Origin of the sequence: uncultured Amnibacterium sp. (assembly GCF_964245895.1) — a bacterium.
In the GTDB taxonomy this organism is placed as follows: domain Bacteria; phylum Actinomycetota; class Actinomycetes; order Actinomycetales; family Microbacteriaceae; genus Amnibacterium.
On sequence record NZ_CAXTOQ010000010.1, the window covers coordinates 1 to 44,080 of the forward strand.

The 44,080-nt window shown below is 72.4% G+C and carries 43 protein-coding genes and 3 pseudogenes; 32 read left to right on the forward strand and 14 right to left on the reverse strand.

The genetic code is table 11. The features are described 5' to 3' along the window. Positions 1-525: pseudogene (locus tag ACFE60_RS02845) on the reverse strand (ATP-dependent DNA ligase); the annotation flags it as partial. Positions 526-729: 204 nt separating this feature from the next. Here ACFE60_RS02845 and ACFE60_RS02850 point away from each other — a divergent pair. The 5 genes from ACFE60_RS02850 to ACFE60_RS02870 all read left to right on the forward strand — a co-directional run bounded on the left by ACFE60_RS02850 (position 730) and on the right by ACFE60_RS02870 (position 4,580). Further along, positions 730-1,590: a tRNA pseudouridine synthase A gene (locus ACFE60_RS02850; protein WP_375387326.1), complete on the forward strand. Its 861-nt coding sequence runs from the start codon at positions 730-732 to the stop codon at positions 1,588-1,590. A gap of 191 nt (positions 1,591-1,781) precedes the next feature. Next, positions 1,782-2,228 (forward strand): 50S ribosomal protein L13, encoded by a 447-nt coding sequence (rplM, locus tag ACFE60_RS02855; RefSeq protein ID WP_375387363.1) that lies wholly within the window; start codon positions 1,782-1,784, stop codon positions 2,226-2,228. Between the two features lie 29 nt (positions 2,229-2,257). Continuing rightward, complete coding sequence (gene rpsI, locus ACFE60_RS02860; protein WP_375387327.1) at positions 2,258-2,743, forward strand: 30S ribosomal protein S9; 486 nt, start codon at positions 2,258-2,260, stop codon at positions 2,741-2,743. Positions 2,744-2,763: 20 nt separating this feature from the next. Continuing rightward, the gene (gene glmM, locus ACFE60_RS02865) at positions 2,764-4,122 is read left to right on the forward strand and encodes a phosphoglucosamine mutase (protein WP_375387328.1); all 1,359 of its coding nucleotides are present in this window, start codon (positions 2,764-2,766) and stop codon (positions 4,120-4,122) included. Beyond that, positions 4,119-4,580 (forward strand): hypothetical protein, encoded by a 462-nt coding sequence (locus ACFE60_RS02870; RefSeq protein WP_375387329.1) that lies wholly within the window; start codon positions 4,119-4,121, stop codon positions 4,578-4,580. The genes glmM and ACFE60_RS02870 overlap by 4 nt, the downstream gene beginning before the upstream one ends. A gap of 89 nt (positions 4,581-4,669) precedes the next feature. Here ACFE60_RS02870 and coaA read toward each other — a convergent pair whose 3' ends face one another. Further along, positions 4,670-5,620, reverse strand: coding sequence for a type I pantothenate kinase (coaA, locus tag ACFE60_RS02875; protein WP_375387330.1), 951 nt, complete (start codon positions 5,618-5,620; stop codon positions 4,670-4,672). An 86-nt stretch (positions 5,621-5,706) separates the two neighbouring features. On the opposite strand from coaA, the gene glmS reads away from it, so the two are divergent. From glmS to tsaE, 4 genes are read left to right on the forward strand one after another with little or no spacing between them, the layout of a single operon-like run. Further along, the gene (glmS, locus tag ACFE60_RS02880) at positions 5,707-7,560 is read left to right on the forward strand and encodes a glutamine--fructose-6-phosphate transaminase (isomerizing) (protein WP_375387331.1); all 1,854 of its coding nucleotides are present in this window, start codon (positions 5,707-5,709) and stop codon (positions 7,558-7,560) included. A 10-nt stretch (positions 7,561-7,570) separates the two neighbouring features. Next, positions 7,571-7,921 (forward strand): holo-ACP synthase, encoded by a 351-nt coding sequence (locus tag ACFE60_RS02885; RefSeq protein ID WP_375387332.1) that lies wholly within the window; start codon positions 7,571-7,573, stop codon positions 7,919-7,921. 1 nt (position 7,922) lies between these two features. Beyond that, positions 7,923-9,086 (forward strand): alanine racemase, encoded by a 1,164-nt coding sequence (gene alr / locus ACFE60_RS02890; protein ID WP_375387333.1) that lies wholly within the window; start codon positions 7,923-7,925, stop codon positions 9,084-9,086. Between the two features lie 32 nt (positions 9,087-9,118). Further along, entirely contained in the window at positions 9,119-9,529 is a 411-nt protein-coding gene (gene tsaE / locus ACFE60_RS02895; RefSeq protein WP_375387364.1) for a tRNA (adenosine(37)-N6)-threonylcarbamoyltransferase complex ATPase subunit type 1 TsaE, read from the forward strand. A 101-nt stretch (positions 9,530-9,630) separates the two neighbouring features. Here tsaE and ACFE60_RS02900 read toward each other — a convergent pair. Beyond that, positions 9,631-9,873 (reverse strand): annotated as a pseudogene (locus ACFE60_RS02900) (LuxR C-terminal-related transcriptional regulator); the annotation flags it as partial. A 138-nt stretch (positions 9,874-10,011) separates the two neighbouring features. Between ACFE60_RS02900 and ACFE60_RS02905 the strand changes: the two are divergent. The 5 genes and pseudogenes from ACFE60_RS02905 (at position 10,012) to ACFE60_RS02925 (ending at position 14,725) form a co-directional block, all read left to right on the forward strand. Beyond that, complete coding sequence (locus tag ACFE60_RS02905; RefSeq protein WP_375387334.1) at positions 10,012-11,322, forward strand: hypothetical protein; 1,311 nt, start codon at positions 10,012-10,014, stop codon at positions 11,320-11,322. 90 nt (positions 11,323-11,412) lie between these two features. Then, complete coding sequence (locus ACFE60_RS02910) at positions 11,413-13,263, forward strand: RHS repeat-associated core domain-containing protein (RefSeq protein ID WP_375387335.1); 1,851 nt, start codon at positions 11,413-11,415, stop codon at positions 13,261-13,263. A 20-nt stretch (positions 13,264-13,283) separates the two neighbouring features. Further along, positions 13,284-13,472, forward strand: a complete 189-nt coding sequence (locus ACFE60_RS02915; protein ID WP_375387336.1) for a hypothetical protein — start codon at positions 13,284-13,286, stop codon at positions 13,470-13,472. Positions 13,473-13,609: 137 nt separating this feature from the next. Continuing rightward, positions 13,610-13,690 (forward strand): annotated as a pseudogene (locus ACFE60_RS02920) (hypothetical protein); the annotation flags it as partial. A gap of 216 nt (positions 13,691-13,906) precedes the next feature. Continuing rightward, entirely contained in the window at positions 13,907-14,725 is an 819-nt protein-coding gene (locus ACFE60_RS02925) for an RHS repeat-associated core domain-containing protein (protein WP_375387337.1), read from the forward strand. Between the two features lie 734 nt (positions 14,726-15,459). On the opposite strand, the gene ACFE60_RS02930 is transcribed toward ACFE60_RS02925, so the two are convergent. Beyond that, positions 15,460-16,035: a hypothetical protein gene (locus tag ACFE60_RS02930; protein ID WP_375387338.1), complete on the reverse strand. Its 576-nt coding sequence runs from the start codon at positions 16,033-16,035 to the stop codon at positions 15,460-15,462. A gap of 56 nt (positions 16,036-16,091) precedes the next feature. Between ACFE60_RS02930 and tsaB the strand changes: the two genes are divergently transcribed. The 5 genes from tsaB (at position 16,092) to ACFE60_RS02955 (ending at position 18,919) form a co-directional block, all read left to right on the forward strand. After that, positions 16,092-16,697, forward strand: coding sequence for a tRNA (adenosine(37)-N6)-threonylcarbamoyltransferase complex dimerization subunit type 1 TsaB (gene tsaB / locus ACFE60_RS02935; RefSeq protein WP_375387339.1), 606 nt, complete (start codon positions 16,092-16,094; stop codon positions 16,695-16,697). Next, positions 16,694-17,149 carry a ribosomal protein S18-alanine N-acetyltransferase gene (rimI, locus tag ACFE60_RS02940; RefSeq protein ID WP_375387340.1) on the forward strand — a complete coding sequence of 152 codons (456 nt, stop codon included), beginning with the start codon at positions 16,694-16,696 and terminating at the stop codon, positions 17,147-17,149. The genes tsaB and rimI overlap by 4 nt, the downstream gene beginning before the upstream one ends. Further along, a complete protein-coding gene (tsaD, locus tag ACFE60_RS02945) occupies positions 17,146-18,240 on the forward strand; it encodes a tRNA (adenosine(37)-N6)-threonylcarbamoyltransferase complex transferase subunit TsaD (protein WP_375387341.1) in 1,095 nt (364 codons plus the stop codon). Before rimI ends, tsaD begins: the two co-directional genes overlap by 4 nt. Positions 18,241-18,315: 75 nt before the next feature. Then, a complete protein-coding gene (locus tag ACFE60_RS02950) occupies positions 18,316-18,624 on the forward strand; it encodes a DUF4190 domain-containing protein (RefSeq protein WP_375387342.1) in 309 nt (102 codons plus the stop codon). Positions 18,625-18,736: 112 nt separating this feature from the next. After that, the gene (locus ACFE60_RS02955) at positions 18,737-18,919 is read left to right on the forward strand and encodes a DUF4190 domain-containing protein (protein WP_375387343.1); all 183 of its coding nucleotides are present in this window, start codon (positions 18,737-18,739) and stop codon (positions 18,917-18,919) included. Between the two features lie 357 nt (positions 18,920-19,276). Here the strand turns inward: ACFE60_RS02955 and ACFE60_RS02960 are convergent, their stop codons facing one another. After that, positions 19,277-20,461, reverse strand: a complete 1,185-nt coding sequence (locus ACFE60_RS02960; RefSeq protein WP_375387344.1) for an SAM-dependent methyltransferase — start codon at positions 20,459-20,461, stop codon at positions 19,277-19,279. A 139-nt stretch (positions 20,462-20,600) separates the two neighbouring features. On the opposite strand from ACFE60_RS02960, the gene groES reads away from it, so the two are divergent. Then, positions 20,601-20,897, forward strand: a complete 297-nt coding sequence (groES, locus tag ACFE60_RS02965) for a co-chaperone GroES (RefSeq protein ID WP_375387345.1) — start codon at positions 20,601-20,603, stop codon at positions 20,895-20,897. 98 nt (positions 20,898-20,995) lie between these two features. Beyond that, a complete protein-coding gene (gene rarD / locus ACFE60_RS02970; protein WP_375387365.1) occupies positions 20,996-21,919 on the forward strand; it encodes an EamA family transporter RarD in 924 nt (307 codons plus the stop codon). Positions 21,920-21,921: 2 nt separating this feature from the next. On the opposite strand, the gene ACFE60_RS02975 is transcribed toward rarD, so the two are convergent. Beyond that, positions 21,922-22,329 (reverse strand): hypothetical protein, encoded by a 408-nt coding sequence (locus ACFE60_RS02975; RefSeq protein WP_375387346.1) that lies wholly within the window; start codon positions 22,327-22,329, stop codon positions 21,922-21,924. A 179-nt stretch (positions 22,330-22,508) separates the two neighbouring features. On the opposite strand from ACFE60_RS02975, the gene ACFE60_RS02980 reads away from it, so the two are divergent. From ACFE60_RS02980 to guaB, 6 genes are all read left to right on the forward strand, one after another. Next, entirely contained in the window at positions 22,509-23,861 is a 1,353-nt protein-coding gene (locus ACFE60_RS02980) for an ABC transporter substrate-binding protein (RefSeq protein WP_375387347.1), read from the forward strand. A 78-nt stretch (positions 23,862-23,939) separates the two neighbouring features. Next, positions 23,940-25,313: a branched-chain amino acid ABC transporter permease gene (locus ACFE60_RS02985; protein ID WP_375387348.1), complete on the forward strand. Its 1,374-nt coding sequence runs from the start codon at positions 23,940-23,942 to the stop codon at positions 25,311-25,313. A 17-nt stretch (positions 25,314-25,330) separates the two neighbouring features. Next, positions 25,331-26,320: a branched-chain amino acid ABC transporter permease gene (locus ACFE60_RS02990; RefSeq protein WP_375387349.1), complete on the forward strand. Its 990-nt coding sequence runs from the start codon at positions 25,331-25,333 to the stop codon at positions 26,318-26,320. Positions 26,321-26,378: 58 nt separating this feature from the next. After that, the gene (locus ACFE60_RS02995) at positions 26,379-27,359 is read left to right on the forward strand and encodes an ABC transporter ATP-binding protein (RefSeq protein ID WP_375387366.1); all 981 of its coding nucleotides are present in this window, start codon (positions 26,379-26,381) and stop codon (positions 27,357-27,359) included. Further along, the gene (locus tag ACFE60_RS03000; protein ID WP_375387350.1) at positions 27,359-28,135 is read left to right on the forward strand and encodes an ABC transporter ATP-binding protein; all 777 of its coding nucleotides are present in this window, start codon (positions 27,359-27,361) and stop codon (positions 28,133-28,135) included. Before ACFE60_RS02995 ends, ACFE60_RS03000 begins: the two co-directional genes overlap by 1 nt. Before the next feature lie 73 nt (positions 28,136-28,208). Continuing rightward, the gene (guaB, locus tag ACFE60_RS03005) at positions 28,209-29,708 is read left to right on the forward strand and encodes an IMP dehydrogenase (RefSeq protein ID WP_375387351.1); all 1,500 of its coding nucleotides are present in this window, start codon (positions 28,209-28,211) and stop codon (positions 29,706-29,708) included. Between the two features lie 149 nt (positions 29,709-29,857). Here the strand turns inward: guaB and ACFE60_RS03010 are convergent, their stop codons facing one another. Then, entirely contained in the window at positions 29,858-31,165 is a 1,308-nt protein-coding gene (locus ACFE60_RS03010) for a nucleotide disphospho-sugar-binding domain-containing protein (protein ID WP_375387352.1), read from the reverse strand. A gap of 100 nt (positions 31,166-31,265) precedes the next feature. On the opposite strand from ACFE60_RS03010, the gene ACFE60_RS03015 reads away from it, so the two are divergent. The 4 genes from ACFE60_RS03015 to ACFE60_RS03030 all read left to right on the forward strand — a co-directional run bounded on the left by ACFE60_RS03015 (position 31,266) and on the right by ACFE60_RS03030 (position 35,622). After that, positions 31,266-32,381 carry a GuaB3 family IMP dehydrogenase-related protein gene (locus tag ACFE60_RS03015; protein WP_375387367.1) on the forward strand — a complete coding sequence of 372 codons (1,116 nt, stop codon included), beginning with the start codon at positions 31,266-31,268 and terminating at the stop codon, positions 32,379-32,381. A gap of 184 nt (positions 32,382-32,565) precedes the next feature. Beyond that, a complete protein-coding gene (locus ACFE60_RS03020; protein WP_375387353.1) occupies positions 32,566-34,329 on the forward strand; it encodes a glycerol-3-phosphate dehydrogenase/oxidase in 1,764 nt (587 codons plus the stop codon). A 2-nt stretch (positions 34,330-34,331) separates the two neighbouring features. Then, the gene (locus ACFE60_RS03025) at positions 34,332-35,144 is read left to right on the forward strand and encodes an SURF1 family cytochrome oxidase biogenesis protein (RefSeq protein ID WP_375387354.1); all 813 of its coding nucleotides are present in this window, start codon (positions 34,332-34,334) and stop codon (positions 35,142-35,144) included. A 25-nt stretch (positions 35,145-35,169) separates the two neighbouring features. Beyond that, entirely contained in the window at positions 35,170-35,622 is a 453-nt protein-coding gene (locus tag ACFE60_RS03030; RefSeq protein ID WP_375387355.1) for a DUF3817 domain-containing protein, read from the forward strand. 9 nt (positions 35,623-35,631) lie between these two features. Here ACFE60_RS03030 and ACFE60_RS03035 read toward each other — a convergent pair whose 3' ends face one another. The 5 genes from ACFE60_RS03035 to ACFE60_RS03055 are packed head-to-tail and all read right to left on the reverse strand — an operon-like array spanning position 35,632 to position 40,160. After that, complete coding sequence (locus tag ACFE60_RS03035) at positions 35,632-36,498, reverse strand: PfkB family carbohydrate kinase (protein ID WP_375387356.1); 867 nt, start codon at positions 36,496-36,498, stop codon at positions 35,632-35,634. Further along, complete coding sequence (locus tag ACFE60_RS03040; RefSeq protein WP_375387357.1) at positions 36,495-37,481, reverse strand: ADP-ribosylglycohydrolase family protein; 987 nt, start codon at positions 37,479-37,481, stop codon at positions 36,495-36,497. Before ACFE60_RS03040 ends, ACFE60_RS03035 begins: the two co-directional genes overlap by 4 nt. Beyond that, positions 37,478-38,032 (reverse strand): cysteine hydrolase family protein, encoded by a 555-nt coding sequence (locus tag ACFE60_RS03045; RefSeq protein WP_375387358.1) that lies wholly within the window; start codon positions 38,030-38,032, stop codon positions 37,478-37,480. The genes ACFE60_RS03040 and ACFE60_RS03045 overlap by 4 nt, the downstream gene beginning before the upstream one ends. Then, positions 38,029-39,507 (reverse strand): purine-cytosine permease family protein, encoded by a 1,479-nt coding sequence (locus ACFE60_RS03050; RefSeq protein ID WP_375387359.1) that lies wholly within the window; start codon positions 39,505-39,507, stop codon positions 38,029-38,031. Before ACFE60_RS03050 ends, ACFE60_RS03045 begins: the two co-directional genes overlap by 4 nt. Continuing rightward, on the reverse strand, positions 39,504-40,160 hold the full coding sequence (locus ACFE60_RS03055; protein ID WP_375387360.1) for an NUDIX domain-containing protein: 657 nt from the start codon (positions 40,158-40,160) through the stop codon (positions 39,504-39,506). Before ACFE60_RS03055 ends, ACFE60_RS03050 begins: the two co-directional genes overlap by 4 nt. Positions 40,161-40,344: 184 nt before the next feature. Here ACFE60_RS03055 and guaA point away from each other — a divergent pair, with 184 nt between their 5' ends. Further along, a complete protein-coding gene (guaA, locus tag ACFE60_RS03060; protein WP_375387368.1) occupies positions 40,345-41,904 on the forward strand; it encodes a glutamine-hydrolyzing GMP synthase in 1,560 nt (519 codons plus the stop codon). Between the two features lie 13 nt (positions 41,905-41,917). Here guaA and ACFE60_RS03065 read toward each other — a convergent pair whose 3' ends face one another. Further along, the gene (locus ACFE60_RS03065; RefSeq protein WP_375387361.1) at positions 41,918-43,174 is read right to left on the reverse strand and encodes a GDSL-type esterase/lipase family protein; all 1,257 of its coding nucleotides are present in this window, start codon (positions 43,172-43,174) and stop codon (positions 41,918-41,920) included. Between the two features lie 188 nt (positions 43,175-43,362). Further along, positions 43,363-44,080: Bax inhibitor-1/YccA family protein (locus ACFE60_RS03070; protein WP_375387362.1), on the reverse strand; the 718-nt coding region annotated here is incomplete at its 5' end.

Sequence of the window (44,080 nt, forward strand, 5' to 3'; positions counted from 1 at the left end):
CCAGCGCCGCGCGAGCTCGGGGTCGTCGGTGACCCGGGTCACGAACAGCGGTGCCGTCGGCTCGGGCAGCAGCGACTCGAGCGCCGCCCGCCGGCGGCCGAAGGGGTCGTCCAGCAGCGAGCGGTCCCCGTCGGCCAGCAGGTCGAACGCGATGAACGCGGCGGGCGTCTCCGCGGCCAGCTTCGCGACGCGGGACGCCGCGGGGTGGATGCGCTGCGACAGCGCCTCCCAGTCGAGCCGCTGCGCGCCGATGTCGCCGGCCGGGACGACGACCTCGCCGTCGAGGACGCAGGGCCCGGGCAGCGCCGCGGCCAGGCCCTCGACGAGGTCCGGGAAGTACCGCGTCAGGGTCTTCCCGCCGCGGCTGCCGATCTCGACCGTCGTGCCGTCGAAGGCGACGACGCCCCGGAACCCGTCCCACTTCGGCTCGAACAGCAGCGCGCCGCCGCCCGGCGCGGCGTCCGGCACGGCCGCCACCGCCTTGGCGAGCATCGGCTCGATCGTCTGGTCAACGGGCAGGGGCATGCGGCCATCCTGCCGCGCGGGCCCGAGCGATCCAGCAGGACATCGCGAGGCCGACGGCAGGACAGGACGGCGATGGCAGGACGAAACGGGCCGATCCGTCCTGCTGACCGCGTTCTGTCCTGCTCAAGCCCTCGAGAGATCGCGTGCTCGAGGCATCGAGGCATCGAGGCATCGGGGCGCGCGGGAGTCCGCCACCATGGAGGCATGGACGGGTCCGTGCGCGTGCGGCTCGACCTCGCGTACGACGGCACCGACTTCGCGGGCTGGGCGGTGCAGCCGGGGCAGCGCACCGTGCAGGGCGAGCTCGAGCGCGCGCTCGCCGTCGCGACCGGACGCGCGGACGGGCCGCCGCCGCGGCTCGTGGTCGCCGGCCGCACCGACGCCGGGGTGCACGCGACCGGGCAGGTCGCGCACGTCGACCTGACGGCCGAGCAGCTCGACGCGCTCACCCGCGGCCACGACGGCGCCGCAGCCGTCGACTCGGCCGCGCGGCGGCTGACCGGGCTGCTGAGCGACCCCGGCGACGTCGTCGTCCACCGCGCGAGCACCGCGCCGACGGGGTTCGACGCGCGGTTCGGCGCGGTCTTCCGCCGATACCGGTACCGGATCGCGGACCGGCTCTTCGCCCGGGACCCGGTCGACCGCCGGCGGACCATGAGCCACCCGCGGCCCCTCGACGACGACCTGATGCGCGACGCGGCCGTCGCGCTGACCGGGCTGCACGACTTCGCGGCGTACTGCAAGCCGCGCCCTGGAGCGACGACGATCCGCGAGCTGCAGCTGCTGGACTGGCGTCGGGAGGCGGACGGGGTGCTGGTGGCGGAGGTGCGCGCCGACGCCTTCTGCCACAACATGGTGCGCGCGCTCGTGGGCGCGGGCATCGCGGTCGGGGTCGGCCGCATCCCGCCCGAGCGGATGGCGGAGCTGCTCGCGTCGCCGAGCCGGTCCAACGAGTTCGCGGTCGCTCCCGCGCACGGGCTCACGCTGGTGGAGGTGGGCTACCCGGCCGACGCCGACCTCGCCGCCCAGGCCGAGAGGGCGCGGGCGAGGCGCGAGCTCGCCTGACCCCGGGACCGCCGGCGGTCGCGAGCGTCCAGGATGTCCGGTACTATCGACCGGCCCTGCGGGAACGCTCCCGCACCGTTTCGAGCCCTCCACCGCTCGTTCCGACCGCGAAGCCCTCCACGAGGGCGCGGATCATGGAACCGGCACCGGAGCGGGATCCACGACCACCTCGAGCAGAAAGCGTGAGCATCGTGACGCGCACCTACAGCCCCAAGGCGAGCGAGATCACCCATGACTGGGTCGTCATCGACGCCACCGACGTCGTGCTGGGCCGCCTGGCCAGCCACGCCGCCGCCCTCCTCCGCGGGAAGCACAAGGCGACCTTCGCCCCGCACCTCGACAGCGGCGACTTCGTCATCATCGTGAACGCCGACAAGGTCGCGCTCACGGGATCGAAGCGCGACGAGAAGCTCGCCTACCGCCACTCGGGCTACCCGGGCGGCCTCACGGCGACGAAGTACTCCGAGCTGCTGGAGAAGCAGCCCGAGCGCACGGTCGAGAAGTCGATCCGCGGCATGCTGCCGAAGAACTCCCTCGGCCGCGCGCAGATCAAGAAGCTCAAGGTCTACGCCGGCCCCGAGCACCCGCACGCGGCGCAGCAGCCCACGCCGTACACCCTGACCCAGGTCGCTCAGTAGCAGCCGGCACCGGAAGAGAAGCACGAGACATGGCACGCATCGCAGACTCCATCGACACCGCTCCCGAGGTCTTCACGACCTCCTCCGCCCCGGAGACCGCCCCCGCCGTCGAGCGCCCGCCGCTCACCGTGCCGGGTGCCGCCGTCGGCCGCCGCAAGCAGGCGATCGCCCGCGTCCGGCTGATCCCGGGCAGCGGCACCATCACGGTCAACGGCCGCACGTTCGAGGACTACTTCCCGAACAAGCTGCACCAGCAGCTGATCAACGACCCGTTCACGATCCTGCAGCTGTCGGGCGCGTACGACGTGATCGCGAAGATCTCCGGCGGCGGCCCCTCCGGCCAGGCCGGCGCGCTGCGCCTCGGCATCGCGCGCTCGCTGAACCAGATCGACGAGGAGAACAACCGGCCCGGCCTGAAGAAGGCCGGCTTCCTGAGCCGCGACGCGCGGGTCAAGGAGCGCAAGAAGGCCGGGCTCAAGAAGGCGCGCAAGGCGCCGCAGTTCTCCAAGCGCTGACCGGCGCGACCCAGCACGCGATGCCCCGCCTCTTCGGCACGGACGGCGTGCGCGGGCTCGCGAACCGCGAGGTCACGGCCGAGCTGGCGCTGGCCCTCGCTCAAGCCGCCGCGCACGTGCTCGGCGACGGCCCTCGATCCGAGGGCCGTCGCCCGCTCGCCGTGCTCGCGCGCGACCCGCGGATCTCGGGCGAGTTCATCTCGGCGGCGGTCGCGGCGGGGCTGGCCGGCTCCGGCGTCGACGTGTTCGACGCCGGCGTGATCCCGACGCCCGCCGCGGCGTTCCTCGTCGCCGACGTCGACGCGGACTTCGGCGTGATGATCAGCGCCTCCCACAACCCGGCGCAGGACAACGGGATCAAGATCTTCGCTGCGCGGGGCGCCAAGCTGCCGGACGAGGTCGAGGACCGCATCGAGGCCGCCATGGCCGCCCCACCGCTCGCGCCGATCGGCGCCGAGGTCGGCCGCATCCGGCGCTTCGCGGACGCCGAGGACCGCTACGTCGTCCACCTCATGGCGACGCTGCCGCACCGGCTCGACGGGCTGCGGATCGTGCTCGACTGCGCGAACGGCGCGGCCGCGGGGGTGTCGCCGGAGGCGTTCCACCTCGCCGGCGCCGAGGTCATCACGATCGGCAACGACCCCGACGGCATCAACATCAACGACGGCGTCGGGTCGACGCACCTCGGCCCGCTCGCCGAGACCGTGCTGCGGATGAAGGCGGACGCGGGCATCGCGCACGACGGCGACGCCGACCGCTGCCTCGCCGTCGACGACCGCGGGAACGTCATCGACGGCGACCGCATCATGGCGATCCTCGCGAAGGCGATGCACGCCCGCGGCGCGCTGCGCGAGGACACCCTCGTCACGACGGTGATGAGCAACATCGGCCTGCACCGCGCGATGCGCGACGCCGGCATCGCGGTGCTGCAGACCCGCGTCGGCGACCGCTACGTGCTGGAGGAACTGGGCGCCAGGAACCTGTCCCTCGGCGGGGAGCAGTCCGGCCATGTGATCATGGCCGACCACGCGACGACCGGGGACGGCCTGCTGACCGGGCTGCACCTCATGGCGGAGGTGGCGCGCAGCGGGCGGCGGCTGTCGGAGCTGGCGGCCGAGATCGAGATCTTCCCGCAGGTGCTGCTGAACGTCCGCGGCGTCGACCGCACCCGCGCACACGGCGACGCCGAGCTCGACGCCGCCGTCGCGGCCGCCGAGGCGCGGCTGGGTGACTCCGGCCGGGTGCTGCTGCGCCCCTCCGGCACCGAGCAGGTCGTCCGCGTGATGGTCGAGGCCTCCCACCTCGAGGTGGCCGAGGAGGTGGCGTCCTCGCTCGCGGCGGTGGTGCTCGAGCGGCTCGCGCTGCCCACCGCCCCATGAGCCGGGTCGCGCCGCAGCCCGACCGGGCGACGCGGCTGCGGCGCGCGCGGGGGACCCTGATCCTCGGGCTGCTGCTCTGCCTGCCGCGCGCCGTGCTGGTCTGGTTCGTCTCGCCGGCGCTGGACCTGCTGCAGGTCGTCACCACCCTCGTCTTCGTGGGCGGACTGCTCGTGATCGCGATCGCGATCTTCCAGCTGCGGGCCCTCAGGACCGAGGCGGTCTGGCCGATCGGGCTGATCGGCGTCGCCTCCGTCGCGATCGCGGCGGTCGCCGTGCTGCTCGTGCCGCCCGGCACCGCGCCCTTCGCGTACGGCGGGTCGCTGATCGCGCCTCCCGCCGCCGCGGCCTACCAGTACGGGTACCTCCTGCTGGGCGCGATGTCGCAGCTGGGCCTGATGCTGATCGTCGGCGCGGTGGGACTCGCGATCACCCACCGGCGCAGCCGTCGCACCGGCTGAGCCGCTTCGCGCGGTGTGGTCTCGCGGCTCGCGGCGGTCGCACCTCGACCGGCGGGTGGTGCTGCGCTCGCACGTCGACCGGCGGGCGGTCAAATCTTCCGCAGCGCCACCGAGCGCACGGTGTGGTCGTCCGACTTCCGCAGCACCAGGGTCGCGCGGGACCGGGTGGGTAGGATGTTCTCCCGCAGGTTCGGCTCGTTGATCGACGTCCAGAAGCCGAGCGCCGCCTCCCTCGCCTCCGCCGGGCCCAGGCTGGCGAAGCGGTGGAAGTACGAGCGCGGGCTCGAGAACGCCGCGGTCTGCAGCCGCTGGAAGCGCCGCACGTACCACTCGGCGATGTCCTGCGTGCGTGCGTCGACGTAGACGCCGAAGTCGAACAGGTCGCTGACCGCCAGGCCGTTGCGCGCAGGCGGCTGCAGCACGTTCAGCCCCTCGATGATCAGCACGTCCGGCCGCCGCACCACGATCTCCGCGTCCGGCACGATGTCGTACCGCTCGTGGGAGTAGAACGGCGCCCGCACCTCCGCCGCGCCGCTCTTCACCGCCGTGACGAAGCGGAGGAGCGCCCGCCGGTCGTACGACTCCGGGAACCCCTTCTTCTCCAGGATCCCGCGCCGCTCCAGCTCCGCGTTCGGCAGCAGGAACCCGTCGGTCGGCACCAGCTCGACCTGCGGGGTGTCGTCCCAGCGCGCCAGCAGCTCGCGCAGCAGGCGCGCGACCGTCGACTTGCCGACCGCCACCGAGCCGGCGACGCCGATGACGAACGGTGTGGTGTCCGACGCGGTGCGCAGGAACGCGCTCGTGCGGCCGTGCAGCTGGCGGGCGCCGGTCGCGTAGAGATTCAGCAGCCGGCTGAGCGGCAGGTAGACCTCGCTGACCTCCCGCTCGTCGAGCGGCTCGCCCAGCCCGGCCAGCCGGTGCAGCTCCGTCGGCTCGAGCGGCTGCGGCGTGCCGGGCGCGAGCTCCGCCCAGCGCGCGCGCTCGATCTCGACGAACGGGCTCGGCCCGTGGCCGCCGTGGGCCGCGGGGCGATCGGACACGGTGGCGAGCGTAGTGATGCCCGTCCGGGAGGTGGCAGGCCCGCGTCCGGGGCGGGCGCCGCAGCCCGCCCGATACACTCGGCACGATGTGCGGGATCGTCGGGTATGTCGGATCGAGAGCCGCGATCGACGTGCTCGTCGGGGGCCTTCGGCGGCTCGAGTACCGCGGGTACGACTCCGCGGGGGTCGCCCTGGTCGGGGACGACGGCGCCCTCTCGACCCACAAGCGGGCGGGCAAGCTCGGCGTGCTCGAGCACGACCTCGAGCGCTCGCCGCTGCCGCCGTCGACGACGGGGATCGGCCACACCCGCTGGGCGACGCACGGCGGTCCCACCGACCGGAACGCGCATCCGCACCTCGGCGACGACGGCAGGCTGGCGCTGATCCACAACGGGATCATCGAGAACTTCGCGCAGCTGAAGGACGAGCTGGTCGACGAGGGGTACACGTTCGCCAGCGAGACCGACACCGAGGTCGCCGCCGTGCTGCTCGGCCGCGAGTACGCTCGCGCCGGCGACCTGCTGACCGCGTTCCGCGCCGTCGTCGGCCGCCTGCACGGCGCGTTCACGCTGCTGGCCGTGCACGCCGACGAGCCCGACCTCGTCGTCGGCGCGCGCCGCAACTCGCCGCTCGTCGTCGGCCTGGGCGACGGGGAGCAGTTCCTCGGCTCGGACGTCGCCGCCTTCGTCGAGTTCACCCGCCGCGCGCTCGCGATCGGGCAGGACCAGATCGTCGCCATCCGGCCGGAGGGCATCGAGCTCACGACCTTCGCCGGCGAGCCCGTCGAGGGCGAGGAGTACGAGGTCGCGTGGGACGCCTCCGCCGCCGAGAAGGGCGGCTGGTCGAGCTTCATGGCGAAGGAGATCAGCGAGGAGCCGGAGGCGCTCGAGCAGACCGTGCTCGGCCGCGTGCGCGACGGCCTCGTCGTGCTGGACGAGATCGGCGAGGGGTTCCCGGACGACGTGCTGCGGGGCGTCGACCGCATCGTGCTGCTCGGTGCCGGCACCGCCGCCTACTCCGGGCTGCTCGGCAAGTACGCGATCGAGAAGTGGGCGGGGGTGCCGGTCGAGGTCGACCTCGCGCACGAGTTCCGCTACCGCGACCCGGTGCTCGACGCGGGCACCCTGATCGTCTCCATCAGCCAGTCCGGCGAGACCATGGACACCCTGATGGCCGTGAAGTACGCGCGCGAGCGCGGCGCCCGCACCCTGTCGATCTGCAACACCCAGGGCGCGACCATCCCGCGGGAGTCGGACGCGGTGCTCTACACGCGCGCCGGACCGGAGGTCGCGGTCGCGTCGACGAAGGCGTTCACGGCGCAGGTCGTCGCGCTGTACCTGTTCGGGCTGCACCTCGGTCGGGTGCGGGGCGTGCTCGCCGACGCCGAGTCCCGCGAGCTGGTGGCCGAGCTGCAGGCGCTGCCGGCGAAGCTGCAGGTGGTCCTCGAGCAGGGCGAGGAGGTGCGCGAGATGGCCAGGCAGATGTCGGACACCCGCTCCGTGCTGTTCCTCGGCCGCCACGTCGGCTACCCGGTCGCCCTCGAGGGCGCGCTGAAGCTGAAGGAGCTGGCGTACATCCACGCCGAGGGCTTCGCCGCGGGGGAGCTGAAGCACGGCCCGATCGCGCTGATCGAGCCGGGCCAGCGCGTGTTCGTGATCGTGCCCAGCCCCCGCGACGCGTCGAGCCTGCACCCGAAGGTGGTCTCGAACATCCAGGAGATCCGCGCGCGGGGCGCGCACGTGCTCGCGATCGCGGAGGCGGGCGACGTCGCCGTGCTGCCCTACGCGGACGAGGTGCTGCGCATCCCCCTCGCCGGCACGATGTTCGAGCCGCTGCTCGCCGTCGCGCCGCTGCAGATGTTCGCGATGGAGCTCGCCGCCGCGAAGGGGCTCGACGTCGACCAGCCGCGCAACCTCGCGAAGTCCGTGACCGTCGAGTGACGCCGCGTCGATGATCGTGGGGATCGGGGTCGACGTGGTCGACATCGCTCGGTTCGGCCGCTCGCTCGAGCGCACCCCGCCGCTGCGGGACCGGCTCTTCGCGCGCAGCGAGCGCGACCTGCCGCTCTCCTCCCTCGCCGCCCGGTTCGCGGCGAAGGAGGCGCTGATCAAGGCCTGCGGGGACTCCAGCGGCTTCACCTGGCATGACATGGTCGTGAAGAGCGACCCGTCGCGCCGCCCGCGACTCGTCACCTCGGGACCGGTGGCGCAGCGCCTCGAGCTGCTGGGCGTCACGAGCGCGCACCTCTCGCTGAGCCACGACGCCGGCATCGCGAGCGCCTTCGTCGTGCTGGAGGGCTGACGTGGGGGTCGTCCCGTTCGTGCCGGGCCGAGCGCGCCGCCCCGCGCCCGAGGCGGGCACCCCCTCCGCGGCACCGGTGCGGGAGGCGCGGATCGACCCGTCCGCGATCGCCGCGAACGTCCGCGCGCTGCGGGCCGCCGCGGGTACCGCCGAGTTCCTGGCCGTGGTGAAGGCGGACGGCTACGGGCACGGCGCCGAGACCGCGGCCCGCGCCGCGCTCGAGGGCGGGGCGTCCTGGCTCGGCGTCGCCGACCCGGACGAGGCGGTCGCGCTGCGCCGCGCCGGCGTCGAGGCGCCGCTGCTCGCCTGGATCCTGCGCACCGACGCCGACTTCGGCCCGGTCGCCGCGGCGGCGATCGACCTCGGCGTCTCGTCGGAGGCGCAGCTGCTGCGCGTCGCCGCGACGGCGCCCGGTGCCGCGGTGCAGCTGAAGCTCGACACCGGCCTCAGCCGGAACGGCGTGGAGGCGCGAGCCTGGGGCCACGCGTTCGAGGTCGCCGCGGAGCTCGAGCACCGCGGCTCGCTCCGGGTCCGCGGGCTGTTCAGCCACCTCGCGAACACGTCGCCGGAGGAGGACGAGCTGGCGGAGCGGCGGTTCGCCGACGCCGTGCGGCTCGCGCGCGGCGCCGGCCTCGACCCCGCCCTGCTGCACCTGTCGAGCACGGCGGCCGCGGTGTCCCGCGACCAGTCGGCGTACACGATGGTGCGCTGCGGCATCGGGATATACGGCGTCTCCCCCTGGGGCGACCCGGGGCGGATCCCCGCTCGTCTCCGTCCGGCGATGACGCTCGCCACCGAGGTCGCCGCGGTCCGCCGCGTCGAGGCGGGCGCCGGCGTCTCCTACGACCACGTGTGGCGGGCTGACCGCCCGACCACGCTCGCGCTCGTGCCGATGGGCTACGCGGACGGGGTGCCTCGCGCCGCGTCGAACCGCGCGGAGGTGCTGCTCGGCGGGAAGCGGCGACCCGTGCGCGGGCGCATCGCGATGGACCAGCTCCTCGTCGACGTGGGCGACGACCGGGTCGCGGTCGGCGACGAGGTCGTGCTGTTCGGCGACCCGGCCACCGGCGCCCCCTCCGCGGACGAGTGGGGCGCGTGGGCCGGCACGATCGGCTACGAGGTCGTCACCCGCATCGGCCCGCGGGTCGCGCGGACGTCGGGGTGACCGCGACGCTCGCGGTGCCCGACGCCGAGGCGATGCACGCGCTCGGGATCCGGCTGGGAGGGCTGCTGGTCGCGGGGGACCTGGTGGTGCTGACCGGGCCGCTCGGCGCGGGGAAGACGACGCTGACGAGCGGGATCGGGGAGGGGCTCGGCGTGCGCGGGCCCGTCAGCAGCCCGACGTTCGTGCTCGCCCGCACCCACCCGTCCCTGGTCGGCGGCCCGCCGCTGACGCACGTGGACGCCTACCGGCTGGGTTCGGCGGCGGAGCTCGACGACCTCGATCTCGACTTCGAGCGCTCCGTCGTCGTCGTCGAGTGGGGCGCCGGGATGGTCGACGGCGTCGCGGACTCGGTGCTCGAGCTGCGGATCGCCCGCGCGGACGACGACGGCAGGGCCGTCGAGGTCGTCGCCTCCGGTCTCCGCTGGGCCGGCCTCAGCCTCTGACCACGCCCGAGCGGCAGGCTCCCGCCGCGGCGGCCCGGGCGAGCAGCAGTGGTCAGCACTCGGAGGTGAAAAGCCCTGCGACGACAGCGGCGAGCAACAGCCTGACGTTGTGAGTTGCCGAGGCGGCCACGCACGTTCTCGAGATGGCTTCGGACAGTTGTTGGGCTCACGACGAGCGCGCGAGCGATGCCGTCAAGTGGGCACCCGTTCGCGCGCTGCTCCAGCACGCGGAACTGCGTTTGCGTCACGCGTACGGGCGCTCCGAGAACGGGGCAGCCTTGGGTTCGAGGGAATTGGACTCCTTGCGCGATCGCTCGGCGCTGACCGGAGGCTATTCGGCACACCGCGGGCAACCGCGATCCGTGAGGCGTGTTGAACGAGTTGTCCGCATTTTTGAGGATTTTCGTTCGGGGTGCGGCGCGTGGCGCAGGGCGATTGCTGCGTTGTCGCTAGAGATTTCCTCAACAGGTTGGAGGCTCGGGATGAGCAGATCGCTGAAGCGACGAGTTGGTGGTTTCGGGGTGCCGTGGAGGACGCCCTTCGTACTGGGGCTTACGGCCGCGTTGGTGGCGACGGGTGGTGCCACCGCAATTGCGGACACGCTGCCTGCGGGGCCGTCGGCGACGGGCCTGACCGGGCTGCGCCCGAGTGCGACCCGTCTGTCATGGCGACTGAGCGATCGCCTGCAGGCTTCGGTCGACGTCGCAACGGGCAATCTGAACATCAGGTCGGTGCTGAGAACGTTGCCCGGTGCCACGTCCACAGTGCCGATCACGTTGAGCTACAACTCGCGGGCGAGCTCGAAGGGCGATGCGTTCATGGGTGCGGCGGACTCGACCGCGTGGACCTACGGCCTGGCAGGTTCGGGCAGCCTCTCGCTGCAGTCGGACGGTACGACGGTTGACTTCACGTCCTCCGATGGTGCTGTCTGGCCGTTCACGAAGGTCAGCGGTTCAAGTTCGGCTTACACCTCTCCGGCCGGTCTGAAGTCCATGCTGACGAAGACCGCGGACGGGTGGTCTCTTCACGCGCTGGAGTCGTCGCAGACCGTGATGTTCGACGGCACGGGGCGTCCAGTCTCGATCGCGGATCGGAACGGCAACGCGACGGCGATCGACTGGTCCGCGGGAACAGTGACCTCGTCGGCGGGTGCTGTCGATGCTCGATCGTTGTTCCTGTCGTACGACGGCACGTACAGCACGCAGCATCTCGATCAGCAGATTGACGGCTCGAATGTGCGTGATCAATTCGTCTCGCAGGACTCGTCGGGGACGATCCAGAGCTGGTCGTACCCGACCGGCGCTTCCGCGTTCGTGGACTACAACTCATCGGGGCGCGTGTCGAAGCTGTACGGCGAGGGCGACTACGAGCTCGATCTGTCGTACGACTCGTCAGGACGGGTGACGAAGGTCTCGCAGGTCGACGACGGAGGCGCCGGGACGGCCGCGATCGCGGTGACACGGCTGTCCTACCCGTCGCCGACGCAGACACTCGTGGCCGGCCCGAGGACGTCGCAATCGTCGTCGGTGGCGAGCGTGCCGCATCTCACGTACACGATCGACAGCGCGACCAACCTCGTCACGCAGGCGACGGATCAGGTGGGTCGCGTCCGCGCGGCGACGTACAACGCGAATCTCGACACGCTGACGTCCACGACGGGGTCTGGCACAACTGCGTCGACGTCGACGAACACGTACGGGGCGAACGGCGGTATGTCGCTGACGGGTTCCGCTTCGGCGTCGGGGGCGGCATCTTCTGCGGCGTACGCCAACTCGGCTCAGTCGAGCCAGTAGCTGCCGTCCTCCACGACGGATGACGCGGGGAACACCTCGCTCTACACCTTCAACGGCGCGGGGAATCAGCTCACCGCACAGTCGTCCGCGGTGGCGGCGCAGGCGAATGTCACCTACAACTCCGACGGCACTGTCGCCACGGCGAAGCTGCCCGGCAACTCGGGTGACTCGACGGACTATAGCTACGACTCCAACCACCAGGTCTCCGCGATCGACCCGGTCTCCGGTTCGAGCCTCGGCACGAAGCACTTCACCTACGACGTCTACGGGCGACTCAAGACGGCCAGCGACGGGGCCGGGCGCACCTCGTCGTACACCTACGACGACGACGACCGGCTGCTGACCACCGCTTTCTCCGACTCCACCGCTACGGTGACGAGCACCTACGACAACGCGGGAAACCTCACTAAGCAGGTTTCCGGTGGTGGCACCGTCAGGAACACGTACGATGCGTTCAACCGGCTGCTGAGCACGTCGAACACCGCCGGTGGGGGCACGATCTCGTACACGTACGACAAGGCCGGCAACCGTGCGTCGATGTCCACGTCGAAGGGCACGACGAACTACGTCTACGACGACTCGAACGTGGTGACCGCGCTGAACTACCCCGCCAACACCAACCCGACCCAGCGGCCGGTCACGTTCTCGACCGACAGCAACGGACGCCGAACGGACGAGTGGTTGGGGACCAGCAGCTCCTGGGCCGGGCACGTGCACACGACCTACGACCAGTCCGGGCGGATCTCGAACGTGAAAGCGGAGACCAAGCCCAGCGGCACGGCGACGACGGTGATCGATGTCGACTACTGCTATAACACCGGTGGATCCGGATCGAGCTGCTCGAGCACGTCGTCGAACGACCGCTCGAAGCTGCAGCGGACCTACAACCACATCTCGGGGCAGACCACGACCTACACCTACGACGACTCGGGTCGCCTGACCCAGGTCGTCCAGTCCGGCGGGTCCGGGGCGAAAAACACCTATTCGTACGCCTACAACGCCAACGGCGATCGCATCTCCGCGACCACGACCGGTAGCAGCAGCGCCAGCCAGACGCTGACCTTCAACGCCGCGGACCAGATCACCTCCAGCGGCTACACCTTCGACGGAGCCGGCAACCTCACGGCCTCGCCGGGCAAGACCTTCACCTACAACGCCGCTGAGCAGATGACGAGCGCCACGATCGGAGGGGTCACGTACACCTACAAGTACGCCGGCGCGTCGCAGAACGCGCTGCTGTCGGTGACCGGGAACTCGCAGACCCGCACCTACGCGTACGGTGCCCCCGATGCAGTCGGGAACCCGCAGCTGGAGATCTTCAGCAATAGCACGGCGAGCTCCCCAACGTTCATCTACAACGACCCGCACACCGGTCAGCCGCTGTTCACCGAGGAGAAGGCCACCGACAACGGGGCGCTGATCGTCTACGACGGGACGGGTAACCCGGTCGCGTTGCTGGAGACCTGGAACGACATCTCGCAGTCGAACGCGTACGACCCGTTCGGACTTGCGACCGTGTCGAGCGGCAGCATCCCGGATGTTGTGGCGCACAACCCGTACTCGTTCAAGGGCGGGATCCAGGACGCCGCGACCGGGTTGATCAAGTTCGGACAGCGGTGGTACGCCGCCAGCACCGGCGCTTGGACCCAGCAGGACACCCTCGACGCACCCCTCGACCCCGCCAACGCCAACCGGTACGCCTACGCCGGCAACGACCCCATCAATGGGTTTGATCCGACGGGATTCGTCACATCGTGTGAGACCTCCCAACAGGTCACGACGGCGCTCGGCACCGGGACGGCTATCGTGGCAGCGGCAGCTGCGATCTCAGCCCCAACGGTAATCGGGGGTGTCAGCCTCGGCACACTCGCGGCGGGCGGCGTGATACTCACGGGCGGAGTGGGGCTCTTCACGGCGGGTGAATGCCTTCTGGGTCTCTGATTTCTCTTCGAGAGGGGACGATGCAATTGCATTACCTCGCTGTGTTGGCCGCAGTGGTGATGGACGCACTGCTGGTCGCTCTCGTCTTCGCATTGAGAAAGGGCGTGCCAGAGATGACAGCAAAGCCAAACACCACCTGGCGCGCCCTGGTCTACCTCGCTCTCGCGTGGGCGGCGGTCCTCACGGTGATCACTGTTAACGCGCTATAGCGCGAGTGGCGCGCGCTAGATGCATTGCCCACGGAGGTTGGTGACGGCTTGACCCAGAGATCGATGTCGACTACTGCTATAACACCGGTGGATCCGGATCGAGCTGCTCGAGCACGTCGTCGAACGACCGCTCGAAGCTGCAGCGGACCTACAACCACATCTCGGGGCAGACCACGACCTACACCTACGACGACTCGGGTCGCCTGACCCAGGTCGTCCAGTCCGGCGGGTCCGGGGCGAAAAACACCTATTCGTACGCCTACAACGCCAACGGCGATCGCATCTCCGCGACCACGACCGGTAGCAGCAGCGCCAGCCAGACGCTGACCTTCAACGCCGCGGACCAGATCACCTCCAGCGGCTACACCTTCGACGGAGCCGGCAACCTCACGGCCTCGCCGGGCAAGACCTTCACCTACAACGCCGCTGAGCAGATGACGAGCGCCACGATCGGAGGGGTCACGTACACCTACAAGTACGCCGGCGCGTCGCAGAACGCGCTGCTGTCGGTGACCGGGAACTCGCAGACCCGCACCTACGCGTACGGTGCCCCCGATGCAGTCGGGAACCCGCAGCTGGAGATCTTCAGCAATAGCACGGCGAGCTCCCCAACGTTCATCTACAACGACCCGCACACCGGTCAGCCGCTGTTCACCGAGGAGAAGGCCACCGACAACGGGGCGCTGATCGTCTACGACGGGACGGGTAACCCGGTCGCGTTGCTGGAGACCTGGAACGACATCTCGCAGTCGAACGCGTACGACCCGTTCGGACTTGCGACCGTGTCGAGCGGCAGCATCCCGGATGTTGTGGCGCACAACCCGTACTCGTTCAAGGGCGGGATCCAGGACGCCGCGACCGGGTTGATCAAGTTCGGACAGCGGTGGTACGCCGCCAGCACCGGCGCTTGGACCCAGCAGGACACCCTCGACGCACCCCTCGACCCCGCCAACGCCAACCGGTACGCCTACGCCGGCAACGACCCCGTGAACAACAGCGACCCCGCGGGGACCGCTGTCAACTGGAGACAGATCGCTTCAGACACGACTGCCGCCGCGGCGACTTTGCTGGTCGGAGCCTTCGTTGCGGGGACAGTTGCCGGAGTATGCGCCGCGACTGCTGGTGTCGGCTGCGTGATCGCGATTCTGGCTGGGGGTGCGTTGGCAGGCGGCATCGGATATGGAACGACAGCTGCAATCTTCGGCACCGAATATGACCCGCTACAGTCCGCGATCAACGGCGCGTTTTCTTGAACTCGAGATCATTGACCCAGCGGCAGCGGCGGCTCAGGCGACGAGCTAGCTTTTTAGTTGCTTCAGCGATCGTTCTAATCATTGCAGGAATCGCCATAGATGCCGGACTTCACATTCACGTAGTGTTCGTCGTCTGCTTGATTCTCGCCGCATCTTCAGTGCTAATGCCATTCGTTGTCTGGAGGAATTCGGACTCCGTCTTCGACGTTTCGGAGAATGACGAAGATCTCCCGCACTCCGGCGGCTGAAAGGGATGGAGCGATCAGCGGCGCTGTGGGCGGACTGCTTGTTGGAGCTGGCGGCGCGGCGTACAGAAGTATTACGGCGGTGGGGTGAATGCGAGGGTTTAATGTTCCCCTGATATTGTTTCTCGCAGCGGTCGTCTCTCTGATGTTCGGTTCGTTTCGTCTCGCCTACTTCCTCCATCAGAAGAATGTGCGTAAGCGAAACGAGCCAGCCGAATCGTTCCGCTGGGTGAGCATCGGGTTCATCGTGCTTGCCTGGGTGTTACTGCTATTCGCCTACTTGTCGGTCACGGTCTGGTCCTCGGGCGCGACCGCTTAACGCTCGGCACCCTATCTGTGATCGATCTAACAGAACCGGTTACACATATCGAAATGTTCGCGGCTTGAAGTTGGTTGTCGCGGACTCGGTGCTCGAGCTGCGGATCGTCCGCGCGGATGACGACGGCAGGGCCGTCGAGGTCGTCGCCTCCGGGCCCCGCTGGGCCGGCCTCAGCCTCTGACCCCGCCCGCCCGGCAGGCACCCGCGGCGGCTGCCCGGGCGAGCAGCAGCTGCTTGCCTGGCGGGATCGCGCCCGAGTCGAAGCCGTACGGCAGCGAGATCAGCACGTCCGCGTCGCAGAGCCGGAACCGCTGCGCGATCGCGTGCACGGTGTCGCCCGCCGCGACCGTGTAGAGGTAGCTCTCGACGCCCATCCGCAGCGCGGTGCCGGCGGCGGCCGGTCGCGAGCCGTGGTCGACGACCGACGGCTCGGGCACCAGCTGCCCGGTGCCGGGATCGATCGCGACGGTGCGGACCGATGACGCCGCCGTGGGACTCACGGGTGCGGCGGAGGGGGCGGCCGGCTCGAGCGCGCCGCTCAGCAGCGCGCCGCCGACGAGGGCGCCCGCGGCGGCGACCACCGCCACCGGCAGCCACGGCGTCCGGCGCGCCGGCGCCGGCGCCGGCGCCCGGTCGGCCGACGGCTCGCCCACGACCGAGAGGTACGAGTCGACGTCGTCCTGCGAGGCGCCGTCGCGGTAGAGGCGGCGGCGCAGCGCCTCCGCGTCCAGCGACGACCGGTCCACCGGGTCACGGTAGCCGCGGAGGCTGGAGGCGCGGCGCGCTCGTAGGGTTGCTGCTCGTGCTGCTCGCGATCGACACCTCCGGCGCGACCTCGGTCGCGGTGGTCGACGACGCCAGGCAGCCGGTCGCGCACCTGCTCGACGAGGACCCGAGGGCGCACGCGGAGCACATCGGGCCGCTGCTCGAGCGCGTGCTGGCCGATGCCGGCAGGCCGCCGATCGACGCGGTCGCCTACGGCGTGGGCCCCGGCCCGTTCACCGGGCTGCGCGTCGGGATGGCCGCCGCCCGCACCGCCGCGCTCGTCCTCGGCGCGATCGAGCTGCCCGTGCTGAGCCACGACGCGGTCGCGCTCGAGGCCGTGCGCCGCGGGCTCGCCGTCCCGTTCGTCGTCGTCGCGGACGCGAAGCGGCGGGAGCGGTTCGCGACCGTGTACCGCGGGCTCGACGCCGCCGGTACGCCGACCCGCGACGGCGAGCCGACGGTCGGGCCGGAGACGGACCTGCCGGCGCTGCCGCACGTGATCGGCGCCGTCGACGCGGCCCTGCTCGGTGCGGTCGCCGCGCTGCGGCGCGCGGCCGGTGTGCCGCTGGAGCAACCCGAGGCCCGGTACCTCCGCAGCCCCGACGTCACCCTCGCGACCGTGCGGAAGTCGGTGCTCGGATGAGCGTGCCGGTGCGGTCCGCCTCCGGCGAGGACCTGGACGCGGTGATGGCGATCGAGCGGGCGAGCTTCCCGACCGACGCGTGGTCCGCCTCCGCGATGCGGGAGACGCTGCTGGACGCGGACGCCTTCGTCGCCGAGGACGCCAGGGGAGTCGTCGGCTACGCGGCGGTGCTGGCGCCGCCCGGCAGCGGCGACGCGGACGTGCTGACGATCGCGGTGGGGGAGGCGCACCGGGGCGAGGGCACCGGTGCCGCGCTGCTCGAGCGCATGCTCGCGACCGCGGTCGACCGCGGCGCCCGTCGCGTGTTCCTCGAGGTCCGCGCGGACAACCCGGTGGCCCAGCACCTGTACGCGTCCCGCGGCTTCCGCCCGGTCGGCCGCCGTCGCCGCTACTACCAGCCGGACGGGATCGACGCCGTCGTGATGCGGCTCGACCTCGGAGGCGAGCGGTGAGCGGTCGGCCGGGACGGCCGCGCATCCACGCTGCCGGCCCCCTGGTGCTCGGCATCGAGACGTCGTGCGACGAGACCGGCGTCGGCATCGTGCGCGGGCGGGAGGTGCTCGCGAACGTGATCGCCTCCTCCGTCGAGGAGCAGGCGCGCTACGGCGGCGTCGTGCCCGAGATCGCCGCCCGCGCGCACCTCGAGGCGATGCGGCCGACGCTCGAGCGGGCGCTCGAGGTCGCCGGTGTCGCGATCCGCGACCTCGACGCCGTGGCGGTCACGGCCGGTCCGGGCCTGGCGGGTGCGCTGATGGTGGGCGTCGGCGCGGCGAAGGCGCTCGCCGTGACCGCGCGGAAGCCGCTGCACGGGGTCAACCACCTGGTCGGGCACGTCACCGCCGACCTGCTGCACGCGCCGGGCGAGGCGGTGCGCCCGATCGAGCTGCCGACCGTCGCGCTGCTCGTCTCGGGCGGCCACACCTCGCTGCTGCTCGTGCGCGACGTGGTCCACGACGTGGAGTCCCTGGGCGAGACGCTCGACGACGCGGCGGGGGAGGCGTTCGACAAGACCGCCCGCCTGCTCTCCCTGCCGTACCCGGGTGGGCCGTCGATCGACCGCGCGGCCGTCGGCGGGGACCCCGCCGCGATCCGCTTCCCGCGCGGCCTCACCGCGGCGAAGGACCGGGACCGCCATCGGTTCGACTTCTCCTTCTCCGGCCTGAAGACGTCGGTCGCCCGGTACGTCGAGCGGGCGGAGGCGGAGGGCGTGCCCCTGCCGGTCGCCGACGTCGCCGCCTCCTTCCGGGAGGCGGTCGTCGACGTGCTGCTGACGAAGGCGCTCGACGCGTGCGCGGCGTCCGGCGTGCCGCGGCTGCTGCTCGGCGGCGGCGTGGTGGCCAACCGTCGCCTGCGGGAGGCGGCGCAGGAGCGGGCGGCCGCGGCCGGCGTGCGGCTGCGCATCCCGCCCCTCGACCTCTGCACCGACAACGGCGCCATGATCGCCGGTCTCGGGGCGCAGCTGGTCGAGGCGGGGGTGGCGCCGAGCCCTCCCGGGTTCGGGGTCGACTCCTCCCTGCCGGTCGGCGTGGTGCAGCTGCGCTGACGGATCCCAGCGTGTCCGTTGACGCTCGGGCCCGTGCGCTGGGAGCATGACGGACCACCGACCTGTGAGGAACCGATGAGCGACTACCAGCCCACCCCGCCGCCCGCGCCGTACACGGGCGCGGCCGTCCCGGCGACCGAGCGCTGGAACGTGCTCGCGATCGTCGGCTTCGTGCTCGCCTTCGTCGTCTCGCTCGGCGCCGTGATCTGCGGCCACATCGCGCTGTCGCAGATCAAGCGCACCGGCGAGAAGGGCCGCGGGCTCGCGCTGGCCGCCGTGATCCTCGGCTACCTCGGGATCCTGTTCGGGATCATCGCGATCATCGCCTACGTCGCGATCATCGCAGCGGCCGTCTCGAGCGGCAGCATCAGCACCTCCCCGTGACGACGGCGACTCAGGGCACCCCGCAGGCGCCCTGGAACCCGCTCGCGATCATCGGCTTCGTCCTGGCCTTCGTGGTGCCGCCCGGCGCGATCGTCTGCGGGCACATCGCCGGGTGCAGATCCGCACCACGGGCGAGCAGGGCGACGGGCTGGCGCTCGCCGGCCTGGTGCTCGGCTACGTCTTCACCGGGCTGCTCGTCCTGTTCGTGCTGGTCTGGCTCGCGGTGATGCTGACGACCCTGTTCGGCTTCCTGGCCGTCTTCAGCCAGATCCCGGCGGGCGTCTACGGCCGCTGACCGCCCCTGCGGCGCTCGCCCGAGCGCTTCAGCAGGACGATCCGCGTTCAGCAGGATCATCCGGCCCGTTCTGTCCTGCTGACGCCGTTCTGTCCTGCTGACGCACTCGGTCGACGCGGGCATGACGGCCCCGGATGTCGGCTCCGGCAGCATCGGTCGGTTCCCGCAGCGACAGCGTGCTCGAGATGCTGCTGGAACCGACGGGCGCTGCCGGAACCGACGTGGGGAGAGCGCTCAGTGCCGGTGCCTGCCGACAGGAGGGCTTCAGCCGGCGATCCGCGTTCAGCAGGACGATCCGGCCCGTTCTGTCCTGCTCAAGCCGTTCTGTCCTGCTGAAGTCCTCGGTCGACGAGGTGCTCAGTCGCGGTGGCAGAGCAGGGCGACCCGGCGGTCCGCGGTGCGGGTGACGACGAGGACCGACTCCTCCTCGCCCGTCAGCCCCAGCTGCGTCCGGAACGCCGCCGGGTCCAGGTCGACCCCGCGCTTCTTGATCTCGAGGCGGCCGATGCGCCGCGCCCGCAGCTCCTTCCTGATGCGCTGCCGGTCGAACGGCAGCACCGCGTCGATCGCGAACCCGGTCAGGAACGGGGAGTCGACCGGGCCGTCGCCCGTCAGGTAGGCGATGCCAGGGCCGACCGGCCGCGTCCCCGTCGACCGGGCCAGGTCGCCGAGCAGGCGCGCGCGCAGCACGGCGCCGTCCGGCTCGTGGAGGTGGTCGCCGAGCGGGCCGACCGCCTCGTCGGGCGCATCGCCCGGCCCCACCAGCTCGGCGGAGCCCGCCGCGCCGATCACCAGCGCTGCCCGGCGCACGCCCGTGCGCGCCAGGCCGCCGCGCCAGACGACCAGCTCGACCACGTCGCCGCGGTCCGACACCCACTGCGTCTCCGCCGCCTCCGGCAGCGCGTCGCGGTCGTGGGCGGGCGACAGCTTCACCCCCGTCGGCAGCCGCTCCGCGAGCCGATCCGCGAAGGCGAGGGAGGGGCTGTAGTCCTCCGCGCCCACCCGCCGCGTCCCGGCGTGGCCGGCGGTGCGCCGGGCGGGATCCAGCCAGGCCGCGTCGACGCCGTCCAGGTCGACGGACTCGGCGTCCGCGGCCACGACCTCCGCCTCCGGGAACGGCTCGAGGTTGTAGGCGGCGAGGGCCGCGGTGACCGGGTCGCGCTCGACCGCCAGCACCTCGAGGCCCGTCGCGGCGGCGGCGAGCGCGTCGCCGCCGAGGCCGCACCCGAGATCCGCGACGCGTCTCATCCCGGCCGCACGCAGGCGCGCCGCGTGCCGGACGGCGACCCCGAGGCGGGTGGCCTGCTCGAGGCCGGCGCGGGTGAACAGCATGCGGTCGGCGAACTCCCCGAACTTGGCCACCGCCTTCCGGCGGAGGGCGGCCTGGGTCAGGATCGTGGCCGCCTCGTCCGGCGAGAACCCGTCCCGCCGCAGCGCGGCGGACCGCGCGACGACCTGCGCCGCCGACCCCAGCGCGGTCTCCGCCGCGACCGCGTCGAGCATCCGGGTCGTCAGCAGCGCTTCCAGGTCGCGGGCGTCCATCCGGTCACGCTAGAGGCGTCCGGCTGCTGGCACTCGCGTTGCATGAGTGCCAGACGACGAATAGTGTTGGGGGCTGGCACTCGACCCCGTCGAATGCCAACCGAACGTGTTGAAGCACTCATGAAAGCAGAGGTGGACCGTGCCGGTCTCCATCAAGCCGCTCGAGGACCGCATCGTCATCAGCCAGGTCGAGGCCGAGCAGACGACCGCGTCGGGCCTCGTCATCCCGGACACCGCCAAGGAGAAGCCCCAGGAGGGCGAGGTCGTCGCCGTGGGCCCCGGTCGCATCGACGACAACGGCAACCGCGTGCCGATCGACGTCGCGGTCGGCGACCGCGTCATCTACTCGAAGTACGGCGGCACCGAGGTCAAGGTGCAGGGCGAGGACTACCTGGTCCTCTCCGCCCGCGACGTGCTCGCCGTCGTGGTGCGCTGAGCCGACCCCATTCGGACGAAGGCCCCCCGCTTCGGCGGGGGGCCTTCGTCGTCCAGGCGCGCACGGCCGGCCGTGCGCACGGCTAGCGTTCTTCGGTGATCTCGGGGGAGCGGACCTCGTCCCGCGCGGGCGTGCTGTTCGGCATCGGCGCCTACGGGCTGTGGGGTGCGATGCCCGTCTACTTCATCCTGATGGCGCCAGCCGGCGCGTTCGAGATCGTCGGCTGGCGGATCGTCTTCTCCGTCGTGTTCTGCGTGCTGCTGCTCGCGGTGACCCGCGGCTTCGGCCGGTTCCGCGGGGTGCTGGCCGACCGCCGCGCGGTCGCGTCCTTCGCCCTGGCCGGCGCGCTGATCTGGGTCAACTGGACCGTCTACGTGCTCGCCTCCACGTCGGGACGGGTGCTCGACGCGGCCCTCGGGTACTTCATCAACCCGATCGTCACGATCCTGCTCGGCGTCGTGATCCTGCGCGAGCGCCTGCGCCCGGCGCAGTGGGTGGCGATCGCCGTCAGCGCGGCGGCCGTCGTCGTGCTGGCGGTGGAGGCGGGGACGCTGCCGTGGATCTCGCTGGCGCTGGCCGCCTCCTTCGGCCTCTACGGCCTGGTGAAGAAGCGGGTCGGCCGGATCGACGCGGTGTCCGGCCTGACCCTCGAGACCGCGTGGCTGACCCCGGTCGCCGTCGTGCAGCTGGTCGTCGTCGGCGCGGGCTCCGGGCTCGCGTTCGGAGCGGCCGGCTGGTTCCCGACCCTGATGCTCACCTCGGCCGGCATCGGCACCGCCGTGCCGCTGCTGCTCTTCGCCGCGTCGACCCGGCGGCTGCCGCTGTCGGTCGTCGGCTTCCTGCAGTACGTCGCACCGATCCTCCAGTTCGCGGTCGGCGTCGCGGTGCTGCACGAGCCGATGCCCGCGGCGCGGCTGATCGGCTTCGCGCTCGTCTGGGTCGCGCTCGTCGTGCTCGTGGCGGAATCGCTGCTGCACGGCAGGCCGCGCCGGACCGCGCCGACGGTGCAGCCGATCGGCTGACCTCAGCCCACGACGCCCGTCGAGTGGAACACGTCGTAGGCGACGGTGGGGCCGGTGCCGGGGATGTCGGTCGCCGCGAAGGAGACGCAGAGCGCCGTCGTGCACGCCTGCCCGTCGCCGCCTCCGCGGCCCTGCCGGTCCTTGGTCAGGGTGAACCCGCCCTCGACGAGCAGGCGGCGTGCCGCCGCGTACGCCGCGTCCGCGTCGGCCACGCGTACCACCCGATGCCATTCGCCGTCGCTCGCGGAGGAGGACAGCGTGCGGCCGCGCACCGCGGGGAAGGCGGGTACGGACGGGACGGAGGCGGTCGGCGAGGTCGCCGGTGCGGTGGCGGCGGTGCACGCCGAGCAGGCCAGCAGGACCATTCCGGCGGCCGCCGCCGCCCGGAGGGCTCGGCTGCTGGGCGGCATGCTGCGGACCGTAGCAGCGCCCCTCCTTGTAGTGCCGCTCAACCGTGGGTCACGCTTTGCTAACGAATCATTGATCCGGCCGACCTGGAAACACGCCTGGAACGCGGGATGCATACGGTTGCGGCACGTCGCCGACAAGCCGGCACGTCTGCCATCGCACGACAGAAGTAAGGATCCGAATGCCTGGACACCTCCGCATGGGCCGCCGCCTGGCCGCCCTCGCGATCGGCGCCACGGCCGCCGTCGCCCTCGCCGCCTGCTCCTCGGGCGGCGGCACCGCCACGACCTCGAGCCCGACCGCCTCCTCCGCCGCCACCGGCGACGCGATCAAGGCCGTTGCGAAGTGCGACTCCGGCGCCGACGAGTCGGCGCAGCTGAAGCTCGGGGCGTTCCTGCCCCTCACCGGCGGCCTCGCCTTCCTCGGCCCGGCCTCGGTCGGCGGCGTGGACCTCGCGCTCTCCGACATCAACGCGGCGGGCGGGGTGCTCGGCAAGGACGCCTGCGTCAACCTCGTCGACTCGAGCGAGACCTCGCAGGCCGCGGTCAGCATCGCGAACATCAAGAAGCAGCTGCAGTCGAAGGTCTCGGCCATCGTCGGGCCGGAGTCCTCCGGCGTCACGTACAACGTGCTGCCGACCATCAAGGGCGCGAAGACGGTGCTGTTCTCGAACGCGGCGACGGACGACGGCCTCACCGGCGTCTCCCCGTACTTCTTCCGCAACCCGGCGCCGAACGGCTTCGAGGCGTCCGCCCTCGGCAGCCAGATCGTCGCCGACGGCCGCAGCAAGGTCGCATTCCTGACCTTCAACGACCCGTACGGCACCAACCTCCGCGACGGCATGGAGAAGGTCGTCGCCGACTCCGGCAGCGCGAAGGTCGTCTACGGCGGCAAGGGCAAGAACCAGGAGTTCCCGTCCACGGAGACCAACTTCGGCTCCGACGTGTCGGCGGCGCTCGCCACGAAGCCGGACGCGATCGTGATCATCGCGTTCGACCAGACGAAGCAGATCATCCAGGCCCTGGTCTCCTCGGGCTGGAAGATGGCGAACACGTACTTCGTCGACGGCAACCTGAACGACTACTCCGCGGACCTGCCGGACGGCACCCTCACGGGCGCCAAGGGCGCGACGCAGGGCGTCAACCCCTCGCCGGACCTGCGCAAGCGCATCGCCGCCGCCTATAAGGCGAACGGCGGCTCGTCGGACATCACGTCCTACGGCTACGGCGCGGAGGCGTACGACGCGTCCACGCTGATCGCGCTGGCCGCTGAGAAGGGCAAGAAGTCGGACTCGGCGACGATCCAGAAGAACCTGCCCGCGGTCTCCGGCACCACCGGCGGCACCGTCTGCAAGTCCTTCGCGGACTGCAAGAAGCTGCTCGACGCGGGCAAGGAGATCCAGTACCAGGGCCTCGCCGGCACCGGGCCGTTCAACGCGAAGAACGACATCTCGAGCGGGTACATCTCCATCTACGAGTTCGACGGCAACGCGCCGTCGAAGTTCCTGACGTCCACCAAGGAGTCGGACTCCTAAGGAGCAGCTCAGGCACCCCGGGCCCGGCCGCACGCAGCGGCCGGGCCCTCGGCCCGCCCACCGGACGGTAAGGACCGCATGATCCGCACGATTCCCCGCCTGGCAGCGATCCTGGTCGCCGTCGTCGGCATCCTCCTCGGCGTCCTCGCCGCAGGGCTGCCGGCGCAGGCCTCGACCAGCCCGAGCCCCAGCGCCTCGGCACCCGCGGGCGGTGGGGCCGGCAGCATCACCGCGGTCCCGACCTGCGCGCAGACCGACACCACCGGCTGCGTGTCCGGCACCCTCCGCGACAGCGACACCAACCCGGTCGCCGGCGTCACGCTGACGCTCGCGCCCGAGGGCGGTGCGCCGGTCGCGACCAAGACCTCGAAGCAGGGCGTCTTCAGCTTCGCCGTCACCGCCGCCGGGAAGTACACGCTCACCCTCGACGACGCGACCCTGCCGAAGGGCGTCAAGTCGACGAACGGCACCGAGCGCACCCCCACGGTCCGGCTCGGTGCCCTGGCCCCCGCCGGCTTCGCGCTGTCCGGCACCGTGTCGTCGAAGGAGACCGACTCGAACCCGACCGGTACCGGGGGGATCGGGCGTCTCTGGAACCAGATCTCGCTGGGGCTGCTGCTCGGCCTGCTGCTCGCGCTCGGCGCGATCGGGCTCTCGCTCGTGTACGGCACGACCGGGCTCAGCAACTTCGCGCACGCGGAGCAGGTGACGCTCGGCGGCTTCCTCGTCTACGTGTTCGGCATCCAGCTCGGCGTGCCGTTCGTGCTCGCCGCCGTCATCGCCGTCGCGATCTGCGCCCTGACCGGCACCGTGCAGGACCGCCTGATCTGGCAGCCCCTGCGGCGGCGCGGCCTCGGGCTGACGCAGCTGATGGTCGTCACGATCGGCCTGCAGCTGGCGCTCGAGTACCTCTACCAGTACATCTTCGGCGGCGGCGTGCGGAACGTGTCGCGCACGATCCAGGCGAACACCGGCCCGCTGAACATCACCCCGAACGCCTACGTCGCGATGGGCATCTCGCTCGTCGTGCTGATCGTGGTCGGGCTGCTGCTCACCCGCACCCGCATCGGCCGCGCGACCCGCGCGGTCGCCGACAACCGGCCGCTCGCCGCCGCCTCCGGCATCGACGTGGACGGCATCATCCGGCTCGTCTGGACCGTCGCGACCGGCCTCGCCGGCCTCGCCGGCCTGCTGTACGCGCTGGTGTACGGCGGCATCGCCTGGAACACGGGGGCGGAGCTGCTGCTGCTGCTGTTCGCGGCGGTCACGCTCGGCGGCCTGGGCACGGCGTTCGGCGCGCTGGTCGGCTCCCTGATCATCGGCCTCGTCACCCAGCTGTCCAGCCTCGTGCTGACCGCCCAGCTGCGCTACGCGTCCGCCCTGCTCATCCTCATCGTGGTGCTGATCTTCCGGCCGCAGGGCATCCTCGGTCGCAGATCGCGCGTCGGCTGACGAAGGAAAGGAACCCCATGGACTTCCTCAGCACCCTGTTCATCGACTTCGGGCTGCAGATCCTGTCGACGGTCACGGCGGCGTTCGCGATCGCGGCCATCGGCCTCAACCTGCACTTCGGGTACACCGGCCTGATCAACATCGGCCAGGCGGGCTTCATGCTGCTCGGCGCGTACGGGTTCGCGATCACCGTGAAGTTCGGCGGCCCGTTCTGGCTCGCGGTGCTCGTCGCGCTGGCGGCCGCGACCGTGTTCGCGCTGATCCTCGGGCTCCCGACGCTGAAGCTGCGAGGCGACTACCTGGCGATCGTGACGATCGCGGCGGCGGAGATCATCCGCATCGTGGGCGGCAACCAGCAGCTGGCCCCGGTCACCGGCGGCGTCGCCGGCATCGGCAACCAGGTCTACAGCGACGCGTTCACGGCGCTCTCGCCGTTCCCGCAGGACGGCTCGTTCTCGCTGGGGCCCTACACGTTCCCGCTCACGCAGGGCGACAGCTGGTTCCTCCGGATCGTCTGCTGGGCGGTGCTCGCGATCGTGCTCGTCGTCGTGTTCCTGCTGATGCGCAGCCCCTGGGGCCGAACCATCCGCGGCATCCGGGAGGACGAGGACGCAGTGCGCAGCCTCGGCAAGAACGTCTACCTGTACAAGATGCAGTCGCTGATCCTCGGAGGCGCCATCGGCGCCCTCGGCGGCGTGCTGTTCGTGCTCGGCGCGTCCGTGCAGCCCGACTCGCTGGGCCGCAGCCAGACGTTCCTGCTGTACACGATCGTGCTGCTGGGCGGTGCGGCGACCGTGTTCGGGCCGGTGCTCGGATCGGTGCTGTACTTCATCATCATCATCGGGCTGCAGGACGTGGTCGGGCAGTTCATCCCGGCCGAGATCATGTCGCAGGAGCAGATCCCGCAGTTCGGCTGGATCGTCGTCGGCGTCGGGCTCATGCTGCTGGTGATCTTCAGACCGCAGGGCATCCTGGGGAACAAGAAGGAGCTGAGCTTCGGTGACTGACGCGACCACCTCCACCGCTCCGGCGGCGGACGACGGGTACGACTACGACCGGGCGGCCCTGCGCACGAAGCTGCGGGACGTCGCGCAGGAGCCGGGCAGCGCGAAGCCGCAGCCGATCCTGGCCGTCGACAACGTGGTGCGCAGCTTCGGCGGCGTCAAGGCCGTCGACGTCGAGCACCTCGAGGTGCAGCGCGGCGCGATCACCGCGCTCATCGGTCCGAACGGCGCCGGCAAGACGACCTTCTTCAACCTGATCACCGGGTTCGACCGGCCCTCCTCCGCGAAGCCCCGCTTCGGCGGCGGCGATGGGCCGTACGCCACCTGGCGCTTCCAGGGCAGGAGCCTGACGGCGACGAGCGCGTTCCGCGTCGCGCAGTCCGGCATGGTCCGCACCTTCCAGCTGACCAAGGCGCTCGAGGCGATGACGGTGCTGGACAACATGCTGCTCGGCGCCAAGGACCAGCCGGGCGAGCACCTGCTCACCGCCCTGGTGCGGCCCGTGTGGCGCAAGCGGGAGGCGGAGATCCGGACCAAGGCGCAGGACCTGCTCGCCCGGTTCAAGCTGGACACGAAGGCGCAGGACTACGCCGGCAGCCTCTCCGGCGGCCAGCGCAAGCTGCTCGAGATGGCGCGGGCCCTGATGAGCGACCCGGCCATGATCATGCTCGACGAGCCGATGGCCGGGGTGAACCCGGCCCTCACGCAGTCGCTGCTCGGGCACATCCAGGACCTGCGCGACCGCGGCACCACGGTGCTGTTCGTCGAGCACGACATGCACATGGTCCGCCACATCTCCGACTGGGTCGTGGTGATGGCCGAGGGCAAGGTCGTGGCGGAGGGGCCGCCCGAGCACGTCATGCAGCACCAGGCCGTGGTGGACGCCTACCTCGGCTCGCACCACGACCAGGACCTCGGCGACGACAGCGTGCTCGACGAGGACTTCGTCGCGGGCGAGAGCGACGACGAGGCCGCTGCCGCCTCCGCCGGGCCGGGCGCGCCCGTCCGGAAGGACGCCGACCGCACGGAGGAGACGGACTGATGGTGGAGTACACGGGCAACGGCGATCCCGTCGTCGACGCGCAGCACCTCGACGCCGGGTACCTGCCGGGCATCAACATCCTGAACGACTGCAGCCTGCAGGCGTACCCGGGCGAGCTGATCGGCATCATCGGCCCGAACGGCGCGGGCAAGTCGACGCTGCTGAAGGCGATGTTCGGGCTGGTCCCCGTCCGCGAGGGGACGGTGCTGCTGAACGGCGAGGACATCACCAACCAGAAGGCCAACAAGCTCGTCCAGGCGGGCGTCGGCTTCGTGCCGCAGACCAACAACGTGTTCCCCTCGCTGACCATCGAGGAGAACCTGCAGATGGGGCTGTACCTGCGGCCCCGCCGGCTGGCCGAGCGGCTCGAGGTCATCTACGACCTGTTCCCGGTGCTGGCGCAGCGCCGCAGCCAGCGCGCGGGCGGCCTGTCCGGCGGCGAGCGCCAGTCCGTCGCCATGGCGCGGGCGCTGATGATGGAGCCGAAGGTGCTGCTGCTCGACGAGCCCTCCGCGGGCCTGTCGCCGGTGCGGCAGGACGAGACGTTCATCCGCACGCGGAAGATCAACCGCACCGGCGTGACGATCGTGATGGTCGAGCAGAACGCGCGCCGCTGCCTGCAGATCTGCGACCGCGGCTACGTGCTCGACCAGGGCAGGAACTCCTACACCGGCACCGGCCGCGAGCTGGCGGACGACCCGAAGGTCATCGAGCTGTACCTCGGCACGCTGGCGAAGGACGTGGAGGAGCTGACGAGCGAGGAGCTGCCGGCCTAGCCGGTGCGCCCCACCCGGCCAATAGCATGGCGGTGCGGGAAGAACCCGCGCGGCGCGCGAGTTGGGGGCACACATGGCTGACGATCCGTTCGGACTTCTCGGGCTCACCTACGACGACGTCATGCTGCTGCCGGGGCACACCGACGTCATCCCGAGCGAGGCGGACACCTCCACCCGCCTGACCCGGAACATCCGGATCGCGTCCCCGCTCGTCTCGTCCGCCATGGACACGGTGACCGAGTCGCGGATGGCGATCGCGATGGCCCGCCGGGGCGGCCTCGGGGTGCTGCACCGCAACCTGTCGATCGAGGACCAGGCGACCCAGGTCGACCAGGTCAAGCGCAGCGAGTCCGGGATGATCACCCACCCGGTGACCACGACCCCCGACGCGACCGTTGCGGAGGTGGACCGCCTCTGCGCGCACTTCCGCGTCAGCGGGCTGCCGGTGGTCGACGGCGACGGTCGGCTCGTCGGCATCGTCACGAACCGCGACATCCGCTTCGTGTCCCCGTTCGAGAAGGAGAGCACGCGGGTCGCGGACGTGATGACGAAGCAGCCGCTCGTGACCGCGCGCGAGGGCGTCGATCCCGACGACGCGATCGGCCTGCTCGCGCAGCACCGCATCGAGAAGCTGCCGCTGGTCGACGAGGACGGCCGGCTGACCGGGCTGATCACCGTCAAGGACTTCGAGAAGAGCGAGCGGTACCCGAACGCCACGAAGGACGAGGCGGGGCGCCTCCGCGTGGCCGCGGCGATCGGCTTCTTCGGCGACGCCTGGGACCGGGCGATGACCCTGATCGACGCGGGCGTCGACGTCCTCGTGGTGGACACCGCGAACGGCGACAGCCGCGGCGTGCTCGACATCGTGCGCCGCCTGAAGGCGGAGCCGCGGGCGGCGCACGTCGACGTCATCGGCGGCAACGTCGCGACCCGCAGCGGCGCGCAGGCGCTGATCGAGGCGGGCGTCGACGCGGTCAAGGTCGGCGTCGGCCCGGGCTCGATCTGCACGACCCGCGTCGTCGCCGGCGTCGGGGTGCCGCAGGTGACCGCCGTCTACGAGGCGTCCCTGGCCGCGCGGGAGGCGGACGTGCCGGTCATCGCGGACGGCGGGCTGCAGTACTCGGGCGACATCGCGAAGGCGCTCGTCGCCGGGGCGGAGTCGGTCATGCTCGGCTCCCTGCTCGCCGGCACGGACGAGAGCCCGGGCGACCTGATCTACGTGAACGGCAAGCAGTTCAAGACCTACCGCGGCATGGGTTCGCTCGGGGCGCTGCAGACGCGCGGCACGAAGACCTCCTACTCCCGCGACCGGTACTTCCAGGCCGACGTGCCGAGCGACGAGCAGCTGATCGCCGAGGGCATCGAGGGCCAGGTGCCGTACCGCGGCCCGGTGGGCAGCGTCGTCTACCAGCTGCTCGGCGGGCTGCGCCAGTCGATGTTCTACGTCGGCGGCCGCACCGTCCCCGAGCTGCGGGAGCGCGGCCGCTTCGTCCGGATCACCGCCGCCGGCCTCAAGGAGTCCCACCCGCACGACGTGCAGATGGTCGCGGAGGCGCCCAACTACCGTCGCTGACGCGCTCGCTCGTCGGCATTCCTCCGGCCGGCTGAAGGAGCACTTCGGCAGGCTGTACGCGCTCCAGCAGGCTGTGGCAGGCCCTTCGAGCCTGCTGAAGCGCGCGCAGCCTGCCGAAGTGCGTCGCCCCGCGGGGCCGCCAGCGGCCCCTACGCCGGGGCCGCCGCGGGCGCGTCGCGGTCGGCCATCAGCTCGTCCGCGATGGCGAGCACGGAGGCGACCGCGTCCGTGGCGGCGATCGCGCGGGCGAGGCGCGCGGCCGCCCGGCGGAACCGGGCGCGCTCGTCGAGCACGCGGGCCACGGCGCCGCCGACCGCCTCCGGTGACGGCCGCTGCTCGTGGAGGTCCACGCCGACCCCCGACCAGCGGACGCGCGCGTTCACCTCCGCCCGGTCCTCCGACGTGCCCGCGACCACGAGCGGCAGGCCGTGCCGCAGCGCGTGGTGCACGGCGCCGTAGCCGCCGTTCGTCACCATCACGTCGGCCGCCGGCAGCAGGTGGTCGTACGGCATGAACCGCTCCACGCGCGCGTTCGCGGGCAGCGGCGCGCCGTACGCGCGTTCGACGGTCGCGGCGTCCGGCCCGCCGGTCGTCGCCACGACGAGCACGTCCTCGTCCGCGAGGGCGCGGATGGTGGGCACGATCAGGTCGGTCGGATCCTCGTTCGCGTAGGTGCCCTGGGTGACGTGCACGATCCGCCGGCGCTCGCGGTAGTCCCACCACTCCGGCAGCGGGAACCGTCCCCAGGCAGGCAGCGGCCCGATGAACCGCACCCGGTCGGGCAGGGTGCGCCGCGGGTACTCGAACTGCGGCACCGACGCCTGCGCCCACCGGTCGGCGACGAGCGGCAGGCCGAACAGGGGGCCTTCGAGCGGCCTGCCGGTCAGGCGCTGCACCGCGGCGGAGAACTCGCGCCGCACGCCCGCCACGCCCAGCACGTCCGAGGCGGCCGTCAGCGCCGCGTTCCGCACCACGTTGAGGGGCCCGTCGATCGGCGCGAGCCCCATCCCGAACGGCGGCACGGCCGGGTCCGGCACGGGCAGCGGACCGAGTCCGACCGCGAGCACCGCCGGCCGGTCGGCGCGCGGCTGGAACGCCAGCGCGAGGGCGCCGACCGACAGCGTGTCCGCGACCACCAGGTCGAGCCGCAGCCGGCGGTGCAGCCCGACGACGGCCCGGTGGTCCTCGTCGATCGTGTCCAGGAACAGCCCGTGCAGCACGTCGACGACCTCGCGCACCCGTGCGCGCGGCCGGCTGCGGTCGAGCCGCGCGGTCGGCACGGCCGCGTCGTAGGGCAGCCGCACGAACACGGCGCCCGCGCCCTCGATGGCCGCGCGATGCGTCTCGCCGCCCAGGAACCACACGTCGTCGCCCCGCGCGACCATGGCGCGCACGACCTGCAGCAGCGGCAGGACGAAGCCGTCCAGCCGGACGCTGGTGAAGAGGACGCGGGACACGGGAGCGACTCTGCAACCGAGGTGATCGCTCACCCGGGAGGCGGGACGCCCCCAGTCCAGGGGGTTGCGGAACGCGTCGATAGGGTTGCCGGTCGTGAGCATGGACTTCGAGATCGGCCGTGCGAAGCGGGCCAGGCGCGTCTACGCGTTCGACGACGTCGCCGTCGTCCCCTCCCGCCGCACGCGGGACCCCGAGGACGTCACGACCGGCTGGTCGATCGACGCGTTCCAGTTCCGGGTGCCGTTCCTCGCGGCGCCGATGGACTCCGTGATGTCCCCGGCGACCGCGATCGCCTTCGGGCGGCTCGGCGGACTCGGGGTGCTCGGCCTCGAGGGGGTCTGGACCCGGTACGAGGACCCGGAGCCGCTGCTCGCGGAGATCCGCGACCTGCCGGAGGAGCGCGCCACGGCCCGGATGCAGGAGATCTACCGCGCGCCGATCCGCGCGGAGCTGATCACCGCGCGCATCGCGGAGATCCGCGCGTCCGGGGTGCCGGTCGCCGCGGCGCTGTCGCCGCAGCGCACGCAGGAGTTCTCGCAGACCGTCATCGACGCGGGCGTCGACCTGTTCGTCATCCGCGGCACGACCGTGTCCGCCGAGCACGTGTCGAAGTCGACCGAGCCGCTCGACCTGCGCCGCTTCATCTACGAGCTCGACGTCCCGGTCGTCGTCGGCGGCGCCGCGACGTACACGGCCGCGCTGCACCTCATGCGCACGGGCGCGGCCGCGGTCCTGGTCGGGTTCGGCGGGGGAGCGGCGACGACCACGAGGACCGCGCTCGGCATCCACGCCCCGATGGCGACCGCGGTCGCGGACGTCGCGGGGGCACGTCGCGACTACCTCGACGAGTCCGGCGGCCGCTACGTGCACGTCATCGCGGACGGCGGGCTCGGCAACTCGGGCGACATCGTGAAGGCGATCGCGGTCGGCGCCGACGCCGTGATGCTCGGCACGACGCTCGCGCGCTCCACGGAGGCGCCCGGCGGCGGGTGGCACTGGGGGCTCGAGACCCACCACGAGCAGCTGCCGCGCGGCCGCCGGGTGTGGGTCGGGCAGGCGGCACCGCTCGAGGAGGTGCTGTACGGGCCGGCGCACGTGCCCGACGGCACCGTGAACCTGGCCGGCGCGCTGCGCCGGTCGATGGCCACGACGGGCTACTCCGACATCAAGGAGTTCCAGCGCGTCGAGGTCGTCGTCGCGCCCTACGACCGGTAGCCCTCGGCCGCGCTGAACATCCGTGCAGTTCCGCCCCGAGCGGAGGGGCGCTGGAAGTGCCGAAGGTACCCTTCGAACGTTCGAGCAGGGCTGCGTGACGCAGCGCCCGTTCAGGGCGCTGCGCAGCAGCACAGCCTCGGGCCCGCTTGCGGATCCGAAGGCATGAACACGGAGGAGGCCCGCCATGGCGACGAAGAACCCGGTCAGCACCGACGAGGTGGCGCCGCCCGCGGCGGCGAGCGGCGCAGGCGGGCTCGGCCCGGCGCAGCGCGGAGCGGCGATCGCCGCGATGCGCGACCAGGAGCTCGACATCCTCGTCGTCGGCGGCGGCATCGTCGGCACGGGCGCCGCGCTCGACGCCGTCACCCGCGGCCTGAGCGTCGGCCTGGTGGAGGCGCGGGACTGGTCGGCCGGCACCTCCAGCCGCTCCTCGAAGCTCGTGCACGGCGGCATCCGCTACCTCGAGCAGCTGAACTTCGCGCTCGTGCGCGAGGCGCTCATCGAGCGCGGCCTGCTGCTGCAGCGCATCGCCCCGCACCTCGTGAAGCCCGTGAAGTTCCTGTTCCCGCTGACGCACCGCGTGTGGGAGCGGGCGTACATCGGCGCGGGGATGGCGATGTACGACGCGTTCAGCTACACGGGCGGCCGGCCTCCCGGCGTGCCGCACCACCGCCACCTGACCCGCGGGCAGCTGTACAAGGCGATCCCCTCCCTGAAGAAGGGCGCCATGATCGGCGGGATGACCTACTACGACGCGCAGGTCGACGACGCCCGGTACGGCGCCTCCGTCGCCAGGACCGCGGCGTTCTACGGCGCCCACGTCGCCACCCGCGTGCGCGTGGAGGGGTTCATCAAGGTCGGCGAGCGCGTGGTCGGCGTCGACGTGCACGACCTCGAGACCGGCGAGAAGTTCGAGATCCGCGCCAAGCAGGTCGTCAACGCGACCGGCGTGTGGACGGACGACACCCAGGCCCTCGTGGGGGAGCGCGGCCAGGTCCACGTGCGCGCCTCGAAGGGCGTGCACCTCGTCGTGCCGCGCGACCGCATCCGGTCGACGATGGGCATGATCCTGCGCACCGAGAAGAGCGTGCTGTTCGTGATCCCGTGGGGCCGGCACTGGCTGGTCGGTACGACGGACACCGACTGGGACCTGGACAAGGCGCACCCCGCCGCGACGGCGAAGGACATCGACTACATCCTCGACCACGTGAACGAGGTGCTCGCGGTCCCGCTGACCCGCGAGGACGTCGAGGGCGTCTTCGCAGGGCTGCGGCCGCTGCTCGCCGGCGAGAGCGAGGAGACCAGCCAGCTCTCCCGCGAGCACTACGTCGCGCACGTCGTGCCCGGCCTCGTGGTCATCGCGGGCGGCAAGTGGACCACCTACCGCGTGATGGGCAAGGACGCGATCGACGAGGCGGCGTCCGCGATGGACGGCCGCATCCCCGAGTCGGTGACCGAGGACATCGCGCTCGTCGGCGGGGAGGGGTACCAGGCCGCCTGGAACCAGCGCCGCGCGACCGCGGCCCGCGTCGGCATCCACCCGGCCCGCATCGAGCACCTCCTGAACCGCTTCGGCACGCTCGCCGACGAGGTCCTCACGCTCATCACCGAGCGCCCCGAGCTCGCGCAGGCGGTGCCCGGTGCGGACGACTACCTGCAGGCGGAGATCGTCTACGCGACCACGCACGAGGGCGCCCTGCACCTCGACGACGTGCTCGCCCGCCGCACGCGCATCTCCATCGAGGCGTGGGACCGCGGCGTGTCCGCTGCGCCCGTCGCCGCCGCCCTGATGGCGGAGGTGCTGGGCTGGGACGCCGCGCACGAGCGGCTCGAGGTCGACACCTACCTCGAGCGCGTCCGGGCCGAGCGGGAGAGCCAGACCATGCCCGACGACGAGTCCGCCGACCGCGTGCGCCTCGAGGCGCCGGAGATCGTGCAGGCTGTGTGACCGTGACGTCGCCCGCAGCACCGAGCAAGCCGCTGCGGGCGGCGTTCGTCGAGCCGAGGGCGCTGGGCCTGCTCGCGCTCTTCGTGCTGCTCGCCGGCGTCTTCGCCGGGCTCTGCCAGTGGCAGATCTCGCGGGCGGTCGAGCAGGCCACGGTCGTGGCGCGGCCGACGGAGCGGACGCTGCCGCTCACGCGGGTCGCGCGGCCGGCTGAGCAGCAGACGGACGCGTCGGTGGGCCAGCGGGTCCGCACGACCGGCCGGTTCGTGCCGGCCGACACGCTGATCGCCGGGGACCGGCTGAACGACACGACCCGCGGGTGGTGGGTGATCGGCCACGCGGTCGTCGACGACCCGGCCGGCGCGCAGCTCGCCGTCGCGGTGGGCTTCGCGCCGACGCGGGCGGAGGCGGAGGCGGCCGCCGCCGCGTTCCGCGCCGCTCCCGCGACCGACCGCGTGCTCGAGGGCCGCTACGTCGACAGCGACGCGGCCGAGCCGACCACCTCGGGGGACCCGGACGTGCTGACCGCGGTCTCGACCGCGCGGCTGCTGAACCTGTGGACCGAGGGGACCGGCGGACCGACCTACGAGGGGGTCCTGACGCTCGCGTCGGCCCCGGACGGGCTGACGGACATCTGGTCGCCGCGGCCGGGCGGCGAGGTGGAGCTGAACCTGCTGAACCTGCTGTACGCGGTCGAGTGGGCGATCTTCGCGGTGGCCGCGTTCTACGTCTGGTACCGGCTGATCCGCGACCGGTGGGAGCAGCAGCAGGTCGGCGAGGACGAGGAGGCCGTGGACGCCTTCTCCGACAGCCGGTAGAAGAACCGCGTCTAGGATCTCGGCCGTGCCCTGGAGCCCGCTGCGCGTCCCGCCCACCCGCGACTTCCCGACGATCCGGCGCAGCCTGCTCTTCTACAAGGTGTTCGCCTACGCGACCGGCACGTTCCTGCTGCTGGTCTGCACCGAGGTGGTGCTGCGGTACGTGTTCGGCTCGGAGGTCGTCGTCGGCGGCGCGCTCGGCGCGGTCGCCCTGGTCGCGCCCGAGCAGGTCCGCGCCGCGGGCGGGTTCAACCTCAGCCTCGCCGTGCTGATCACGCACGGGTACCTCTTCATCGCCTACCTCATCAGCGACTTCGTGCTGATCACCGTGATGCGCTACCCGATCACCCGGTTCCTGCTGATCGCGGCGGGCGGCGTCGTCCCGGCGCTCTCGTTCATCATGGAGGCGCGGGTCAAGGGCGAGGTGCAGGGCTACCTGCAGGAGCGCGAGCGCCGGCTGTCGATCCGGACGGCCTGAGCCGGCCGCTCAGCGCGCGGCACCGACGAAGGCCGCTGCGGCCTCGTTCGCCGCCCGGGCGGCGTCGACGGGGTCGAGCCCGGCGAGCAGGCCCGCCAGGAAGACGCCGACGTGGGTGTCGCCCGCGCCGTTCGTGTCCACCACGTCGACCGCGGGCGCCCGGAGGGGGACCGGCGCCGCACCGCGCACCGCGAGCACGCACCCCTCCGCGCCGAGGCGCACGACCGCGCCGGTCCGCACGGTCCCGGCGAGCAGCAGCGCCGCTCGGACGGGGTCGCCCAGGCCCGTCGCGGCGCGCGCCTCCGCGTCGTTGCCGCTCCACCAGTCGAGCCGCGGCAGCAGCCGGGCCAGCACCTCGGGATCGGCGTCAGCACCGAACGGGCCCGGGTCGAGCAGCACCCGCACGCTCGGGCCGAGCGACTCGACGAATCGGGCGATCGCGGCGCCCCTGCCCGGCGCCACCAGGCCGTAGCCGTGCACGTGCACGACGTCGTCCGCGTCGAGTACGAGGCCGCCCAGCTCGGGCCGGGTGGCCTCGGCGCCCGGCACCGTCAGGAACGTGCGCTCGCCGTCGGGCTCGAGCACGGTCAGGACGTAGCCCGTGTCCCGGTCGGGCACCGGCGGCAGCGGCGCGGGGATGCCGGCGTCCGCGAGCGCCCTCCGCGCGAGGTCCGCGAACACCCCGGTCCCGATGCGGCCGGCGTACAGCGCCGGCGCCCCGGCCGCCCTGGCGGCCGCGACCGTCCGGAAGCCGCCGCCGCCCACCTCCAGCCGTCCGGCGGTCGCGAGCACGTCGCCGCCGCGACGGGGCAGGTGGGGCGCCGCGGCGATGACGTCGATCATCGCGTTGCCGATCGTGACGACGCGTCCGCTCATCGCAGCGCCAGCAGGGCGTCGACGCGCGCCTCCAGGTCGAGGTCGTTGACGGACCGCACGAGGGCGACCGCCTCCGCGGGGAACGCGTCCACGCCGTGCACGGCGCCGGCCATCGCCCCCGTCATCGCGGCGATCGTGTCGGTGTCGCCGCCGAGGGAGGCGGCGGCGCAGCAGGCGGCCCAGGGGTCGTCGGGGTGCAGCAGCAGCATCGCGAACGCGGCCGGCACCGACTCCTGGGTGGCGAGGCTCGTGCCGACGAGGGCGACGAGCCGATCGATCGCGAGCGTCCGGTCCTGGCGACCTGCGAGATCGATGCTCCACAGGATGCGGGCGGCGACGTCCCCGCCCGCCACCCACCGACCGCGGCGGGCGCCGGTGCGGGCCGCGGCGACGCCGAGCGCGACCGACGCGGAGAGGCTCAGCCCCTCCACCCCGGCGCTGACCACGGCGGCGACCGCGGCGGCGCCGGCGATCGCGATCGACGTGTGGTGGCTGACGAGGCAGGCCTGCTCGACCACGTCCAGCAGGCCGTCGACCGGATCGACCGGCACCGCGATCCCGACGGGGGCGATCCGCATCGCCGCGCCGTTCGTGGTCCCGTTCGCGCCGGCGAGCTGGGGAGGGGTGCCGGTGCGGACCGCCTGGATGGCCGAGCGGGTGGAGGGGCCGAGCAGGTCGGCCGAGCCGCGCGCCACCGCCTCCCGCTCCCACCGGTCCAGGCCGTCGGCGAGGCGGCCGGGGTCGATGCGGCCCGCGCCGGCGACGAGCACGTCGGCGAGCAGCAGCGCCTGCTCGGTGTCGTCGGTGACCCGGCCGGCCGGCAGCCCGTGCGCCAGCGGGTGGTCGGGCGCGGCGGCGCGGAAGCCGGTCACCCCGCCCGCGGCGACGATCGCGTCTCGCGGCAGCGTCTGCGTCGGCATGCCGAGCGCGTCGCCGATCGCGAGGCCGGTGAGGGCGCCGAGCGCTCGATCCCCGCGGTTCACGACCCCACCCGGCTGAGCACGTCGGCCGCGTCGCTGATCGTGATCAGCGGGCCGTACAGCGCCATCGCGTCGAGCGCCCGGCGGTGATCGGCCTCGGACAGCCCCGCGCACGCGTCCGCCACCACGGTCACGAAGCGCCCGGCGTCCGCGGCGGCGAGCGCCGTCGACAGCACGCAGCAGTCCGTCGACACCCCAGCGACGACGAGGCGGTCGTCGCCCGCCGTCGCGACGGCCAGGTCGGGTCCCCACTTCCCGAACGTGGTGGCGGTGACGACCGGCGCACCCTGCGCGTCGAGGTCGGCGGTCAGGTCCCAGATCGGGTCGTCCGCCGGCCGCAGCTGGTGGGGCCAGTCGCGGTAGTACGGGATCCAGGCCCCGGCCGGCTCGGCCGGCGCCACGAAGCGCGTGAAGACGGTCCGGCCCGCGAAGGCGGGCAGCAGGCGGCGGACGCCCGCCTCCGCGGTCGCGTACCCGGGCGTGGCCCAGGCGCTGCCCGCGTCGGCGAACACCCGCTGCATGTCGACGACGACGAGCCGCGGCCCCGGCGTCACCGCGCCTCCGGCAGCGGCAGCGCCTCCTGGCGGCGCACCGTGCCGCGGGTCAGCACGACCGTGCCGACGAACCCGAGCACGAGCGCCAGCAGCACGCCGAGGTTCGCACCCGCCCACGCCCCGTCCCGGCCGCCGATCGGGCCGAGCAGGTAGCCCTGCCAGGCGAACGCGGGGGTGTAGCTGATCACGAGGCCCCAGCCGATCGCCGTGCCGAGCAGCACGAGCAGGACGGCGGAGGGCCGGACGGACCCGTAGCGGCCGCGCGCGTCGAGCAGCTCGGCGTCGGCGTACGCCTTCCGGCGCAGCACGATGTCGCCGAGGAAGACGCCGCACCAGGCCGCGATCGGCACGCCGAGCGTGATCAGGAAGCCCTGGAACGGCCCGACGAAGTCGGGGGAGAAGAAGGCGACGTAGATCGTGCCCGCGATGACCAGGACGCCGTCGATGCCGGCCGCCGCGAAGCGGGGGACGCGCACGCCGGCCGACAGCAGGGCGAGCCCGCTCGAGTAGATGTTCAGCACGCTGCCGCCGACGAGGCCGAGGATCGCGACGACCGCGAACGGGACCAGGAACCAGGTGGGCAGCAGGCTCGTCAGCGCGCCGATCGGATCGGCGCCGATCGCCGCGGACAGCTTCGGGGAGGAGCCGGCGAGCAGCAGCCCGAAGACCACGAGGATCACCGGCGCGACGGCGCCGCCGAAGGTGGTCCAGCCGAACACGCCCGCGCCGCGGGTGCTGCGCGGCAGGTACCGCGAGTAGTCGGCGGCCGCGTTCACCCAGCCGAGCCCGAACCCGGTCATCACGAACACGAGCGCGCCGATCAGGGCGGTGGCGTCGCCGGAGGGCAGGGCGGCGACCGCCCCCGTGTCGATCGAGCCGACCGTCAGCGCGATGTAGACGACGGTGAGCACGCCGGTGACGATCGTGATCCACCGCTGCATCCGCATGATCACGTCGAACCCGGCGATGCCGCCGCCGACGGTGAGCGCCGCGACGACGACCAGCGCGACGATCTTCGTCAGCGGGCCGAGGTCCAGCCCCAGCTCCGTGAACACCGTGGAGGTGGCGAGCACGGCGAGCGACGTGAGCGCCGTCTCCCAGCCGACCAGCAGCACCCACGAGATGACGGAGGCGAGCCGGTTGCCGTGCACGCCGAACGCCGCGCGGCTGAGCAGCATGGTCGGGGCCGAGCCGCGGCGGCCCGCGAGGGCCACCAGGCCGCAGAGCGCGAACGAGATCACGATCCCGATCACCGCGACGACCGTCGCCTGCACGAACGTGATCCCGAAGCCGAGGATGAACGAGCCGTAGCTGAGGCCCAGCACCGACACGTTGGCGCCGAACCAGGGCCAGAAGAGGTCGCGGGCGCGGCCCTTGCGCTCGGACTCGGCGATGGTGTTGAGGCCGTTCGCCTCGACGCCGGCCGGGGCGGGCGGCGCAGCGGTCGGCGGGGCGCCGGGATCGATGGCGGTCATGTGAGCAGTTCCTCTCTGGCGGTGGATCGGTACAGGGCGGGCGGCCGGTGCCGCACGCCGGCCTGGTGCGCGCCGGTCGGCGCGACGGTGCCGGTCGCCTCGACGCGGCGCCGGAAGTTCGCGGGGTCGAGGCGCCGGCCCAGGATCGCCTCGTGCACCTCCCGCAGCTGGCCGAGCGTGAACTCGTCCGGCAGCAGGGCGTGCGACAGGTGCGTGTACTCGAGCTTCGCCTTCAGGCGCTTGACGGCCCACCCGACGATCTCGTCGTGGTCGAACGCGAGCAGGGGCAGCCGCTCGGCCGGGAACCAGGCGACGTGCGGGTCGTCAGGGGTCCGCTCCGCCTCCTCCGTGCGCACGAGCGCCCAGTAGACGACGGAGACGACGCGGTCCGCGGCGCCCCGGTCGACCGCGCCGAACGTGTACAGCTGCTCCAGGTGGGCGGGGTCGAGGCCCGTGGTGTCGGCCAGGCTGCGGCGGGCCGCGTCGCGCAGCGACTCGTCCGCGCGCAGCGGGCCGCCGGGCAGCGCCCACCGGCCGAGGTGCGGCTGCCGCACCCGCTGCACGAGCGGCAGGTGCAGCACGGGCTCCCCGTCGACGCCGCGCAGCCCGAAGATCACCGTGGAGACGGCGACGGTGACGGGCTGCTCGGGCACCGGGACCCCCTAAAGGTCGGGACGACATGAAGTGGTGAGCGCGAGCGTAGCACTTCGGGTGCTCCTGACCATTACCGGGTCGGGAACGGCGTCGCCGGTCCGTACCCTTGGAGGGGTGACCAGCACCTCGCCGGAACCCGCCCCCGCCGAGCCCGCTCGGCCGCCCGGGGAGGCGCACCCCGTCCTGGTCGTCGACTTCGGCGCGCAGTACGCGCAGCTGATCGCCCGGCGCGTGCGCGAGGCCGGGGTGTACTCCGAGATCGTCCCCCACGGGGTGACGGCGGCCGAGGTCGCGGCGCGGCAGCCTGCCGGCATCGTCCTGTCGGGCGGGCCGTCCAGCGTCTACGAGGAGGGCGCGCCGGCGCTCGACCCGGGCGTGCTCGAGCTCGGGGTGCCGGTGCTCGGCATCTGCTACGGCTTCCAGGTCATGGCGCAGCAGCTCGGCGGCACCGTCGCGCACACCGGCCGGCGCGAGTACGGCTCGACCGCCGTCCGCCTCGCGGGCGACGCGACCGACTCCGGCACGCCGCTCGTCGCCGGGCAGCCGGCGGACCAGGTCGTGTGGATGAGCCATGGCGACTCCGTCGCGACCGCGCCGGAGGGCTTCCGGGTGCTGGCATCGAGCGAGTCGACGCCCGTCGCGGCGTTCGCGAGCGACGAGCGGCGGATGTACGGCGTGCAGTGGCACCCGGAGGTGAAGCACACCGCGCACGGCCAGGCGGTGATCGAGAGCTTCCTGCACGACGCGGCCGGCATCGCGGCCGACTGGAACCCCGGCAACGTGATCGAGGAGCAGGTCGCACGCATCCGCGCGCAGGTCGGCGACGCCCGGGTGATCTGCGGGCTGTCCGGCGGGGTCGACTCCGCCGTCGCGGCCGCGCTGGTGCAGCGCGCGATCGGCCGTCAGCTGACCTGCGTCTTCATCGACCACGGGCTGCTGCGGGAGGGGGAGGCCGAGCAGGTCGAGCGCGACTACGTCGCCGCGACCGGGGTCGACCTCGTCGTCGTCGACGCGGCGGACACCTTCCTCGGCGCGCTCGACGGGATCGCCGACCCCGAGACGAAGCGGAAGACGATCGGCCGCGAGTTCATCCGCGCCTTCGAGCGCGCCGCAGCCGACGTCGTCGCGCGGGCGCAGGACGAGGGCGGCGCCGTGCGCTTCCTCGTGCAGGGCACCCTCTACCCCGACGTCGTCGAGTCCGGCGGCGGCAGCGGCACCGCGAACATCAAGAGCCACCACAACGTCGGCGGCCTGCCGGAGGACCTGGAGTTCGCGCTCGTCGAACCCCTCCGCACGCTCTTCAAGGACGAGGTCAGGGCGATCGGCCGCGAGCTGGGGCTGCCGGAGGCGATCGTCGGCAGGCAGCCGTTCCCCGGTCCGGGGCTCGGCATCCGCATCGTCGGATCGGTGACGCGGGAACGCCTGGCGACCCTCCGGCGCGCGGACGCGATCGCCAGGGAGGAGCTGTCCGCCGCGGGGCTCGACGCGGAGATCTGGCAGTGCCCGGTCGTGCTGCTCGCGGACGTGCGCAGCGTCGGCGTGCAGGGCGACGGCCGCACCTACGGGCACCCGGTCGTGCTGCGGCCGGTGTCGAGCGAGGACGCGATGACGGCGGACTGGACGCGGCTGCCCTACGACGTGCTCGCGCGCATCTCCAACCGCATCACGAACGAGGTGCCCGACGTGAACCGGGTCGTCCTCGACGTCACCTCCAAACCGCCGGGCACCATCGAGTGGGAGTGACCCGCGCCGGTCGTCAGCCCGCCGCCGGCCCCGAGAGGCTCGCGACCGTGTACTGGGAGACGCCCTGCCGCAGGTCGTCGGGCTCCGCGGTGCCGGCGGCCTCCTTCCACAGCTCGGTCTCGATCCGGGCGGCGACCTCCGCCAGGGCGTATCGGTCGACGCTGAACGGGTCGTGGGTCACGGTGTCGAGCAGGCAGAGCGCACCGATCCGGTAGCCGTCCTGCGACTCGAGCGGGTGGCCGGCGTAGAAGCGCCAGCCGTCGGCGGCGATGGGCTCGCCGGCGAGATCGCCGAGCACCAGGGCGCCGTTCCGCCGGATGGTGCGGTCGCACGGCGCGATCCGGCGGGGGACGTCCTCGGACGGCATGCCGACCGCGGCCTTGAACACGACGCGCTCGCCGTCGACGAGGGTGATCGCGGCGCCGGTGATGCCGAACAGCTCGCGGGCGCTGCGCAGCAGCCGGTCGAGGCGGGCGTTGGAGCCGGACGACATCAGCCCCGTGCGATCGAGCGAGCGCTGCCGGTCGAGCTCCGGGTCCGGCAGGTTCCGCTGCTCCCGCGCCGCGGTCGGCAGCGGGGCGAGGGCGAGCAGATCGAGCCGGGTGGCGAGCATCGGGGTGATCCGCTCGGCGAGCTCGTCGTAGCCGGAGGCCGTCCGCGGCGCCTCGAAGCTCGACGCCGGCGCGCCGAGGTGCACCACCCCTGGGCGGCGCACGCACAGCTCCTCCGCGATCCGGTCGAGCCGGCTCGCGTGCTTGTCCACCAGGCCGCTCCAGCCAGGGGCGCCGGCCCTGCCCTGCAGCGGGCGGATCGAGAGCACCGCGATGACGGTCGACGGCGTCGTCGCGGCGCGGACCGTGTCGATGAGCGCCGACAGGTCGGCGCGCCAGCGCTCGGAGGACGTGCGGGTGTAGGCGTCGGTCGCTCCGATGCAGATCACGACGGCGTCGTAGTGCTGCATCCGCGCCTCCCTGACCAGCCGCACCGCGGAGGCCGCGGTCTCGCCGAACCGGGCCCGCACGTCGACGGAGGCGCCGCGGCGGGTGGCGGCGGCGAGACGCCGCGCGAGGTGGCCGGGCAGCGCCAGGTCCTGGGTCAGCACGCCGAACCCGACCGCCGGGCCGCTGCCGAGCACGAGCACGCGGTCCGGATCGGGGCCGGCGACGAACTGGCGCGCGGCGTCACCGGGGCGCGGGACGAGGACGAGCTCGTCCCATACGCGGCGCTGCCAGCGGGCGGCGAGCGGGACCAGGAGGTCGGACACCTGCATCGATCGGCCTTTCGTTCCTTGAGGACGGAAGGGAGGCTATGCAGCGCCGGACCGCGGGCGCGCCGCGGACACGCCCCCGGGTGCACGCGTTGCGGCGGTCGCCCCGGACTGGGGACGCCTCAGGCTCTGAGGGATGCAGGAGGGGCGCCCGGCCGAAGCCGGGCGCCCCTCGAGTCAGGCGGTGCGGGTCAGTTGCTGCCGCGGAGGATCGCGATCAGGCGCAGGAACTCGAAGTAGAGCCAGACGATCGTGACCATGATCCCGAACGCACCGGTCCAGCCGTACTTCGCGGGGATGCCGCGGCGGACGCCCTGCTGGATCTGGTCGAAGTCGAGCACCAGCGAGTAGGCGGCCATGATGACGACGGCGACGCCGATCAGCACACCGAGCCAGCCGCTCTGCAGTCCGAAGGTGGTCGTGACGACGCCCGTGACCTGCAGGACCACGTTGAGCAGCTGGAACACCAGGTAGGCGACCATCGCGATGAGGAAGATCTTCGTGGCCCGGGCGGAGGCGCGGATCCTGCCGCTCGCGAACAGGGCGAGCGTCACCCCGACCGTGATGAAGGTCGCGAGCGCGGCCTGCAGCGGGATGCCGTTCCACCGCTCGTTGAAGAACGAGGAGAGGCCGCCGACGAAGAGGCCCTCGAACGCCGCGTAGAGGACGATGAGCGGCACGGACGGCTCGCGCTTGAAGGTGTTCACCATCGCCAGCACGAAGCCGGCGATCGCGCCCACGATCGCGAGCACCGGGATGAACCATCCGACGGCGGACGTCGCGAGGAGGACGGCGAGGAGCACGACGGTCTTCACCGCGGTGTCCTCGTAGGTCATGCGGCCCGTGTCGGCGGGGGACGCGGCCGGACGCTCGTACAGCTCCTCGAGCTGGGCGGCGCTGACCGTGCTG

Bases quoted from the DNA above. Each gene is read 5' to 3' on its own strand.
- ACFE60_RS02850 (WP_375387326.1), top strand. From the start codon at position 730: ATGGACGGGTCCGTGCGCGTGCGGCTCGACCTCGCGTACGACGGCACC.
- rpsI (WP_375387327.1), top strand. From the start codon at position 2,258: ATGGCACGCATCGCAGACTCCATCGACACCGCTCCCGAGGTCTTCACG.
- glmM (WP_375387328.1), top strand. From the start codon at position 2,764: ATGCCCCGCCTCTTCGGCACGGACGGCGTGCGCGGGCTCGCGAACCGC.
- ACFE60_RS02870 (WP_375387329.1), top strand. From the start codon at position 4,119: ATGAGCCGGGTCGCGCCGCAGCCCGACCGGGCGACGCGGCTGCGGCGC.
- glmS (WP_375387331.1), top strand. From the start codon at position 5,707: ATGTGCGGGATCGTCGGGTATGTCGGATCGAGAGCCGCGATCGACGTG.
- ACFE60_RS02885 (WP_375387332.1), top strand. From the start codon at position 7,571: ATGATCGTGGGGATCGGGGTCGACGTGGTCGACATCGCTCGGTTCGGC.
- tsaE (WP_375387364.1), top strand. From the start codon at position 9,119: ATGCACGCGCTCGGGATCCGGCTGGGAGGGCTGCTGGTCGCGGGGGAC.
- ACFE60_RS02905 (WP_375387334.1), top strand. From the start codon at position 10,012: ATGAGCAGATCGCTGAAGCGACGAGTTGGTGGTTTCGGGGTGCCGTGG.
- ACFE60_RS02915 (WP_375387336.1), top strand. From the start codon at position 13,284: ATGCAATTGCATTACCTCGCTGTGTTGGCCGCAGTGGTGATGGACGCA.
- ACFE60_RS02925 (WP_375387337.1), top strand. From the start codon at position 13,907: ATGACGAGCGCCACGATCGGAGGGGTCACGTACACCTACAAGTACGCC.
- rimI (WP_375387340.1), top strand. From the start codon at position 16,694: ATGAGCGTGCCGGTGCGGTCCGCCTCCGGCGAGGACCTGGACGCGGTG.
- ACFE60_RS02950 (WP_375387342.1), top strand. From the start codon at position 18,316: ATGAGCGACTACCAGCCCACCCCGCCGCCCGCGCCGTACACGGGCGCG.
- ACFE60_RS02960 (WP_375387344.1), bottom strand. From the start codon at position 20,461: ATGGACGCCCGCGACCTGGAAGCGCTGCTGACGACCCGGATGCTCGAC.
- ACFE60_RS02975 (WP_375387346.1), bottom strand. From the start codon at position 22,329: ATGCCGCCCAGCAGCCGAGCCCTCCGGGCGGCGGCGGCCGCCGGAATG.
- ACFE60_RS02980 (WP_375387347.1), top strand. From the start codon at position 22,509: ATGCCTGGACACCTCCGCATGGGCCGCCGCCTGGCCGCCCTCGCGATC.
- ACFE60_RS02985 (WP_375387348.1), top strand. From the start codon at position 23,940: ATGATCCGCACGATTCCCCGCCTGGCAGCGATCCTGGTCGCCGTCGTC.
- ACFE60_RS02990 (WP_375387349.1), top strand. From the start codon at position 25,331: ATGGACTTCCTCAGCACCCTGTTCATCGACTTCGGGCTGCAGATCCTG.
- ACFE60_RS03000 (WP_375387350.1), top strand. From the start codon at position 27,359: ATGGTGGAGTACACGGGCAACGGCGATCCCGTCGTCGACGCGCAGCAC.
- guaB (WP_375387351.1), top strand. From the start codon at position 28,209: ATGGCTGACGATCCGTTCGGACTTCTCGGGCTCACCTACGACGACGTC.
- ACFE60_RS03015 (WP_375387367.1), top strand. From the start codon at position 31,266: ATGGACTTCGAGATCGGCCGTGCGAAGCGGGCCAGGCGCGTCTACGCG.
- ACFE60_RS03020 (WP_375387353.1), top strand. From the start codon at position 32,566: ATGGCGACGAAGAACCCGGTCAGCACCGACGAGGTGGCGCCGCCCGCG.
- ACFE60_RS03035 (WP_375387356.1), bottom strand. From the start codon at position 36,498: ATGAGCGGACGCGTCGTCACGATCGGCAACGCGATGATCGACGTCATC.
- ACFE60_RS03050 (WP_375387359.1), bottom strand. From the start codon at position 39,507: ATGACCGCCATCGATCCCGGCGCCCCGCCGACCGCTGCGCCGCCCGCC.
- ACFE60_RS03065 (WP_375387361.1), bottom strand. From the start codon at position 43,174: ATGCAGGTGTCCGACCTCCTGGTCCCGCTCGCCGCCCGCTGGCAGCGC.